This window comes from Halomonas sp. TH-94 (genome assembly GCF_057473365.1).
The window spans coordinates 1-49,898 of sequence record NZ_JBYCKL010000046.1; the positions used below are offsets into that span (position 1 = coordinate 1).

Consider the following 49,898-nt stretch of genomic DNA (forward strand, 5'->3'; position numbering starts at 1 on the left):
CTGTGCACGGCTCGGCCGGCTCTATCAGGTACGCCGCGATCACTTCTACCCAGCCACCACGGTGGTCGAGATGGCCGCCATCCTGCAGGCACTGGAACGCGAGCACGGCAGGATTCGGGCCGCCGCCTTTCGCGACCGCATCGGCACCGGCCGCAAGCTGGCCATACATATTCTCGAATTCTTTGATAAGGTAGGCTTCACGCGCCGCGTCGGAGACGAGCGCGCGATACGCAACGCCGACCTGTGGCCGTAGGGCAACGGCCCCAATATGGAAAACCGCTCAAGGAAGAGGATCGACCCCCGGTGGGGCGGCCAGACTTCAAATCTGGCAGGGGCTGCCAGCGGTCCCTGGTGGGTTCGACTCCCACGCTCTTCCGCCAGCTCCCGCCTGCCTCAGCCTTTTATCACCACCCGCGTACCGATTCGCAGCCACGGGTCGAGCGCACGGATTTCCTCGTTGCTGACCGCCACGCAGCCCTCGGTCCAGTCGAAGCTGCGATGGATCTCGGGATCGCCACGGCCCAGCCCGTGGATGCCGATCAAACCGCCCAATGCCGTGGTATGCGGCGCCCGCCCATGGCGGCGCCTGTAATCGTCGATATACCAATATTCCTGCAGGGTGATCTTGCCGCTTTGCAGCGCCTCTTCGGCCACCTGGGCGTTGGGGTAGTCGAAGCCGAAGAACAGGCCGAAGCGCGAGGCGCGATTGATACGGTCGACGCGGAACTCACCCAGCGGCGTCATCGAGCTGCCCTTGGCACGCAGAGGTGCGGCGCCGCCGGCACCGAAGGCGAGGTGTTCGATGCGCTTGATCACGTGCTCGCCGCGAAAGACCCGCACCTGGCGGTTACGCAAATCGATACTGAGCCAGACCTCATCGGCCGTCAGCCCCTCGGGCATGGCGACGGCATCGAGTGCCTGCCACAGAGCGGATTGCCCGGATAGATCGCCGATCGCCTCCAGACTGGAGGGTATGTTTGCCTGGGCCTGTGACCCAAAGGTGAAAAAGCCTGCCGTCAATGCGGCGGCCAGAAAAGATGCCTTGTTCATGCAGCCCCTGCCGTGCGTAGTGGAGTGTTGGCTGTCGGCTTGATACCGATCGATTTTTTTCCGGCCAGCCGTGGCCCGCACCATGACAAAACGGTCACGGCATGACTCCCTTCGCCGGGGATGCGACTACATGGTGGGGAGGAGCGCGTTACGACGCTTCCGAGGGGGGCTTCGCTACGGGGTAGGGAGGCCCGCCCCGTCTGGCCGTGGGCCGGGCCATGAGACGCATGGCGCGAATATACCACAGGGCGGCCGGCGCGAAAGAGGGGCTCGCCAGGTATCGTTGAAAAAGGAGTGACAACCCCGGCTTCAGGCGTTCGCCGGGCGCGCTTCGCTCTGACTTCGGGCCAGCCGCTCGATGGCCTGACGCGCCAACGGCGAGAGCTGAGAGCCGTCCTGGTGAAGGTATTCGACGATCTGGCGCTTCATGCTCCGCGCCCAGAACTTGACCAGGTGGGTGTGTATACGTTCGGCAGCAGTATCGCCGTAGTGGGCGTTGTTCACGGCGATCTGGTTCACCATGTGAATCAAGGTATCGAGCTGGCTGCGGCTCATGGCTACATCAACCTCCGCTGGCATGAAATACCGGCGCCATCGCGGCGACCGGCTGATGATAGATGACGTGACGCCCAGAGCGGGCGAAGCCGACCAGCAGCAGCCCGGCCTGACGCGCCTGTTCGATGGCGAGTGAGGTCGGAGCCGACACGGCAATGAGACAGCCGATACCCGCCGCGGCACACTTCTGCACCATCTCGTAGCTGGCACGGCTGGAAACCAGCACGAAGCCGTGATGGGGATCCAGAGGCCGGCGCTGCATGGCGCCGATCAGCTTGTCCAAGGCGTTGTGGCGACCCACATCCTCGCGGGCCAGCTGTATCCGTCCATCGAGACTGCACCAGGCGGCGCCGTGGGTGGCACCGGTCTCGCGCTGTAGCGGCTGGTGCCAGCGCAGTGCCTCAAGGGCATGCTGGATGGCACCATCGGCAACCACAGGCGCCGTTACCGGTGCGATTGGCCGGATCGCCTGCTCCAGCGACTCGGTGCCGCACAGGCCGCAGCCGGTACGCCCGGCCAGACTTCGGCGGCGCTGCTTGAGTTCCATGAAGCGCTGAGCGGCGATATCGAGATGCACGCTGATGCCGGCGGCCTCCTCCCGCACTTCGATATCGTAGAGTTCGTCCGCTGCTTGCAGGATGCCCTCGGTAAGACTGAAGCCGAGGGCGAAATCCTCGAGATCGGCAGGGGTGGCCATCATCACGGCGTGGGAGATGCCGTTGTAGACCAACGCTACCGGCATCTCCACGGCGATGCTGTCCTCCAACCGCTCGGCGCTGCCGCCCCGGCGCACGTCCACCGGGGCCTTGCAGCGACTGTGCTCGTCACTCATTCACGCGCTCCGCTGAGGGCCTGGTCGCCCGCTTCGTCGGTGACACCGCGCAGCAGCCCCAGCTGCAGTCGATCGAAGCTCTGGAACTGGCGCTGCCAGGCGGAGGGCTGGCTGACCTTCTCGACCTGAACGGCAGTCACCTTGTACTCGGGACAGTTGGTTGCCCAGTCGGAGCTATCCGTCGTGATGACGTTGGCCCCGCTGCCCGGGTGGTGAAACGTAGTGTAGACCACCCCTGGCGGCATGCGGTCACTGACCCGTGCGCGCAGTACCGTCTGGCCGGCGCGACTGGTGATTCCCACCCAGTCGCCGTCGCGCACGCCGCGCAGCTCGGCGTCGGCGGGGTGCAGCTCGAGCACGTCCTCGTCGTGCCAGGCCTGGTTGTGGGTACGCCGTGTCTGGGCACCGACGTTGTACTGGGAGAGGATGCGCCCGGTGGTCAGCAGCAGCGGGAAGCGCCGGTTGCTGAGCTCATCGCTTTGCACGTAGTCGGTAATGGCGAACTGTCCCAGGCCGATGGGGAAGTCCTCGACGTGCATGGTCGGCATGCCCTTCGGGTACGCCTCGTTGCACGGCCACTGGATGCTGCCCAATTCGTCCAGACGCGCATAGTTCACTCCGGTGAAGCTCGGCGTGAGGCTGGCGATCTCGTCCATGATCTGCGCCGGGTGATCGTAGTGCATGGGATAGCCCAGCGCATTGGCCAGGTCCACGGTCACTTCCCAATCCTGCTTGCCGGCCAGCGGCGGCATTACCTTGCGCACCCGGTTGATGCGCCGCTCGGCGTTGGTGAAGGTGCCGTCCTTCTCCAGGAAGGAGGAGCCCGGCAGCAGCACGTGGGCGAACTTGGCCGTTTCGTTGAGGAAGATGTCCTGCACGATCAGACATTCCAGCGCGCGCAGCGCCAGCTCCACGTGCTGGGTGTTGGGGTCGGACTGGGCAATGTCCTCGCCCTGCACGTAGAGCGCCTTGAAGTCGCCGGCAACGGCGGCATCGAACATGTTGGGGATGCGCAGCCCCGGCTCGTCGTCGATGGGAACTCCCCAGGCCGCCTCGAAGCGTTCGCGCACGGCAGGATCGCCGACGTGCTGATAGCCCGGCAGCTCGTGGGGGAAGGAGCCCATGTCGCAGGAGCCCTGAACGTTGTTCTGCCCCCGCAGCGGGTTGACGCCCACGCCCTCGCGGCCGATGTTGCCGGTGGCCAGCGCCAGGTTGGCGATACCCATGACCATGCTCGAGCCCTGGCTGTGCTCGGTGACGCCGAGGCCGTAGTAGATCGCACCGTTGGGTGCGTTGGCGTAGGTGCGCGCCGCGCGCCGCACCTGCTCGGCGGGCACGCCTGTGATCGCCTCGACGTTCTCGGGCGAGTGGCGCTCGTCGAGAATGAACTCGCGCCAGGCCAGGTAGCCCGACTCGTCGCAGCGCTTGGCGATGAACTCGCGGTCCTCCAGCCCCTCGCTGATCACCACGTGGGCCAGGGCATTGACCATTGCCACGTTGGTGCCGGGGCGCAGGGCAAGATGCTGGGCGCCGTGATGATGCGGCGTCTTGAGCAGGTCGATGCGCCGCGGGTCGACGACGATCAGCTCGGCGCCCTGACGCAGCCGACGACGCATCTGCGAGGCAAAAACCGGGTGGGCGTCGGTGGGGTTGGCACCGATGACGACGATGGTGTCGGACTTCATCACCGAGTCGAAGGTCTGGGTACCGGCGGACTCGCCCAGGGTCGCCTTGAGGCCGAAGCCGGTGGGTGAATGGCATACCCGAGCACAGGTGTCGGTGTTGTTGTTGCCGAAGGCCGTGCGCACCAGCTTCTGCACCAGGTAGGTCTCCTCGTTGGTGCAGCGCGACGAGGTGATGCCGCCGATGCTCTCGCGGCCGTATTTCGCCTGAATCGCCTTGAGGCGTTCGGCGGCAAAGGCAATCGCCTCTTCCCAGCCCACCTCGCGCCAGGGCTGGTCGATCGACTCGCGGATGAGCGGCGTCGTGATGCGGTCCGGATGGGTGGCGTAGCCGAAGGCGAAGCGGCCCTTGACGCAGGAGTGGCCGTGGTTGGCGTCACCGCCCTTGTACGGCACCATCCGCACCACCCGATCGCCCTGCATCTCGGCCTTGAACGAACATCCCACGCCGCAGTAGGCGCAGGTGGTGACCACGCTGTGCTCCGGCTGGCCTTGCTCGATCACCGATTTTTCCATCAGCGTCGAGGTCGGACAGGCCTGCACGCAGGCGCCGCAGGAGACGCATTCGGAGTCCATGAACGCCTCGCTCTGCCCGGCCGCCACCTTGGACTCGAAGCCGCGCCCCTCGATGGTCAGGGCAAAGGTGCCCTGCACCTCCTCGCAGGCGCGCACGCAGCGCGAGCAGACGATGCACTTGCTGGGATCGAAGCTGAAGTAGGGGTTGGAGTCGTCGGTCTCCGCGGAAAGGTGATTCTCGCCCTCGAAGCCGTAGCGCACCTCGCGCAACCCCACCGCACCGGCCATGTCCTGCAGCTCGCAGTCGCCGTTGGCCGGGCAGGTCAGGCAGTCCAGCGGATGGTCGGAGATGTAAAGCTCCATCACGTTGCGCCGCAGCTTGGCCAGCCGCGAGTTCTGCGTGGTGACCTGCATGCCGGCTTCGACCGGCGTGGTGCAGGAAGCCGGCAGGCCGCGCTTGCCCTCGATCTGCACTGCGCACAGCCGGCAGGAACCGAACGCCTCGAGGTTGTCCGAGGCGCAGAGTTTGGGAATGTTGATGTCGGCCAAGGCCGCTGCGCGCAGCACCGAGGTGCCTTCGGGAACGGTGATCTCGTGGCCGTCGATCTCGAGGGTGACGAGGGTCTCGGAGAGCCGCGCCGGGGTGCCGTAGTCGCGCTCCGGAGAGACGAGGCTGGGGTCGAACGCGTGCTTGGGATCGTAATAGTGCAACATGTCGTACCTCCTCCCGCTCAACGCGGCTGCGCGTCGCGCTGCAGGTCGTCGGGAAAGTGTTTCATCACGCTCTGCACGGGAAAGGGGGTCATGCCACCCATCGCGCAGAGAGAACCGTCCACCATGGTTTCGCATAGGTCGCCGAGCAGGACGAGATTGGCCTCGCGGTTGTCGCCTTGGCGTATGCGGTCGATGACCTCGACGCCGCGCACCGCGCCGATGCGACAGGGAGTGCACTTGCCACAGGACTCCACCGTGCAGAACTCCATGGCGAAGCGGGCCTGCTCGGCCATGTCCACCGTGTCGTCGAACATCACCACACCGCCGTGACCTAGCACCGCGCCCACTTCGGCGAAGGCCTCGTAGTCCAGCGGCAGGTTCCACTGGCTCTCGGGCAGGTAGGCGCCCAGCGGGCCACCCACCTGTACCGCGCGTAGCGGACGACCGCTTTCGGTACCCTCGCCGAAGCCTTCCATCAGTTCACGCAGGGTAGTGCCGAAGGCGAGCTCCACCAGCCCGCCGCGCTTGACGTTACCGGCCAACTGCAGCGCCAGGGTGCCCCGCGAGCGGCCCATGCCGCAGTCGGCATAGGCCTTGGCCCCGTGGGCAAGGATGAAAGGCACCGCGGCCAGCGACAGAACGTTGTTGACCACGGTGGGCCGGCCGAACAGGCCCTCTATCGCCGGCAGCGGCGGCTTGAAGCGCACCATGCCGCGCTTGCCCTCGAGGCTTTCGAGCAGAGAGGTCTCCTCGCCGCAGATATAGGCGCCGGCGCCGAGGCGCACCTCGAGGTCGAAGCGTCGGCCGCTGCCGCGGATATCGGCGCCGAGATAGCCGGCGGCCTCGGCGCGGGAGATGGCCTCATTGAAGATCTCGAGGGCCAGCGGATATTCCGAACGCAGGTAGACGTAGCCCTGGGTGGCGCCCACGGCGAGGCCGGCGATGGCCATGCCCTCGATCAGCAAATAGGGGTCGCATTCCATCACCAGGCGGTCGGCAAAGGTGCCGGAGTCGCCCTCGTCGGCGTTACAGACGATGTACTTCTGTTCGGCCGGGGCGTCGAGCACTGTCTGCCACTTGATGCCGGTGGGAAACGCCGCCCCGCCACGGCCGCGCAGGCCGGAGGCCTTGACCTCGTCGACGATGGCCTGAGGCGAAAGCGCAAGCGCCTGATCCAGGCCGCGAAAACCGTCATGAGCACGGTAGTCGTCGAGGGAGAGCGGGTCGGTGACGCCGATGCGTGAGAATGTCAGCCGCTGCTGAGCCTGCAGGTAGGGAATCGCCTCGACCGGCCCTTGGTAGAGGGGTGACTGGGAACCGTGTGTCTGCAAACCGGCTTCCAGCAGCCCGGCGTCGAACAGCCCGGCCACGTCGCCGGGCTCGACCGGTCCATAGGCGATGCGCCCCGCCGATGTCTCGACCTCGACCAGGGGTTCCAGCCAGAACAGACCGCGGGAGCCGTTGCGGACCAGCTCGATGTCGATGTCACGGGCGGCCGCCTCCGCCTTGATGCGAGCGGCCACCTCATCGGCACCGAGAGCAAGAGCCGTGGTCTCGCGGGGTACATAGACCTTGACGCTCATCAACCTACCTCCAGGACTTGAACGGTCAGATCATCCACCAGGCGATCGAATTTTTCCGGCGTGACCCGGCCATGGATGCGCTCGCCGACACGTAGCGATGGACCACAGGCGCAGTTGCCCAGGCAGTAGACCGGCTCCAGGGTGATCTCGCGATCGGCGGTGGTCTGGTGATAGTCGATGCCGAGCACGTCTCGCACGTGGGTTTCCAGCGCCCGCGAGCCGCGAGCCTGACACGCCTCGGCGCGACACAGCTGCACCACGTGGCGCCCCGGCGGCGTGGTGCGGAAGTGGTGGTAGAAACTGATCACGCCGTGCACCTCGGCCCGGGTGAGCTGCAACGACTCGGCAATGAGCGGCACCGCCTCGCGCGGTACGTAGCCCCAGCGGTCCTGAATCGCGTGCAGGATGGGTAGCAGAGCCCCGGGTTTGTGCTTCAGGGCGTCGATTTCGTCCTGAACCTGCTGGGGGGTCCAGTTTAGGTGTGCGCTGTTTAACATGGCCTGGCCTCGAAGCGAACGTAGGAGACTCGTCATCGCCACTTCACCGATACGTTCGAATCCGCTGTATGATTATCGTTATGCTAAGTTATGTACTACAGTGCATATATGAAACAAGATTGCCACTTGCTCTGCTCTGCAGCCTTATAATGAAGGTAGCAGCAGTGCGGTCTTTTCAAAATATGAAAAACACATCATATGAAACGCATTCGAATCGAGCCGGCCTGGTCCTTTACCGACGAAGCAGGTAACCGCCTGGATCCGCAGCTGTTCGGGCTGCTGCAAGGCATTCATCGCAGCGGCAAGCTGACCGAGGCTGCCGCCGAAGCCGGCATCTCCTATCGCCACGCCTGGAACTTGCTCAACAAGTGGGCCGATTTCTTCGGTGTGGCGCTGGTGGAAATGCAAAAAGGGCGCGGTGCGCGACTCACTCCACTAGGCGACAAACTGCTGTGGGCACGACAGCGGGTGGCCGCCCGGCTCGGTCCACAGCTCGAGAGCCTGGGCTCGGAGCTCAATCTCGAACTTCAACAGCTTTTCGAGGGCGTCGAGCCGGTGCTGCGCATGCATGCCAGCCACGGCTATGCCGTGGCGCTGCTGCCCCGCTTCGCCAGCGATTTTCAGCTCGACCTGCAATACTGCAGCCCCCAAGAGGCATTGGCCGCCCTCAATCGCGGCGTCTGCGACGTGGCCGGCTACCACATGCCGACCTCGGCGACACGCGGGCCGCTGATGCAGGGCTATCGGCGCCAGCTGCGGCCACGCAGCCACTGCATCATTCGTTTCATCACCCGCTGTCAGGGGCTGATGCTCGCACCGGGCAACCCGAAGGGAGTCGCCGGCCTGACCGATCTGGTTCGCGGCGATGTGCGTTTCATCAACCGCCAGCAGGCCTCGGGTACCCGAGCGCTGCTCGATATCCTGTTGCGCGAGGCTGGGCTCTCATCTCAGCGCATCCCGGGCTTCGAGCTCGAGGAGTACACCCACTCCGCCGTGGCCGCCTACATTGCCGCCGGCATGGCCGATGTGGGCTTCGGCGTGGAAGCCGCCGCACGCCAGTTCGGCCTGGATTTCCAGCCGTTGACCACCGAACACTACCTTCTACTGTGTCAGCGCAAGAGCCTCACCGATCCCAGTGTGAAACGCCTGCTCGAGATGATCCGCAGCGAACCGTTCCAGCAAGCCGTCCTCGAGCTGCCCGGCTATTCGCTGGACAGCTGCGGCGAGGTGTGTCGCGTCGACGAGCTGTTCGACGAAGCTCGGCACACCTGAGCCTCGCCCCAGCAGGCTTCAGTAATCGACCACCACATTGCCGAGCGGCTTGCTGCAACAGGAGAGGATATAACCCTCTTCGATGTCCTCTTCGGTGATACCCCCGTTGTGTTCCATGTCCACTTCGCCGGACTTGAGGCCCACCCGGCACGTGCCGCAGATACCCATGCCGCAAGCCTTGGGAATATGCAGCCCGAGCTTGGAGGCGGCGGCGTGCACCGTCTCGCCCGGCTGGATGCGCACGCTCTTGCCCGAGCCGGCGAACTCGACGCTGAGCAAGTCGGCGTAATCGATCTCCTCGGCCTCTGCCTCGGCTTGCTCGGCCAGCTCCAGCACTTCCTCGCGCACGTCCAGCGGCGTGGCGCCGAAAGACTCCTCGTGATAGTGGCTCATGTCGAAACCGTTATCACGCAGGATGCGCTTGATCGCATTCATGTAGGGGGTAGGGCCGCAGCAGAATATCTCGCGCTCGAGGAAATCCGGCGCCATCAGCTCGAGCATCGGCTGAGTCAGATAGCCTCGATAGCCGGCCCAGGCCTCGCCGATGTCGTCCTTTTTCTCGCAGACGATATGCAGCTTGAACTCGGGGATCCGCGAGAACATGTGCACCAGCTCGCGATGGTAGATGACATCGCGCGGGGCACGCGCACTGTGGATGAATTCGACGTCGACGTTGGCGTTGGTGTCGAAGAACCAGCGCGTCATCGACATCAGCGGCGTGATGCCCACGCCGCCGGAGAGGAACAGCACCTTCTCGGCGGGAAAGTCGATCGAGTTGAAGTTGCCCACCGGCCCGTGTACTGCCAGTTCGTTGCCGACCCTCATGTTGTCATGCAGCCAGTTGGATACCCTTCCGCCCGGCACCCGCTTGACGGTGATCGAGAAGCTGTAGGGGATCGATGGCGAACTGGAGATGGTATAGGAGCGCATGATCGGCTCCCCCTCGATCTCCAGCTCCAGGGTCACGAACTGCCCCGGCTTGAAGAAGAACAGCACCGGCTGCTCGGCCATGAAGCAAAAGGTGCGAACGTCCCAGGTTTCCTGAATCACCTTGACGCAGCGCACCACATGGCGGCCGTTGGTCCAGGTCTGGGTCGTGACGGGGTTGAGAAAGTTCATGGTCATGTCGAGTCGCCTGGCGTTGTTCAGCGTGGGTGGCTCCGACTGCGGCAATCCGCCTGTCGTTGAACGAATTCTGCGTCAGTAGGCAAGAGCCCGACTTGCCTGACTGCGACATGAACGTACCCATGGTCTCCATGAGACATGACTTTTCTACTCTCGCTGGTCGCGCCTGAATCCATTCGGGTCGTCGGCAGACAATTGGGGGGGCGGCAGCTGATCCAAACTCGCCCTGATCCCATCAGACATCCATGCCATCACGACACCAATAATTCGACCGATGCCGCAGACGCGGCCAGCAATGAGGAAGTTTCCATGGACCCACTCTCTCCGGCCCCCCTTGACGATCCCCTGGACCCAGCGCGCCAAGCGACCGCCGCGATACTTGCCGAACGTGCTCGCAACTTCTCGTTGCCGCAGCCCTTCTACAACGATGCCCGGCTGTTCGCCCTGGACATGCAGGAGATCTTCGGCAAAGAGTGGTTGTTCGCTGGCATGACCTGTGAGGTACCGGCGAAGGGCAATTACATGACCCTTCAGGTCGGGGATAACCCGGTCATCATCGTGCGTGGCAATGACGGTGCGATCCATGCCTTCCACAACGTCTGCCGCCATCGTGGCTCGCGACTGTGCGTCAGCGACAAGGGCAAGGTGGCCAAGCTGGTCTGCCCCTATCACCAATGGACCTACGAGCTCGATGGTCGCCTGCTGTTCGCCGGCAGCGACATGGGCGAGAACTTCGACCTCTCCGCCTATGGCCTCAAGCCGGTCCACGTGCGCACCGGCGGTGGCTTCATCTTCGTCAGCCTGGCCGAGCAGCCACCGGCCATCGACGACTTCCTGATCACCCTGGAGCACTATCTCGAGCCCTACGAGATGGCCAACCTCAAGGTTGCCGTGGAGTCGAACATCGTCGAGCAGGCCAATTGGAAACTGGTCATCGAGAACAACCGCGAGTGCTACCACTGCAACGGCGCCCACCCCGAGCTGCTCAACTCGCTGCAGGAGTTCGACGACACCGACGATCCCCGCGCCACGGCCGCTTACAAGGCGCTGGTGGCAAAGAAACAGTCCGACTGGGACGACCAGCAGGTTCCCTGGCAGCTCAAGCGCTTCGGCAAGCGCAACCGCCTGACCCGCACGCCGCTGCTGGATGGCGTGGTCTCCATGACCATGGACGGCAAGCCGGCCTGCCGCAAGCTGATGGGCCGTCTGACCAGCCCCGACATGGGCTCGCTGCGTATCCTGCACCTGCCCAACTCCTGGAACCACTTCATGGGCGACCATGCCATCGTGTTCCGCGTGCTGCCGCTGGGGCCCCAGGAAACGCTGGTGACCACCAAGTGGCTGGTGCACAAGGACGCCGTGGAAGGCGTCGACTACAACCCCGATGAGATGCGCCGGGTGTGGGACGCCACCAACGCCCAGGACAAGCGTCTGGCCGAGGAGAACCAGCGCGGCATCAACTCCAAGGCTTATCAGCCGGGCCCCTATTCGGAAACCTACGAGTTCGGTGTGATCGACTTCATCGACTGGTATAGCGAGCGGATGCAGGAAAATCTGGGCCACAGCGCTCCCCACCTGCAGCTGGTCGGCGGCTAGGCTTCGTCCCCTTGCGTAGGTACTTGCGTAGGTAAAAGCAATCGCCCCCGGCCTAGGCCGGGGGCGATTCGTTTCACTGGGGTTAGGGCAGTAGCGGCGTCGCCAGGCCTGAGCTCAACGGCTAGACGGCAGACCGCAGATGGCTCGCCAGCGCCTCGCGCACCTCGGGCAGCATGACCCCGGACTGTGCCTCCAGTCCCTTGACCAGCGCCGGCAGGCCCGGCACGGCGCAGTGTGCATGCTGTCGAGCGGCCAGCCGAGCGCAGGTGTCGGGATCGGCATTCGAGGGAAGGTCGATGCCCAGCGCCAGCAGGCGTTCACGGAAATCCTGAGTATCGATCAGGTCGGCGATCATCATCTCTCGTACCTCCTGCTGCCGTGGTCGTTCCTTCCTCTACCTTACCCTGCTATCGCTCAGGCGGCCACGCTGGGGCACCGCCTCACGCGGCCACACTGCCGTGGGGGTCGATGACGAATTTCTTCGCCGCGCCGCCGTCGAAGTCGGCGTAGCCCTGCGGCGCCTGATCCAGACTGATCATCTGGACGTTGACCGCATCGGCGATATTGACCTTGCCGAACAGGATCGCCTGCATCAGCGGGCGGTGGTACTTCATCACCGGGCACTGGCCGGTATGGAAAGAGTGCGACTTGGCCCAGCCGAGGCCGAAGCGCATGCTCAGTGCACCCTGCTTGGCGGCATCATCGGCAGCACCCGGATCTTCGGTCACGTAGAGGCCGGGAATGCCGATCTGGCCGCCGGCACGGGTCAATGACATTGCCGAGTTGAGTACCGTGGCGGGCGCCTCCTTGCCGTGGTTGCAACCGCAGGCATGAGCCTCGAAGCCGACGCAGTCGACGAAGGCATCCACTTCTCGCTCGCCGAGAATCGCCTCGATCCTGTCGGCCATGTCGCCTTCCTGGGTCAGGTCGATGGTTTCGCAGCCGAAACTTCTCGCCTGGGCCAGGCGCTCCTCGATCATGTCACCCACGATCACGCAGGCCGCGCCCAGAAGCTGGGCCGAAACCGCCGCCGCCAGCCCCACCGGGCCCGCCCCGGCGATATACACCGTGCTGCCAGGCCCGACTCCGGCCGTCACGCAGCCATGGAAGCCGGTGGGGAAGATGTCGGAGAGCAGCGTCAGGTCACGGATCTTCTCCATGGCCTGGTCGGCGTCGGGGAATTTCAGCAGGTTGAAGTCGGCGTAGGGCACCATGACGTACTCGGTCTGACCGCCGACCCAGCCGCCCATGTCGACGTAGCCATAGGCGGCCCCCGGGCGCGCCGGATTGACGTTGAGACAGATCCCCGTGCGGCCTTCCTTGCAGTTGCGGCAACGCCCGCAGGCGATGTTGAAGGGCACCGACACCAGGTCGCCCGGCTGGATGAATTCGACGTCGCGGCCGCATTCGATCACCAGGCCGGTGATCTCATGTCCCAGCACCAGGCCGGATGGCGCCGTGGTGCGACCGCGCACCATGTGCTGGTCGCTGCCGCAGATGTTGGTGGTCACGACCTTCAGAATCACACCGTGATCGCAGCGGCGATTGCCCAGTGCGAGTTCGGGGTAGGGAATGGCTTCTACCTCGACCTTGCCTGGGCCTTGGTAGACGACTCCGCGGTTGGCTTGGCTCATGGCTGGCTCCCGTTCGTTGTTGTCAGGTGCGGCACATTCCGCCGCTTCAGCCTATGCCCTTGACGATGCCGCACTTGCCCCACAGAGACCTCTGCTTGCCTACCTGAGACACGCCGCCGCGACGATGAGCCAGCGGATAGCTGGAGGTCGCTTTCACGACATCCCTCACTTCGGCCTGGCCCAACAATGGCTCGCCCGGGAGCGCCTGTCGCTTGCGGTTACCAACAACAACATGCGAGGAATCCCCATGAGCCAAGACGATGAACCCATTCTCACACCCGGGCAGGACAACGCCCAGGTGCTGGGGATGGACTTCCACCACCCTGTCTTCCCACTCTCGGCCCTGGCCATCCTGGCCTTCATCCTCTATGCCCTGGTCTATCCCGATGCCGCCAACGGCCATCTCACAGCGGCTCGCGGCTGGTCGATAGAGTACTTCGACTGGCTGTTCATGATTGCCGGCAATCTTTTCGTGCTGCTGTGCCTGGCGCTGATCGTCTTGCCGGTGGGTCGCATCCGCCTGGGTGGCACCGGCGCACGGCCGGAGTACTCCACCACCTCATGGTTCGCCATGCTGTTTGCCGCGGGCATGGGCATCGGCCTGATGTTCTGGAGCGTTGCCGAGCCGGTGGCCTACTACACCGACTGGTACGGCACCCCGCTCGATACCCCGGCGCACACCCCGGCCGGTGCCAGCGCGGCGATCGGCGCCACGATGTTCCACTGGGGCCTGCACCCCTGGGCGATCTATGGCGTGGTGGGGTTGTCGCTGGCTTTCTTCGCCTACAACCGTGGCCTGCCGCTGACCCTGCGCTCGGCCTTCACCCCGATCCTCGGTGAACGGGTGCGCGGCTGGTTCGGCCACGTGATCGACATCGTCGCGGTACTGGCGACCATCTTCGGCCTGGCCACCTCGCTGGGCTTCGGCGCATCCCAGGCGGCGGGCGGCCTCAACTACCTGTTCGACGTGCCCAATACCATCGGCACCCAGCTCGCCATCATCGTGGTGGTCACCGCCGTGGCGCTGTTCTCGGTGTGGCGCGGGATCGACGGCGGCGTGAAGCTGTTCTCCAAGATCAACATGCTGATCGCCCTGGCACTGCTCACCTTCGTCATCATCACCGGTGGCGTGCTGCTGTTCGTCAACAATCTGTGGAGCACCACCCTGGCCTATGCCAGCCACATCGTGCCGCTCTCCAACTGGGTCGGTCGCGACGACACCGTCTGGTACCACGGTTGGACGGTCTTCTACTGGGCCTGGTGGATCTCCTGGTCGCCCTTCGTCGGCATGTTCATCGCCCGGGTTTCCCGCGGGCGTACGGTGCGTGAGTTCCTGATCGCCGTGCTGCTGGTGCCGACCCTGGTGACCCTGGTTTGGATGAGCGCCTTCGGCGGCACCGCCCTGGACCAGTCGGCCGCCGGTGTCGGCGCCCTGGCCGACGGCATCAGCGACGTCTCGCTGGCAATGTTCCAGATGCTCGAACACCTGCCGCTGACCACGCTGACCTCCAGCCTGGCGATACTGCTGGTACTGATCTTCTTCATCACCTCGTCGGACTCCGGCTCGCTGGTGATCGACAACATCACCGCCGGCGGCAAGACCGACGCGCCCCGCGGCCAGCGCGTGTTCTGGGCAGTGCTGGAAGGCGTGATCGCAGGCATTCTGCTCTATGGCGGCGGCAGTACGGCACTGGGTGCGCTCCAGGCCGGCGCCGTGGCCACCGGACTGCCCTTCACCCTGGTGCTGCTGGGCATGGCCTACTGTCTGGTCAAGGGGCTGAGGGAAGAGCAACGCGGGTTGGCGCTGGCCAAGCCGGCCTGATACACCATCGACCCCAGGTAAGAAGCAACCACGCGACCCCGGCCTTGGCCGGGGTCTTCTTGTTGGGGAAGACAATAAGCCAAGCTCCCAGAGACCGACCAACTGGATTGCTGTCGCAAGCGATGCAAGGCCCGCCGCCGGAGTGCAGTTGGCGTGTGTGCCACTTACCCTGTGTGCTGCCTATATCCACAAATACCGGCGCCCCAACGCAACGACCCCGGCCAGGGCCGGGGTCGTCGTTGGATGAGACGCTGTGGTCGAGCCTAGCGTAATACTCCCTCGTCCTTCAGCAATTTGAAGATCGCCTCGGCGCCCTGCTCCGGGGTCACGTCGGTCAACACCTGACCACTGCCGCCTTCGGCCTTGGCCGCGGCGGCCTTGAAGCGATCCCGCGCCGAGGCCGCCTTGACGATCTTGAGCCGCTTGGGGCGCTTGCGCGCGGGTGTCACGTTCCACTCCGCCTGGGCCTCGTCCCACTCGACCGCGGCGGGCTCGGCCTCGATCTCACCGCGCCGGGCCGGGCCGAAGGCGCTCTGGCGAGCGGCAGGAGCAGCGGTGTCGACGCTGACGATCGCCGGCAGACGCACCCGCAGCCGACGGCGCTGGCCGCGCGGCAGCGCCTGGAGCAATGTGGCCGTGCCATTCTCGATGCTTTCCACATCGGCCACACCGCCGATCAGCGGCCAACCCAGGCGTTCGGCCAGCAGATAGGGCAGCATGCCGGACCCTTCGCCCTGCTCGGCGCGCTCGCCGGCAATCACCAGCTGCGGGTTGGCTTCCTCAAGCGCACGAGCCAGTGCGGGGAGCACGTCGGCGCCGCGCGGCTGTTCGATGAGAGCCAGGCTCGGCAGGCCCATGCCCAGATAACCGCGCAGGGCCTCCTCATCCTCCTCACCGAGCGTGCCCGCATGCAGCAGGGTGACCTTGGCTCTCTCGAGCGACTTGGCCAGCTCGACGCCGCGAGCATCCTGATCGGCGCGACGAGCACGCCCGGTCACGGGGTGCCGACCGACCGAAACCAGCACCGCCACGTCGAGGACTGCCTCACCTAGTGCTTCAGGCTGCATCACGCTTCTCCTCTCGCTGCCGTTGTACCATCTCGACCAGTGCCGCGAGGATGCCCGCCGAGTCACCGATCACCGCCAGGTCGGCGCGCTTGACCATGTCACAGCCGGGATCGAGGTTGATCGCCACCACCTTGTCGCAGCTCTGGATTCCCTGAAGATGCTGAATGGCGCCGCTGATACCCACCGCCATGTAGACCCGCGCAGTCACCCAGGTCCCGGTGGCGCCCACCTGGCGGTGACGCGGCATGAAGCCGTCGTCCACCGCCACCCGCGAGGCACCTTCGGTCGCTCCCAGCACCTTGGCGGCGTGGTGGAACCCGTCCCAATCCTTGACGCCGTTGCCGGCGGAGAGGATGAATTCAGCTTCTGAAAGCGCCACGCCGGCCGGGTCGACGGCCACCTGGCCCCGATCCTCGATGCGCCCCAACAGAGAGGGCAGCGCCTGCTTCAGCGACAGCGGCTGAGCGGCATGACGAGTCTCGAAGACCGGCTCGGCGCACTCGGGCAATGCCAGCACGACGCGCGGCAGCGTACGCTGAATATCGCTGCTGCCGGCAGCCCCCCTTCCGATACAGCGCCAGCCCAGGGCGCAGGCATCATCGCGTTCGATCTGCCATACCCCGGCGGCTGGCCGTTCGCCCAGGCGCGCCGACAGGCGCCGCCCCATGTCCGCGCCGCCCAGCTTGGAGTCGGGTAACAGCCACAGCCGCGGGGCCAGCTCACGCTCGACGGCAGTAAGCGCCGCCAGGCGCGCCTCCGGCGCGTAGCCATCGAACAGGGCGTCGTCGAGTTGCATCAAGCGGTCGACACCGGCTTCATCGAAGGACGTCTCTTTCAGCTCGCCGCCCCCCTCGCGCTTGTGACTACCGAAGACCACCGCCAATACCGCCCCGGGCCGCTCGCCATCGGCATCGGCCAGCTGTCGGGCCAGGCCCAGCAGGTCGCGGTCGTGCGCCGAGAGTCGCCCACCGGGCATGTCCGGCACCACCGCCACCAGGAAGGCAGGCTCGTCGATCGTTACCAGGCGACGACTCTCCTTCGTCCCCGTCGTGCCGACGACGGCATGGCCACCCTGCTGGGCACCGCTGCGATCGATACGCTTGATGCCGTTGGGACCGATGAAGCCTACCGCATGGGGGTCCCTGCGGATCACCCCGTTGGGGCCCATCCATTCGGTCGTCGCGGATGCGCTCCGCTTGCCAAGCTCAGCAAGCACGCTCAGGTGTTCGGGGTGCAGGCGATTGCGGGCGATCCACTCCCTGCGCGGATCGCGGCGCTGAATCTCACTCATGATGCGACCTCCTTCACCTCGGGGCGGGAAGTACCGGCAGGCAGGGGCTGGTGTGTCTCCTCGCGCCGCGATTCGCTCCTCGTTACCAGGGCATCGGCCACCAGCTCGGCGATGTCGCGCACTTCGGCGGTGGCATCGACCACCCCTTCGAGCATGGCAGTGCACTGTGGGCAGCCCACCGCCACCAGCTCGGCTCCGGTCTCACGTACGTCGTTCATGCGCATGTCGGGAATTCGCTGCTTGCCGGGGATGTCGGTGATCGGTGCCCCGCCGCCGCCGCCGCAACAGCGCGAGCGATAGCCCGAACGCTCCATCTCGGTGACCTCGATTCCCAGCGACCTGAGCACATTGCGCGGCGCTTCGTATTCACCGTTGTAGCGACCGAGATAGCAAGGGTCATGGTAAGTGACCTTGCCACCCTTACTGGGGGCGACCTGCAGCCGGCCCGCTGCGAACAGCTCGGCGATATAGGTACTGTGGTGACGCACCTCGTAGTCGCCACCCAACGCGCCGTACTCGTTGCCGAGCACGTGGAAGCTGTGCGGATCGCAGGTCACGATGCTCTGGAAACGGTACTGCGAAAGTGTCGCGATGTTGCGCCTGGCGAGCACCTGGAAGGTGGCCTCGTCGCCCAGGCGACGCGCCACATCGCCACTGTCGCGCTCCTCATTGCCGAGCACGGCAAAGTCCACCTCGGCGGCACGCAGGACCTTCACCAGGGCGCGCAGGGTACGCTGGTTGCGCATGTCGAAGACTCCGTCTCCCAGCCACAGCAGTACGTCCACCTGCCCCAGCTCACGCATCAGCGGCAGGTTGAGATCCGCCGCCCAGTGCATGCGCGAGCCGGGATCGAATCCGCCAGGGTTGTCGGTAGCGATCAGATTGTCGAGTACCTCGGCCCCCTTGCCCGGCGTATTGCCTTGCTCCAGCGTGAGGAAGCGACGCATGTCGACGATGGCATCGACATGCTCGATCATCATCGGACACTCTTCGACACAGGCGCGGCAGGTGGTGCACGACCACAGCGTCTCGGCATCGACAAGGGCGGTCCCCTCACGGGCGACGATAGGGCCATGGGGACTACCGGCATGCTCGCCCACCGGCTTGCCCGGATAGGGGCTACCGGCATACCCGGCATCGCTGCCGCCGACCATACCGACGACCATGTCCTGAATCAGCTTCTTGGGATTGAGCGGCTGACCGGCGGCGAAGGCCGGGCACACCGCCTCGCAGCGACCGCACTGCACGCAGGCGTCGAAGCCGAGTAGCTGGTTCCAGGTGAAGTCGCTGGGCGTCTCGACGCCCAGGGGGGCCTTGGGATCATCCAGGTTCAGCGCCTTGAGGCCGGTGGAGCGGTTGCCCTCACCGAAGCGCTCGGGGCGGCGATGGAAGGCCAGATGCAGAGCCCCGGCGAAGGCGTGCTTCATCGGCCCGCCCCAGGTCATGCCGAACACCATTTCACCCAGCCCCCAAACCAGCACGGCGGCTAGTGCCAGGGCAAGAATTCCGCTGCCCGTTCCAGCGGGGAGCAGGCCTACCGTCGGCAGGGTGATCAGGAACACGCTCAACGAAAACGCCATCAGGCTCTTGGGCAGCCGCATCCACGGCCCCTTGGAGAGCCGGGCGGGCGGATTGCGCCGCCGCTTGGCGACGAACAGGCTACCCACGAACATCAACGCACTCGCGACCAGCAGCAGCCCGCCCAACACCGGGTTGGCAAGCCCCAGGCCATGCACCAGGATCATCAGCACGGCGGCGGCGACGAAGCCCCCGGCGGTAGCCACGTGGGTGTTGGACATGACCTTGTCGCGCGCCACCACATGGTGCAGGTCGACCAGATAGCGCCGCGGCATGGCCGCAAGACCTTGGAGGATAGCCACCGGCGATGAGCGTCCTTGGCGCCAGAGGAGAATGCGTCGCACGGCGCCGATCAGGGCCAGCGCCAGGGCGGAGAAGATCAGTATCGGCAGGAGGGTGTCGAGCATGGTGCTCACCTCGTCTCATAAGCCGTTGGCTTTGGCGTTAGCGTTGACGTCGGGGCTGACCCGACGCCCACAGAGGCCGGCACGGTGAAAGCGTCATGAGCGACGGCCAGGCTAGGCGAAGTTCGGCGAGTCAGCGGAGTGGACTGCTTGCTCCATGAGCATGACGAGCCGAACTTCAACAACGCCTGGCCGAGCGCAATAGCTTTCAAAGGTCTTTACACAGCCGCAGGGCGTCGTAGATGGCCGCATGCGTATTGCGCGGCGCGGTGCAGTCGCCCAGGCGGAACAGCAGGTAGCCTTCGCCCTGCTCGCTCAAGCTGGGCTGCGCCTTGGCGGCGTAGAGCGCCTCGAGATCCACCTGGCCACGATTGCGCGAACGCTCCTTGAGTGCGTAGTAGAGCCCCTCGTCCGGGCGTACGCCGTTCTCCACCACCACCTGATCGACCACCCGCTCCTCCAGAGCGCCGGTATACTCGTTCTCGAGCACCGCCACCAGCTGCCCGCCCTCACGGTAGACCTTATGCAGCGCCAGGTCGGAGGTCATGATCACCTCCTTCTCGTAGAGGCTGCGGTAATAGGTCGGGAAGGTGGTGCCGCCTACCGCGGCACCCGGCTTGATGTCGTCGGTGACGATTTCGACCTTGGAGCCCTTGTCGGCAAGGAAATCCGCTACAGAGACGCCGGTGAATTCGCAGATGGTGTCGTAGATAAGTACGTTTTTGCCCGGCTCCGCCGCACCGCTGAGAACGTCCCAGGCGCTCACCACCAAACTCTCCTCAGGGTTTTCCGAGTAACCCCACTCCGGGTTCTGGCTGAGGAAGGGCTGCCCGCCGGTGGCCAGCATCACGACATCGGGGCGCAGGTCCTCGAGGGTGGCTTCGTCGGCGCGAGTACCCAGGCGCAGATCGACCCCGAGGCGTGTCAGTTCCAGCTGGTACCAGCGAGTGATGCCGGCGATCTGATCGCGCTGCGGCGCCTGGGCGGCGATGGTGATCTGACCGCCCAGCTGCTCTTCAGCTTCGAACAAGGTGACGTCGTGGCCTCGCTCGGCGGCGACGCGGGCCGCCTCCATGCCGCCGGGGCCGCCGCCTACCACCACCACCTTGCGCTTCGGTCCTTCGCTTTTCTCGATGATGTGCGGCAGTCCCATATACTCCCGCGACGTCGCGGCGTTCTGAATACACAGCACGTCGAGGCCCTGATACTGGCGGTCGATGCAGTAGTTGGCACCGACACACTGCTTGATCTGGTCGATCTGCCCCATCTTGATCTTGGCAATCAGGTGCGGATCGGCGATATGGGCACGGGTCATGCCCACCAGATCGACGTAGCCCCCTTCGAGAATGCGCTGGGCCTGGTTGGGGTCCTTGATGTTCTGGGCGTGGATCACCGGCACCTTGACCACTTCCTTGATGCCCGCCGCCAGGTGCAGGAAGGGCTCCGGCGGGAAGGACATGTTGGGAATCACGTTGGCCAGGGTGTTGTGGGTATCGCAGCCGGAGCCGATCACGCCGAAGAAATCGACCTTGCCGGTGGCATCGTAATAGGCGGCGATCTGCTTCATGTCCTCATGGGTCAGGCCGTCGGGGTGGAACTCGTCGCCACAGATGCGCATGCCCACGGCGAAGTCGTCGCCCACCTCGGCGCGCACCGCCTTGAGCACCTCCATGCCGAAGCGCATGCGATTCTCGAAGCTGCCGCCCCACTGATCGGTGCGCTTGTTGACCCGCGGACTCCAGAACTGATCGATCAGGTGCTGGTGCACGGCGGAGAGTTCGACACCGTCCAGTCCGCCTTCCTTGGCCCGCCGAGCGGCCTGGGCGAAGTCGCCGACGATACGCCAGATCTCCTCCTCCTCGATGGTCTTGCAGGTGGAGCGGTGCACCGGTTCGCGGATACCCGAGGGCGACACCAGGGTCGGCCAGTCGAAGCCGTCCCAGCGCGAGCGCCGTCCCATGTGGGTGATCTGGATCATGATCTTGCCGCCGTGCTTGTGCACGGCATCGGCGAGATTCTGGAAGTGAGGGATGATGCGGTCGGTGGACAGGTTCACCGAGCTCCACCAGCCCTGGGGGCTGTCGATGGAGACCACCGAGGAGCCGCCGCAGATGCACAACCCGCAGCCGCCCTTGGCCTTCTCCTCGTAGTAACGAACGTAACGCTCGGTAGTCATGCCGCCGTCGGTGGCATGCACTTCGGCATGGGCGGTACTGACCACGCGGTTGCGGATGGTCAGCTTGCCGATCTGGATCGGCTCGAAGATCGCGTCGAATGCCATGAAAACCTCCTCAACCCTGAGCGTCGGCCAGCGGCTGAACGGTGAAGATGCCCACATCGCAGCCGGGTTCGGCGGCGCTTTGGGTCTGCTCGGCCACGGTGCGCAGATTGCTGCCTCGGGCGGCGAGGATCTGGTCCATGGCACCGGCGAACCAGCCGGTGAACATGTACTCTTCCTTATGCCCCGTCTTGCCCAGCTGATAGACGAAAGCGCTGTGCTCCAGGCGTACCCGGGCGGTGCCGGCATCGAGGTCGATTTCCTCGGTGACGAACTTGCCCCAGCCACGCTGGGACAGACGTGTCATGTAATGCTCGAACACCTCGACACCCTCCAGGCCGTGCAGCTCGGCTTCCTTCTCGCACCAGTGCCAGGCGCTCTTGTAGCCGGCGTGGTAGAGAATCTCGGCGTACTTATCCACACCCAGCGCTTCGGCGACGGCCGTATGGTTGTTGATAAAGAAGTGCCGCGGTACGTAGAGCATCGGCAGGGCGTCGGTGGTCCACACGCCGGTTTCGCTATCCACCTCGATGGGAAGCTCGGGGGCCATCTTGGTCACGGTTGGTTTCCTCAAATCTTGTTTGTTATGGCATTGCGGGCAAGAGCATCGTCGTTGGCAGTACCGCTCGGAGCTGGTCCGGGGGCAGGCCTGCGAGGAGGCGCCTCAGCCGCTATCGTCAGGCGCCCCAAACGTCTTTCAAGATACGCACCCAGTTTTCCCCCATGATCTTGCGCACCTGAGTTTCACTGAACCCACGGCGCAGCAAGGCTTCGGTCAGGTTGGGGAACTCGCCGATGGTGCGGATGCCCTCGGGATTGATGATCTTGCCGAAGCTGGTCAGGCGACGGGCGTAGCCCTTGTCGTGGGTCAGCCACTCGAAGAAGTCCTTGCCGTGGCCCTGGGTGAAGTCGGTACCAATGCCGATGGCGTCCTCGCCGACGATGTTCATGACGTACTCGATGGCCTCGACATAGTCGTCGACGGTGGCGTCGATACCGGCGCGCAGGAAGGGGGTGAACATGGTCACGCCGACGAAGCCGCCGTGCTCGGCGATGAAGCGCAGCTCCTCGTCGGACTTGTTGCGCGGGTGCTCCTTGAGGCCCGAAGGCAGGCAGTGGGAGTAGCACACCGGCTTCTTCGATTCGAGAATCACCTCTTCGGAGGTCTTGGAACCGACGTGGGAGAGATCGCACATGATGCCGACGCGGTTCATCTCGGCGACGATCTCGCGCCCGAAGCCGGAGAGGCCGCCGTCGCGCTCGTAGCAGCCGGTGCCCACCAGATTCTGGGTGTTGTAGCACATCTGCACGATACCGACGCCGAGCTGCTTGAAGATCTCGACGTAGCCGATCTGATCCTCGAAGGCATGGGCGTTCTGGAAACCGTAGATGATGCCGGTCTTGCCTTCCTCCTTGGCCCGGGTGATGTCGGCGGTGGTACGCACCGGGCGCACCAGGTCGCTGCACTCGGCCATCAGCTGATTCGATTTGACGATGTTGTCGACGGTGGCCTGGAAGCCCTCCCACACCGAGACGGTGCAGTTGGCGGCGGTAAGTCCACCGCGACGCATGTCCTCGAACAGCTCGCGGTTCCACTTGGCGATGATCAGGCCGTCGATGACGATGGCGTCGTCGTGCAGGTCTTGGGGCGTCATGGGGCGTGCTCCGGATCGGATTGTCTTGAGGGCAGCATAGCGCCGCCATGGTCCGTTCCGACTTCTGGAAGCGACGGTGATAATCTCAAAAGCGTCACCTCTGTCGCGGCTGCGACGCGAAGCGCGGTAACTCGACCCGAATACGGCCCCTGAAACGCGCATCTCCCGCCGAAGCGGGAGATGGGGAATTGCTGGCAAGACGCCTGGCGGTCACTCAGTGCTTCAGGCGCACGCTGGCATAGGTAGGCTCGCCGCGGGCGTTGTCGAGCGCTACCAGCGCGGCCGAGATGGGTTGCTCAGGGACGGGCTCGAGGGAGACCGGCTGCAGCAGCAGGCCATCGGAAGCGCCTTCGGGAAGCGCCGGCTGGCGCAACGGGCTCATGCCGAGCCGCTCCTCCCGTGGCGGCAGGCCGAAGAACTCCCGATAGCACTTGGAGAAGTGGGGCGTGGAGACGAAACCGCAGGCCGAGGCCACCTCGATGATCGGCATCGAGGTCTGCTTGAGCAACTGGCGCGCCCGGGTAAGGCGCAGCTTGAGGTAGTAGCGCGACGGCGAGCAGTGCAGGTACTTCTGGAACAGTCGCTCGAGCTGGCGCCGCGAGACGTCGACATAGTCGGCCAGCTCGGCGAGCTCGATGGGCTCCTCGAGATTGGCCTCCATCAGCGCCACGATTTCCAGCAGCTTGGGCTGGGTGGTACCCAGCACGTGCTTGAGCGGCACGCGCTGGTGGTCGTTCTCGCCGCGCACGCGTTCGCAGATGAACATTTCGGAAATGCCCGCCGACAGCTCACGCCCATGCTCTCGTTCGATCAGGGTCAGCATCATGTCGAGCGGCGCGGTGCCGCCGGAGGCGGTGGCGCGGTCGCGATCGATGGTGAACAGCCGGGTGGTCAGCACCGTGCGGGGGAACGACTCGCGCATCGCCGCCAGGCACTCCCAGTGCACGCTGGTCTCGTAGCCGTCCAGCAGCCCGGCCTTGGCCAGCGCCCAACTGCCGGTGCAGATGCCACCCAGCCGGCGCGACAGGCGCGCCTGCGACTGCAGCCAGACGACGTGCTCGCGCTGCACGGTACGGGCAGGCCCCACGCCACCGCAGACGATGACCATGTCCAGCGCCAGCGGCATGGTGATGGCACCGTCCGGTGTGACCCGCAGACCGTCGCTGGCCGAGATCGGCCCGCCATCCACACTCAGCGTGAACCAGCGAAACAGCTCACGCCCGGCGAGCTGATTGGCCATGCGCAGCGGCTCGATGGCCGAGGCCAACGAAAACAGCGTGAAGTTCTCCAGCAGCAGGAATCCCAGCGTCTGGGGCATCGGTGCCTTGCGCAATGTTTGGGGCGAGTTGGCCGAAGCCGGGGTCATCGTGGACATGTCGGTTACTCCAAATGCCGGATCGTTGTGTGTTGTATCGGCATTGATTCATCAGGGTCTTGAATGTCGCTCTCAGGCAAGCCTACCGGGAAATGTATTGCATGTTGTCGCTCACGGATATGATTAAGATCGGCCAGAGGCGGGCAGGATGCCAGCAGCGACCGGGGCAAATGTCGCAAATAGGATGGGTAGGCGTCGCATTGCCCTGTGCTGCGGCCTTGACTAGGCTGATCCCACCTCGCCCACAGAGCCGAAAAACAATGACAAAGCGCATCATTGCCTACTGCCGTCTCAAACCCTTCCACCTCGACCAGCTCCGGCAACGCTTCCACGTCGACTACTTCGAGACATTGCAGAGCACCGACGACCCCGGCTTTCGCGAAGCCCTGGGCCAAGCACACGGACTGGTCGGTTCGAGTCTCGTGATTTCCCCGGAGCTGCTCGATCACGCCCCGCACCTCAAGGCCATCGCCACCGTCTCGGTGGGCTATGACAACTACCCCGTCGAGGCGCTGACGCGGCGCGGCATCCTGCTGTGCAACACCCCCGACGTGCTCACCGAGACCACTGCCGACACCGGCTTCCTGCTGATCATGGCAACCGCCAGGCGTGCCATCGAGCTGGCCGATCTCGTCAGGCGCGGCGACTGGACGACCGGCATCGGCGAGGCTCATTTCGGTAGCGACGTGCACGGCAAGACCCTGGGCATGATCGGCTTCGGTCGTATCGGCGCCAGCGTGGCCCGCCGCGGCGCCCTGGGTTTCGGCATGCGGGTGCTCTACGCCTGCTCCTCGCCCAAACCGGCGCTGGAGCAGGAGCTGGGCGCCGTGCGCTGCGAGCTGGATGAACTGCTGGCCCAGGCCGACTTCGTCTGCGTGACCGTGCCGCTGACGCCGCAGACCACGCATTTGATCGGCAAGCGCGAATTCGCGCTGATGAAACCCTCGGCGATCTTCGTCAACATTGCTCGCGGCCAGGTGGTCGACGAAACGGCGCTGATCGCGGCGCTGGAAACGGGTGAAATCCACGCCGCCGGGCTTGACGTCTTTGCCCAGGAGCCGCTCTCGCCAGAGTCCCCGCTACCGCACATGACCAACGTGGTGGCACTGCCGCATATCGGCTCGGCCACACACGAAACCCGCGACGCCATGGCCCAGCGCGCCGTGGACAACATCACGCTGGCGCTGGACGGCAAACGCCCGCTCAGCCTGGTCAACGAAGCGGCATGGGGCAACCTTACGCCCTGAACCGCGCAGGCCCTGACCCGAAGGCGGCCACTGACTCCTGGCCGCCTTTTTGCTGCGCTACGGCCGAGCAGAGCCACGGTTGGCAAGTCAGCGCCACTGGGCCATACTTGACCGAACATCAGGCTAGCAGCCTGTCATACAGGTATATGCCATGCGACTGCAGCACAAGACGGCTCTGATCACCGCCGCCGGCCAGGGCATCGGTCGTGCCACGGCGCTGCGCTTCGCCGCCGAAGGCGCCCGGGTCATCGCTACCGATATCGATGCCGACAAACTGAGCGACCTGGAGAGCACCCCCGGTATCGAGACGCGCCGACTGGATGTGCTCGACAGCGCGGCGGTTGCGGTATTGGCCAACGCACAGCCGCGGCTGGACGTGCTATTCAACTGTGCCGGCTACGTCGCCAGCGGGCCGCTGATGGACGTCACCGATGCCGAATGGGAGCGCTCGCTGGCTCTCAACGTCACCGCCATGATGCGCCTGACCCGCGCACTGCTGCCGGCAATGATCGCCAGCGGCGGCGGCAGCATCATCAACATGGCCTCGGTGGCTTCCAGCCTCACGGGCGTTCCCAACCGCTGCGCCTACGGTGTCACCAAGGCCGCGGTACTCGGCCTGACCAAGTCGATCGCCGCCGACTACATCGGTAGCGGTATCCGCTGCAACGCCATCTGTCCCGGCACGGTGGACTCCCCTTCGCTGCGCCAGCGCATACGCGAGCAGGCCGAGCGCCAGGGCCGCCCCGAGGCCGAGGTGCACGCCGAATTTCTCGCCCGCCAACCGCTGGGGCGACTCGGCACCGCCGAGGAGATCGCCGCCTTGGCCACCTATCTGGCTGCCGATGAATCCGGCTATACCACAGGCACCGCCCAGGTCATCGACGGCGGCTGGCTCATCTGACCCGAGGAGAACTCGATGAAACTGCTGCGCTTCGGCCCCCGTGGCCACGAAAAGCCAGGGTTGCTAGACGCAGACGGCGTGATCCGCGACCTTTCCGCTCACCTGCCCGACCTAGAAGGCCACCATCTGGGACGCGACTCCCTGTCGCGGCTGGCCGAACTCGACCCTCAGCGGCTGCCTGCGGTGGCTGACGAGCCCCGCATCGGCCCCTGCGTGGGGCGCGTCGGCAAGTTCATCTGCATCGGCCTCAACTACTCCGACCACGCCGCCGAGACCGGCGCCGAGGTGCCGCCGGAACCGGTGGTCTTCGCCAAGTGGACCAGCGCCATTTGCGGCCCCTACGACAACGTCGTCATTCCCCGTGACTCCCGCAAGACCGATTGGGAGGTGGAGCTCGGCGTGGTGATCGGCAAGCAAGCACGCTACGTGGACGAGGACGAGGCCATGGACCACGTGGCGGGCTATTGCGTGGTCAATGACGTCTCGGAGCGGGAATTCCAGCTCGAGCGCAGCGGCACCTGGGACAAGGGCAAGGGTTGCGACACCTTCGGCCCCCTCGGCCCTTGGCTGGTGACACCGGACGAAGTGCCCGACCCCCACGCTCTCGGCCTCTGGCTGGAAGTGGACGGCCACCGCTACCAGGCCGGCAACACCCGCACCATGGTCTACCGGATCCCCTTCCTGATCAGCTACCTGAGCCGCTTCATGAGTCTTCAGCCGGGCGACATCATCTCCACCGGCACCCCACCCGGGGTGGGCATGGGCCAGCGGCCGCCGGTCTACCTGAAGCCCGGTCAGCAGATGCGCCTGGGCATCGAGGGTCTCGGCGAACAGGCGCAGCACGTGATCGCCGAGCCGCACTGACGAGCCGCCGTAGGGAGCACCGCCCCATGACCACCCAGATTCTGGCCAACGATCGCGGCCACCTCGACAGCCTGCGGGTTCACCCTGCCGACAACGTGCGCGTGGCCCTCAAGGACCTGCCCGTCGGCCATTCCGTCGATGACGGCGACAGGCGCCTGCAGCTGGCGGAGGCGATCCCTCACAAGCACAAGTTCACCCTGCAAGACCTCGCCCCCGATGACGCCGTGATCATGTACGGCGTCACCGTGGGTCGCGCCACCCGCCTCATCCCGGCAGGCACGGCCATCACCACCGACAACACGGCGCACAGTACCGCCACCAGCGTGCCCCAGGCGCGGCGCGGCGCCTGGCAGGCCCCCGAGGTCTCGGCCTTCGTCGGCGCCACCTTCGACGGCTATCATCGCCCCGACGGCAAGGTGGGTACCGCCAACGTCTGGCTGGTGGTACCGCTGGTGTTCTGCGAGAACCGCAACATCGAGGTGCTGCGCCAGTGCGTCGCCGACGCCCTGGGCGAAGATCCCTATCGTGACTACAAGCGCATGGCGCGGGAGCTGCTACATGGCAGCACCGGTGCGGCTCCGGCCGAGCCGCCCGGGGAACGCCTGTTCCCCAACGTCGACGGCGTGCGCTTTCTCACTCACACCCTGGGCTGCGGCGGCACTGACGAGGATGCCCTGGCGCTCTGTCGGCTGCTGGCCGGCTACATCTGCCACCCCAATGTGGCCGGCGCCACGGTACTCAGCCTCGGCTGCCAGAAGGCGCAGATCGAGATGCTGCAAACCGCCGTGGCCGAGCGCGACCCGCGCGGGCTGCGCCCGGTGCATTACCTGGAGCAGCAGGCCAGCGTCAGCGAGGAAGCTCTGATTCGTGAAGCGCTGACCACCATCTTCGACGGTCTGAGTGAGGCCAACCGCACCCCTCGCGCACCGGCCCCGCTTTCGGCGTTGACCCTCGGCGTGGAGTGCGGCGGTTCCGACGGCTTCTCCGGGCTCTCCGCCAACCCTCTGGTGGGGGCAGTGGTCGACCGGCTGGTGGCGTTGGGGGGTAGCGGTATCCTGAGCGAGTTCCCCGAGCTTTGCGGCGTGGAGCACGAGCTGATCGCCCGCTGCCGGGACGATGCCGTGGCCGAGCGCTTCCGCGCGCTGATGGAAGCGTATCAGCGCCATGCCGCCCGGGTCGGCGCCGACTTCTCGATGAACCCCTCCCCCGGCAACATCCGCGACGGCCTGATCACCGACGCGATGAAATCGGCGGGCGCCGCCAAGAAGGGCGGCGACAGTCCGGTGGTAGACGTGCTCGACTACACCGAGCCGCACACCCGGGCCGGACTGAGCCTGCTCTGCACTCCCGGTAACGACGTGGAATCGACCACCGCGCTGGCCGGCTCCGGGGCCAACCTGATCCTCTTCACCACCGGGCTCGGCACGCCCACCGGCAACCCCGTGACCCCGGTGCTGAAGATCGCCAGCAACAGCGAACTGGCCGCGCGCATGAGCGACGTCATCGATTTCGATGCCGGCCCCATCATTCGCGGCGAAGCGAACATCGAGGAGTTGGCCGAGCGGCTGCTCGAACTTTGTCTCGACACCGCCTCGGGGCGCTACCTGCCCCGCGCGGTGGAGCTGGCGCAGTATGATTTCATTCCCTGGAAGCGCGGCGTCTCTCTATGAGGCAAAACCTGGCTGCGCTCGACGAAGGGCGCCGGGGGACCTGTCGACGGATCAGCGCCGAGTAAACGTGCACAGACCGTCAGTCGGCAAGGCGCTTCTTGAGCTTCATATAGGTCCCATAGTGACGGTCCAGGTGGCGCCGCATGGCTGCCTCGGCGGCATCGGGGTCGCGGGACTCGATGGCCTCGACGATCTCGATGTGCGCTGCCAGTGCCGCCTTGTCCTCATCTTTCTGCTGCAGCACCTGGGCGCGACGGTCGTCGAGCCATTCGGAGAGCGCCACATGAATGGCGTCGAAGATGGGGTTGCGGGAAATGCTCGCCAAGACGCCGTGAAAGTCGTTGTCGGAGCGCTTGAAGCGCGCCTCGTCACCCACGGCTTCCCGATTGTCCTGCAGGGCGGCACGCAGGTTCGCCAGATCCTCGTCGCTGGCATGACGCGCCGCGTAGCGGGCCACGGATATCTCGAACATCGCCCGGGCTTCCTGGAAATACTGCTGACCGTCGGGCTTGGCGAGCAGCTGGCGCGTCACGCCGGAGAGGCGTGCCATGACCGATTCCGCCGTGGGCCGAATCACCCGGGCGCGGGTGCCGCTGTTGATGGCGATCAGGCCGAGCTGCTGCAGATAGAACAGCGCCTCGCGCACCGCCGGGCGCCCGACACCGAACTGCTCCATCAGCTCGCGCTCCGAGGGCAGTTGATCGTTCTCGCTGAGCCGGCCCTCGAGGATTTCGGCCTCGAGCTGCTCGGCCACTTGCTCGGAGAGCGTCTTACGCTCGACCCGATATCTGGTCATGGGCTGATGCTCCACTGAATTTCGCCAATTGGCGCCAGTTTACCGTATTTGGCCAGCCCCCTGCTTACGCCAGACGCTCCAGCGGCACGATCTCGAGCCTTTCGGCGAGTTCGCGATAGGCCTGCTGGTTGGCCGTGTCCAGAGGTATGCCCTCGGCATCGCGGCGGGCCTGACAAGCCCATTCGCGATCGCCCGGGGCCAGCACGGCACCACCCCCGCGGCCCGGCTGCGCGCGCAGGTCGCCAAGGTAGTCGCGCATCCGCTCCGCATAGGGCTCGCCCGGAGCGAAGGCATCGGGCTTCATGGCCAGGAAGAAATGCGCCACGCCCCGTGGCGTGGCCATGTCGGGCCCGCCCATGGGCAGCAGCCTGAAGCCGTTGGCCATGCCCGCCAGGGTGGAGCTGAGCACTTCCACCATGCCGCCGAGCCCGGCCCCCTTGAAGCCGAAATCGGCGCCCCCCAGCGGCAGCAGAGCCGCCACGTCCGCAGGCGTTCGCGTCACCCTGCCCGCGGCGTCCGCAGCGACCTGATCGGGCAGCTCGCGGTCAATGGCACCGTACTGCTGCACGCGGTTCCAGGGAATCGCACTGGTCGCCATGTCGAACAGGTAGGGCAAGCCGTCGGCCACCGGCGCAGCAAAGGCGATGGGATTGGTGCCGTGGAACGGCTGCACGCCCTCATGCAGCAGCACGAAGGGGTCGGAGTTGCACAGGGCCATGCCGATCAGGCCACGCTCGGCGGCGGCCAGGGCATAGCAGCCGGCCGCGCCGAAGTGCGATGAATGACCCACGGCCACGGCCCCCATGCCGACCTGCTCGGCCATATCGACGGCATGTGCCATGGCGGTGTAACCGGCAAGGTGGCCGAAGCCGTTACCGGCATCGAGGTAACCAGTGGCGGGCAGACGCCGCTCGAAGCGCAGCCGGGGCGCACCGGCGATACGCCCCCCCTGCAGCGCGCTTACGTAATGGGGCAGCAGCCGCAGGCCATGGCTGTCGGTACCCATTCGCGATGCCGTCACCAGGGCGCGCGTCACGGCCCTGGCCGAGACCTCATCGGCACCCGCGCCTTCGAGCACCGCCAGCATGAAGCGCTCCAGTTCACTCCTCGCCACCTTGAAGTCGGCTACGCCTTTACTCATCGCTCACTTCCCTTGCGTTCGCCTATCAGCGATAGACCAGAGTGGGCAGCCACATGGAGATGGCCGGCACGAAAGTCACCAGCATCAGACAGATCACCAGTGGAATCAGGAACGGTATCGTGCCCCGCATGCAACGCTCGAAGCTGACGTTGGACACCCGCGACAGCACATAGAGCACCATGCCCACCGGCGGCGTCAGCAGGCCGATCATCAGGTTCAGCACCATGATCACGCCGAAGTGCACCGGATCGATACCTACCGCCATGACCAGAGGCAGCAGGACCGGCACCAGGATGGTGATGGCGGCGATGGTCTCCATGAAGCAGCCGACGAGGATCAGCACCAGATTGACCATCATCAGCACCACGACCTTGCTGTCGGAGAAGGGCCCCATCAGGGCGATGACATGCTGCGTGACCTGGTTGCTGGTGAGGATCCAGGCAAAGATCGAGGCGGCGGCGACGATGAACAGAATCACCGCCGTGGTTTCGATGGTTTCCATGCTCACCTTGATCAGCTTGCGCCAGGTCAGGGTGCGATAGACCACTACACCCAGGAGCAGCGCATAGAACACGGCGGCCACGGCAGCTTCGGTGGGGGTAAAGGCACCGGTGATGATGCCCCCGACGATGATCACCGGTGTCATCAGCGAAAGCAGCGCCCGGCCGAAGGTGTGCCCCAGCACGCGTATGGAGAAGGTGGCGTCACGCTGGTAGCCTCGACGTCGCGCGATCAGGAAGATCATCAGCATCAGCATGGCGCCCATCAGCAGACCCGGCAGCAGCCCGGCGGCAAACAGCTGACCCACCGAAGCCGACGCCATGACGCCGTAGATCACCATCGGCAGGCTGGGCGGGATGATCGGCCCTATGGTGGACGACGCTGCGGTGATGCCGACGGCGAACTCCTCATCGTAGCCGGCATCCTTCATGGCTTTTACCTCGATCATGCCGAGGCCGCCGGCATCTGCCACCGCCGCCCCCGACATTCCAGAAAAGACGATGCTCGCGCCCACGTTGACGTGGCCCAACCCTCCGCGCATCCACCCCATCAGCGCCTTGGCGAAGTTGAAGATGCGCTCGGTGATCCCGGCGTTGTTCATCAGGCTGCCGGCGAAGATGAAGAAGGGAATGGCCAGCAATGGAAAGCTGTCGATGCCGTTGATCATGCGGTGAGCCACGACGATGTCGGGCACCTGACCGCTGATCAGCACGAACATCAGACACGAGCCGGCCAGGCTGATGGCGATCGGCACGCCCAGCACCAGCATGGTGAACAGCGAGAAGAACAGGAAAGAGAGATAATGTCCCATCACCGCCAGGATCAGGCAGCCGAGCACGGCCAGCGCCGAGAGCGTGGGCGTGACGATGGGCTTGTGCCAGCGCATCACGGAGAGTCGAGCCATGCGTTGCCTCACGAAGGAATCTTGTCGTTGTCGTCACTGCGGATCGGGTGGTGCGGGTCGGCACGAGGCCTGGCGGCGCTCTGCCAGGATGCGGCCTACCAGCCGCTGCAGCCCCCGCAAGGCCATCAACACGAAGGCCGCGCACACGGCGTAATAGAGCACGCTCTTGGGCACGTCCACGGAGATCATCATGCCCCCGGTTCGCCCGCCGAGCTTGAACGTGATCCAGGCGAGCATGGTGTAAAAGGCGATACTGACGACCTCGACGGCGACATTGAGCAGCCATGACAGCCAGCCGGGCATGTAGTGGTAGAAGAACTCCACCATGATATGGGTGCCGCGCCGGACCGCCATGACGCTGCCGATGAAACCGACCAGGATCAGCAGATAGCGAGCGATCTCCTCGGTCCAGGTGGTGGAGTCGCCCAGCACGTAGCGGGTGAAGAACTGCAGGAACACGACGAAGATCAGCGCCCAGAACACGACCAGGGTGACGTAATCCTCCACGGCGTAGTCGCTGAAGCGGAAGTCGTCGTCATCGAACGCCAGATGGAAATCGATCTCGGGCTCATGGAGCTCGGGGCTCGACGTCTTGGGAGGGTGGGGATGAGACATGGGTCGGGCCTCCTTGGCATCCCGCCCCGAACGGGGCGGGATGCTTGCCTTTACTGGCCGATGGCCTGCAGTCGGTCGTACGTCTCCTCGTCCCAGGTCGCGGCATCGCCCAGGTGCTGTGGCATGACGGCTTCACGGAAGGGCGCGCGGTCGACCTCGATGACCGTGGTCCCCTGCTCCTCGAACCAGGTAACCAGCTCCCGTTCAGCCTGGACGATCTCTTCGGTGTTGTTGCGTGCCGCCTCCTCGAACACCTCGCGGAAGATCTCGCGGTCTTCTTCGGAGAGCTGGCTCCAGCGCGGCCCACCGACGATGGTGATCAGCGAATCGGTGATGTGTCCGGTCAGGTTGATGTAATCCTGGACCTCATGAAACGCCTTGGCCCGGATGGTGGGAAGCGGATTCTCCTGGGCATCCACCACGCCCTGCTGCAGCGCCAGGTAGACCTCATCGAAGGCGATGGGCGTCGGGTTGGCCCCCACCGCACGGGGGAACATCATGTAGAGCGGGGCATTGGGCACGCGAATGCGCAGGTTGCGCATGTCGTCGGGCACGTTGATCGCCTTGTTGGAGGTCACGTGGCGCTCGCCGTAATAGTTGAGAGCGAGGGGCACGTTGCCGGTGGCATTCTGGTAGCCCTCGGCAATCTCCTGGAACAGGTCGCTATCGGCGTAGGCCTGCCAGTGATCGAAGTCGCGGAACATATAGGCAGCGCCGGCAATGCCGATCGGCCCGTAGGAGCGCCCGGCGAACTGGGTACCGGTATAAATCACGTCGATGGTGCCGAGCTGGAGCCCCTCGTTGATGTCCTCTTCCTTGCCCAGCGAAGAGGCAGGGTGCACCTGCATGGTGTAGCGCCCCTCGGTACGCTGCTCGATCTCGTCGGCCGCCCACAGCGCCCATTCGTGGAACGGCTCGGAGGTTTCGTAGACATGGGCGAATCGCAGGCTCTGCTGGGCATTCGCCGCCATGCTGATGCCCGCCGCCGCAAGGGCGATGACGGTCATGCGCAGGAGCTTGGGCTGGCGTTGGCGCGTGTGGCTCATCTTGTTCTCCTTACAACCTGTCGGTTTATTCTGCTTGTCGAGTTAGGGTGCAGGCCTTGGGCAGCAGTGTCGCACCGGGCCGAAGCGTTCTCGCGAACGCTTGGCGCGGTGTGATCAGACTGTCTTGTTGTATACGTATCATACCACCCTGTCCAAACTTAGACGCTCGCCAACATGCACGCAACCGGTAATCGCGCCGGCCGGGTTCAGGCCAGACGGGCGGGCTCGGGCCCCGTGATCTCGGCATGCAATTGCAGCAACAGCTCCGGGTCGCCGAAGCCACCTGCCTTGGTCATCACCATGCGCAGCGGTTCACCGTCGAGGTAGCCCAACGCCACTCCGGGACGCCACTCCGCCACCACCTCGATGAAGCGTCCCCCCAGGCGGCCGAGTGCCGCCATCGCCGTATCACCGCCGGTCAGAAACATCAGCTGCACGCTAGAGCGCGGCCACTCGGCAACGATTGCCGCTATACGCTCCCCCATCGCCCCGGCCACCTCGGCAGGGTCGCGGGCATGGCCGTCCCGGTCGCCAGGTATCAGCAAGCGCTGCGCCGAGGCCGGCTCAGCGGGGGTGTCAGCAGGAGTGGCGCCGGCTGGGAGAACCGCCTCCCAGCCAAGCCCGGGCGCTCCCTGCCGCAGCCGTCGGCACTGCTCCAGCGCGCGCGGGCTGCGCGAGCCCACCGCATAGAGGCCATGGCGAACGTTGCTCAACCACGGGGCCGAACCATGCATCAGCCCGAAACTGCGCCGGGCTGCCTCGCAGGCCAGGCCCGCGGCCCCCACCAGCAGCCAGCGCTCCGGCGCGCGTGCAACGGCGTCGTAAAGGTAGGCCAGGTCCTGCTGGGTCGAGGCGTCGACCACGACATGCCCTTGCTCGAGCCCGAGGCCCGGTGCGGCACGCCGGCGCATCATCGTCACCCCCGCCGCGAGAAAGGCCGCATCCAGCGGTCCCTGCAGGGCGCCCGAACGCGCATCGACCCCGTAGGCGGTTTGCGCCAGCGGCTGCCCCTCCACCCATACCTCGGCATCACGCACCTCGCGTCCCTGGGCAGGCACGGCGGGAGCCAGCAGCAGCTGACGCCCGGTCACGCCAAGCATGGCGAGGCTCTCCGCCACGACCTGGCCGCGCAGGGTGGAGTCGATCTTCTTGAACCATATGGCGGGCGCGAGTCGCTCCAGCAGCCTAGTGGCCTGAACGACACGCGCTGCCGCCTCTGGGGCCGGCAGGTGACGCGATTCGGTATTCACCGCGATTACCTGCGGCGCGCTCTCCCGCCACGCCTCGAGGCTGCTCGCCAGATGCTCCAGCGCGATCACCACACGCGTCTGCGCTCCACGCGCCGCAAAGGGGGCCGCCGCATCCAGGGCGCCGGTGAGATCGTCAGCGACAATGGCGACCCGGCAGCGGCTCATGAGCGTGAGCCCGTGGCCAGGCGGCGGGCGTAGGCTATGGCTGCCGTCATGTTGGTAGCATCCGCCCGCCCCTGCCAGGCGATATCGAAGGCCGTACCGTGATCGACCGAGGTGCGCAGGATAGGCAGCCCGAGGCTCACGTTGACCGTGGTATCGAAGGCGATCAGTTTCACCGGGATGTGGCCCTGGTCGTGATACTGGGCCACGACCAGATCGAACTCACCACGAGTGGCGCGATAGAAGACGCTATCGGCCGAGATCGGCCCTCTCACGTCGAAGCCGTACTGCTGCAGCTGGCGCACAGCCGGGGCGATGATGCGCTCGTCCTCGTCGCCGAAGATACCGCCTTCACCGCAGTGGGGGTTGAGCCCGGCCACGGCGATCCGCGGCTGGGATATGCCCATCTTCACCAGATGCTCGTGCCCCACCTCCACGGTGGCGGCGATACGCGCCTCGCTGACACGCTCGATCGCCTCGCGCAGTGAAACGTGGGTGGAGACATGCAGCGTCGACAGCCTCTCGGAGGCCAGCAGCATGAACGAGGAGGGCGCCCCGGTGAGCGCCGCCAGCATGCCGGTGTGGCCATCGTAGTGATGGCCCGCCGCATGCAACGCCGCCTTGTTCAGCGGCGCGGTGACGATCACCTGCGCACGACCGCTCTGGACCAGCTCCACGGCACGCCTGACGCAGCGAAACGCCAGGTCGCCACCGGCGGCACTGATGCGTCCGTCGGGGATGGGTTGCGCCTCGGGCGCGTCGACCTCGGCGACGGCCACGCGCCCGTCGCCGGGGCGAACCTCCTCCAGCGGGGTGAATTCGAACGCGGCGCCTACCAGCGCAGCGGCCCGGCGGTAGATCGCGACATCCCCCACCAGCAGGAGACTGTCTCGCTCCCGCTCCGTCATGTCGCCCAGGGCGCGGCAGATTATCTCCGGGCCGATGCCGGCAGGATCGCCCATGGTGATGACGAGCTCATAGTCGGATACGGGCGTTGTCTTGCTCATGGCATCAACTGGCCGCCGTTGACCTCGACGATCTGCCCGGTCACGTAGCCGCTCATGCTATCGGTACCGAGGAACACGTAGGCGCCTACGCACTCCTCCGCGACCCCCGTGCGCCCCATGGGGATGGAAGCGGACACTGCGGCCAGCTGCTCCTCGGTGGAGTGGCGCACGTGGAAATCGGTGGCGATGACTCCCGGTGCCACGGCGTTGACGCGGATGTTGTCGTCCATCAACTCCTTGGCCATATTGCGGGTCATGGTACTGACGAAACCCTTTGCCGCAGCGTAGAGCCCTGCGCCCGGCCCGCCGCCATTGCGGGCCGCAATCGACGTGGTATGAATGATGTTGCCGCCGCCGGCACGCTTGAAGTGCGGCAGCGCGGCCCGGGAGACCATCACCACCGAGCGCACGTTGAGGTCCATTACCCGGTCGAAATGCTCATCGTCGATCTCGGCCAGCGCGACCCGTCCCAGCATGTCGCCGGCGTTGTTGATCAACAGATCCAGGCCACCCAGCTGCTCGGCGGCCTCGTCGACGACACGCCGGGCCTGCTCGGAGCGGCTGACATCGCCCCTGATGACCACGGCCTCCCCGCCTGCCGCCCGAATGTCGCGGGCCACCGCCTCAGCCGCGTCGGCACTGGCGTGATAATGCACCGCAACCCGCGCCCCCAGCGCACCGAGCTGGCGCGCCACGGCCGCGCCGATACCGCGGCTGGCCCCGGTGATCAAAACACGCTTGCCCTTCCACTCATCCAACATGCCCGCTCCCCTTCGCTGTTCGTCTGAGCCTGCCTACACTCATCGCCGGTCCACCCTGCCGGCCACGCCGGTCGACCCGGCTTGCGTTGATACGCTAAAGTGGACCGCACTGGCATACCTGTCATACATCACGACACATACCATGATAGGCGAGCCCTGGCCAAGCGCCAGCAGGAAGCCCCTACACGACCTTATCGCGAGGTGACCATGAAGAACCGGGATCGTTTTCTAGACGCCCTCGGCCGCTGCCTGGGCGCGCGTGGTCTGCTGCGCGACGGTGAGGAGATGGCGCGCTACGTGGCCGACTGGGCCGGCGTCAGGCTCGGCGTGCCGCTGGCGGTAGCGCGCCCCGCCACCACGGCGGAGGTCGTCGCGACAGTGCGCCTGTGTCGGGAGCACGGCGTGCCCATGGCGCCCCAGGGCGGACACAGCGGCCTGGTGGCTGGGGCCCTGCCTGCCGCCGAGGGAAACGAACTGGTGATCAGCCTCGAACGCATGAACCGCGTGCGCAGCGTCGATGCGATCAACTTCACCATGAGCGTGGATGCCGGCTGTATTCTCGACAGCGTCAAGCAGGCCGCGGCGGAGCACGAGTGCGACTTCCCGCTGGCTCTCGGCGCCCAGGGCAGCTGCCAGATCGGTGGCAATGTCGCCACCAACGCCGGCGGGCTCAACGTGCTGCGCTACGGCATGATGCGCCAGCTGGTGCTCGGCCTCGAAGTGGTACTGCCGGACGGTCGCCTGTGGAGCGCCATGAGCGAACTGCACAAGGACAATCGCGGCTACGCTCTCAGGCAGCTCTTCCTCGGCAGCGAGGGTACTCTGGGAATCGTCACCGGGGCCGTGCTCAAGCTCACACCGCGGGCCGTTCAGTCACGCACGGCGCTGCTCGGTCTGGACTCCCTGGAAGCGGTGATCGAGCTCTACGGCCTCGCCCGGCGCGACTGCAGCGACCTGCTCAGCGCCTTCGAACTGATTCCGCGGCGCTGCATCGAGCTCGCCATGGAGGCCACCGCCACGCTCAGCGACCCCATGCAGCAGCACTACCCCTGGTATGTGTTGCTGGAGGTCAGCGCCAGCGGGCCGCTGGATCTCGGCGGCATGCTAGAGCACCTGCTGGAAGGAGGCATGGCGCGCAACCTGATACTGGACGGTGCGCTGGCCGCCAGCGAGAGCCAGTCGCAACAGCTGTGGCAATTCCGCGAGAGCATGCTGGAGGGTCAGCGCCGCCGCGGCGAGCACCTGCGCACCGACATATCGGTGCCCATCTCGGCGATCCCGGCCTTCGTCGACGCGGCCAGCCGCTGCATCAGAGAAGCCTCGCCCGACTGCGAGATCATCGCCTATGGTCACGTCGGCGATGGCAATCTGCATTTCAACATCCTGCCACCGCCGACAATGCCCGAGGCCGAGAAGTACGATCATCTCCACGGCCTGGAGGCGCAGTTGTTCTCCCTGCTCGACGACTTCGGCGGCAGCATAAGCGCCGAACACGGTATCGGTCGCACCAAGCAACCCGCCTATCTGGCCCGGCTCTCACCGGTAGAGCGCGAGCTGGTGGTAGGCATCAAGACGCTATTCGATCCCGATGACCTGATGAACCCGGGGCGCATCCTGCCGCGGCAGCAGCGGGAATGACCCGCAGGCCGGCTGGATACGTCCCCCACGCCGACGAAGCCGTATCCCACGGCCGCATGTACCGAGGAGACCCCTGGTGAGAATCACCCGACTCAAGACCTGGCAGGTACCGCCACGCTGGCTGTTTCTCAAGATCGAAACCGACCAAGGCTGCTACGGCTGGGGCGAACCGGTCATCGAAGGCCGCGCCGCCACCGTCGAGGCCGCGGTGCATGAGCTTGCCGACTACCTGGTCGGCAAGGATCCCCACCGTATCGAACATCTGTGGAACACGATGTACCGCGCCGGCTTCTATCGCGGCGGCCCGATCCTGATGAGCGCCATCGCCGGTATCGACCAGGCGCTGTGGGACCTCAAGGGGCGCGACCTAGGGGTGCCGGTGCATCAGCTGCTTGGCGGCGCGGTGCGCGAGCGCATGCGCATGTACGCCTGGACCGGCGGCGACCGGCCAAGCGACGTGGGGGCGGGAGCCAGGGAGCTGGTGGAGCGCGGCTTCACCGCCTTCAAGATGAACGGCACCGCCGAGATGCAGATCGTCGACTCGCACCGCAAGATCGACGAGGCCGTGGCACGCGTGGCCGAAGCGCGCGAGGCGGTGGGGCCCGAAGTAGGCATCGCCATCGACTTCCACGGCCGGGTGCATCGGCCCATGGCCAAGGCGCTGCTGCGCGAGCTGGAGCCCTACCATCCGATGTTCGTCGAGGAGCCACTAGCGCCCGAGCATTTGCCGGCACTCAAGCACATTGCCGGGGGCCTGGGTTACCCGCTGGCTACCGGCGAGCGGCTGCACACCCGCTTCGAATTCCGTGACCTGCTGGCCGAGGGCATGATCGACATCATTCAGCCCGACCTCTCCCACTGCGGTGGCATCAGCGAGGGGCTGAAGATCGCCACGCTGGCCTCGGCTCACGACGTGGCCCTGGCGCCGCACTGCCCGCTTGGTCCTCTGACCCTGGCCGCCTCGCTGCAGCTGGATGCGGTGTGCCACAACGCCTTCATCCAGGAGCAGAGCATGGGCATTCACTACAACCAGGGCAACGACGTGCTCGACTATCTGGTCGACAAGTCGGTGCTGGCCATCGCGGAGGGCTTCTGTACCATTCCCCAGGGGCCGGGGCTCGGCGTGGAGATCGACGAGGCTTTCGTCGAGGAGCGAGCCAAGGTCGGCCATCGCTGGCGCAACCCGGTATGGAGCCATGAAGACGGCTCCATTGCCGAGTGGTAAGGAGAGCGGACATGAACGGCGAGGTGCATGCACGGCTGGCGTGGATTGCGGTGGACTGGGGCTCGAGCCATCTGCGCGCCTGGGCCATGGACGCACGGGGCGAGGTATTGGCCCGGGCAGGCAGCGGCAACGGCATGCTGGCCCTGAGCCCGGAACACTACGAGCCGGCGCTGCTCGAGGCGATCAGCGACTGGCTGCCCGCGTCCGGCCGCGTGCCGGTGTGGATCTGCGGCATGGCCGGCGCCCGTCAGGGTTGGCGCGAGGCGGCCTACCTGCCGGTGCCGACGCGCCTGGACCAACTGACCCGTGGCGCCGTCGCGCCGACGGTGCGCGACCCGCGCTTGCAGGTGCGCCTGCTGCCAGGACTGTGCCAGCATGCCGATGACGCGACGCGAGGCTTCGACGTGATGCGCGGCGAGGAGACCCAGTTGGCCGGGCTGGTGGCGCTCGAGCCCGGCTTCACGGGGCTGGTCTGCCTGCCCGGCACTCACGCCAAGTGGGTCCGACTCGAGGCGGGCACGGTGATGCGCTTCGCCACTTCGCTCACCGGCGAGCTGTATGCGCTCCTGGCCAGCCAATCGGTGCTCAAGCATTCGGTGAGCGCAGCCCGGCTCGACGAGCCCGGCTGCGGCGAGGCGTTCGCCAGCGCGGTACACGAGGCAGCCACCGACCCCGGACGCTTCAGCCAGCGGCTGTTCGCCCTGCGCGCCGCCGATCTGCTCGACGACTCGCTGCCCCACGGCCAGGCCCGGCGGCTCCACCTGGACGCGCGCCTCTCGGGGCTCGTCATTGGCCTGGAACTGTCCGCCCTTGCCGACGAGCTGAGGCATGACGCCCCCGTCACGCTGATCGGCAGCACGGAGCTCTGCTCCCGCTATGCGCTGGCGCTGGAAGCCCTGGGTTGCAGCAGCCGGCGCTTCGGCGGCGAGGCCACGGTGCTGGCCGGCTTGGGTTTGGCCCAAGCCAATTCGCGACACAATGCCCGGGACTGACTTACTCAAGGAGAGACCATGAGCCTGCCCCTGATCGCCATTCTGCGCGGCATCACTCCCGACGAGGCGGTAGCGGTGGGCGAGGCGGTGCTCGCCGCCGGCATCACCACTCTCGAAGTACCGCTCAACTCACCCCAGCCCCTGGACAGCATACGCCGACTGACCGAGGCCCTGGGCGAACGCGCTCTGGTGGGGGCCGGCACGGTGCTCACGGCAAGAGAGGCCAGCGAGGTACACGCCGCCGGTGGCCGGCTTGCCGTCTCGCCCAACTGCCGCCCGGAGGTGATCGCCGCCGCCCGCCGCCTCGGCATGCAGAGCTGGCCGGGCGTACTCACGCCCAGCGAGGCCTTCGACGCGCTGGATGCCGGCGCCACCGGGCTCAAGCTCTTTCCCGCCGTTCAAATGGGCATCGCCGGGATGCAGGCGATGCGCGCCGTGCTGCCCACCGACACCCTGCTGTACGCCGTGGGCGGTATCGATGCCGACACCATGGCAGCCTGGCGCGCCGCCGGCATCGACGGCGCCGGCCTGGGCAGCGCCCTCTATCGGCCAGGCCAGACGCCCGAACGGGTCGGCGAACAGGCACGCAACCTGGTCGCCGCCTGGAACGACGCGGCCAAGGGCAGGTCCCTATGAGCCTACCGTAGGGATCCGCAACAACCTGCACTTCAGACCCATCACCGGCGCTTCTAACGGTCGGTTCGATGCTAGAGACCCAGGCTGATGAGTGCCTGTAGTGCTTGAACCGAGCTGCAAGCGGGCTCAGGAGTGGTGCACATCTTTTGCTTGACCCTTCCTTCCACAAAGGCTAGTTTTCTACAAAACGAGTGGTCTGACCATCAGAGCACCGGACCACAAACCTTGCAACAGCACTAGAGCAGAGCCCTATGAAGATCGAGCCTCTCGAGAAGAAAAGCCTGAGCGACTTTGTCGTGGCCAAGATCAAGGCAATGATCGTCAGCGGCGAACTCAACGCAGGGGACAGAATTCCGGGTGAGAGAGAGCTATGCGACCAGTTTGGCGTTAGCCGAGCTTCGGTTCGGGAAGGATTGAAAATACTCTCGCTGCAGGGCCTCCTCAGCAGAACCAATGCTGGAACCGTAATAACCGCCAATTTTTCCTCCATACTGGAGGAAACTCTTGCTCTCAAAATTCTACTGGATGACTGCAGCTACACGGACATTACCGAAGCACGACTATTTCTGGAAAAGACCATGGTTGGCTTGGCAGCACAAAGAATCGAGCAAAAAGATATTGACATCATGGCTCGACAAATTGAGCTCATGATCGAAGCCGAGAAAGCAGACAACAACGACAACTATGTCTTGGCCGATATCGCCTTCCACCAACAGATCGCAAAAGCATCGAAGAGCAGAGTGCTTGCCAGCTTGTACAACTCGATAATAACACTTGTCTTTCGAGCCCAAAAAAGTGTCGGATACGACAAGCCCGTCATGAAGGAGTCCATCAAGTTTCATACCAACATCCTGGAAGCCCTCAAGAAAAAAGACTCGGAGCTTTCTGAGAAAGAGATGCAGAAACATTTGCTCGATGTTCAGGAGCGAATTAACCACCTCATCGGAAAAGACATCATAAAAGCGGGAGTATGACAGTGTACATTCGATACAATTATAACAACGAAATCCATGAAGGGTTCGTGGAAAACGGTGCCGTTCGACGCCTGAACGGCTCTCTGTTCAATCATGAGACCCTAGGTGAAGAGCATGTTCCTTTCTCTGACGTCACACTACTTCCCCCATGTCAGCCGAGCAAGGTGGTGTGCGTAGGCCTCAACTATCGTGACCACGCCGCAGAAATGAACGAAACGCTGCCGGAAGCCCCTCTGCTTTTCATCAAACCTTCTACTACGGTGATCGCTCATGGCGATTACATAGTGGCTCCTCAGGAAACAGGAAGGCTGGACTACGAAGCTGAGCTTGCCATCGTGATTGGCAAGGCGGCCAAGAATATCCAGGCAACCGAAGTCGATGAGTACGTGTTTGGCTATACCTGCGCCAATGACTTCACCGCACGTGCCATTCAACTTTCGGACAAACAATGGACACGGGGAAAGTCCTTCGATACGTTCTGCCCGCTCGGGCCAGGTATCGTAAAGAGCGTCAATCACGACGATGCCAGGATCACGCTTGAAGTCAACGGCGAGATTCGGCAGGACTCGAATATCAACCAATTCATTTTCAACGTCCACCATGTCGTCAGCTATATTTCACGACATATGACGTTACTGCCCGGCGATGTCATTCTCACAGGCACTCCTCACGGCGTCGGCCCCGTCAACGCAGGAGACGTAATGTCGGTCACTATCGATGGCATTGGCACGCTTACCAATGAACTTCAAATAAAACAATAAACCCGGCATAGAAGGCGACCCAGTCACGGGCATGACAGCCCGAGGGAAGCTGTTGCCAAAAAAGGTGAAAAAGTGAATTATAACGTACTCATGACGGATACTATCTTTCCCGATACGTCAATCGAAGAGAGTAGCTTCTCCAAAGATAACATCGCATTTCAGCTGAGCCCGAACAGTAAAATTGAAACACTGGTAGAGCACGGCAAGGAAGCGGACGCACTCCTGGTCGTATATGCCTCGGTCACTGCCGAAGTCATTGAATGCTTGCCTCGGTGCAAGGTAATAGTTCGAGCCGGCATCGGCTACAACAATGTTGACCTCGAGGCCGCATCGCGGTGCGGCATCATGGTGGCCAACGTCCCCGATTACTGTCAGGACGAGGTGGCTGACCATACTCTTGCCCTGCTGCTCGCGCTGGCCAGGAAAGTGTGTTTCCTGGATGAGAAAGTCGGCCAGGGTACATGGGATGCCAATCTGGCCAAATCTGCGCCGAGACTAAGAGGCAAGACCCTGGGTGTGCTGGGTTGTGGTGCCATTGGCCAAGAGGTCGCAAGACGTGCTGCCGCTTTCGGCCTGCATGTCGTGGGATACGACCCCTACGCCTCGTCCAGTGAACTCGCACGCCACGACATTCAACACGAAAGAGATTTCGATGAATTCCTGAAGAGTGTGGATTTCCTGACCTTGCATTTGCCTCTCACCGCTGGAACCCGCCATATCATAGATCGCAAAGCGCTGGAAAAAATGAAACCCACTGCACTCATCGTCAATACATCACGTGGTGGACTGATTCAGGAAGATGACCTGTACACAGCGTTGACGAACAAGGTGATAGCAGGTGCTGGCTTGGATGTCCTGGAAATTGAACCTCCGAGTAGTACCCCCAAACTGGCTGCACTGGAAAACACCGTCATGACGCCCCATACCGCCTTCCTATCGGAAAGCTCCGTGAATGAGCTACGCAAGAAGGCTTCCCAGGAAATCATCAGAGCCCTGAAGGAGGGAAAGCCCAGACACCAGGTCAATTGACGTATCACCGACAGCACGAGTAAAGACAGCTCTTCATTACAAATACAAAGGTAACGGCATGAAACCTAAAAAAATCAAATTCATGGGACATCTGCTGATGGCGGGGGTAGTCGCCAGCCTGTTTTCCATGGGAGCACTGGCCCAGTCCACGGTCAACATCAAGCTAGCGCATAACGGCAACACCAACCCAGACGATCCCCAGAATGTTGGGGTGCGTGCCTTCAAGGATATGGTTGAGGAGCGTTCGGACGGTTCATTGAGCGTGCAGATCTACCCTGCGGGCCAGCTGGGCGATGCTCGTACGATTGTCGAGGGCATTCAGTTCGGCACCATCGAAATGGCCGACGTGGAAAACGGCCCGATGGGTCGTTTCGTCCCCGAAGCCATGCTCTGGGACCTCCCCTTCATCTTTCGTGACATCGAGCATGCGCATAAAGTGCTGGATGGTGATATCGGCAGATCCGTACAGGACAAGTATCCCAATGTCGGCATACGACACTTGGCCTATAACGACGGCGGTTTCCGCTATTTCACGAACAATGAGCGCCCGATCACCACCATGGCGGACCTGGAAGGACTCAAGATTCGAGTCATGGAAAGCGAGGTCATGATCGACACGCTGAATGCTTTCGGCGCTTCTGCCGTACCCATGTCGTTTGGCGAGCTTTATACGGCACTGCAGCAGGGCGTGGTGGATGGCCAGGAAAACCCCATGAACCTCATTTACAGCCAGCGCTTCTACGAAGTGCAGGACTACCTGTCGCTCAGCGGCCATTTCTACTATCCGCGGCAATATATCGCGGGTGAAGCCTGGTGGCAGAGTCTGAGTGACGAGCACCAGAACATCATCTCTCAGGCTGCCATTGAAGCCAGTAACATTCAACGCGCAGCATTGGCCGATTACGAGATCGAAATGCGTAGGGTTCTGGAAGAAAATGGTATGAGCATCAACGAGGTCAGCAAGGATGAATTCATCCAGGCCGGCCTGCGAGAGATCTACCCAAGCTATTATGAAACGCTGGGTGGTGGAGACGCAGCTCGGGGCGAGTCGCTCGTCCAAGCCATTATGGAAGTCGAATAGGAAGAGAGCCGGGTGCTGGCATTGTCAGCCCCGGCTGGCTCACTCTATCATAATAAATAGAAGAGGTAGCAACGTGAGGACGTCACAGGACACAGGGCTCGTCAGACTCATCAACATGATAATCAAATCATGCTTGGTGGCCATGATGATGGCGATAGCATCTCTGACGATTTATCAAGTCTTCATGCGCTATGGGTTAAACAAGTCAAGCTCATGGAGCGAAGAAGCCATCAGGTTCATCTTTATCTGGTGCACGTTTATTGCCGTTGCGATTGGCATCAGGGAAAAAATACACATCGGCATTGACATCATCGTTCGACTTTTCTCCAAAACGACACAGAGCCTTATCGAGCTTATCGTGTACGTTCTTATCTCAATATTTTCAGGCTACCTCGTCTATTACGGTTTCAAAGTAGTGCTCGTTACACAATATCAAACATCCCCTGCGCTGGGCATACCCATGAGCTGGGTTTACCTCGCCGTACCAACAATGGGGATTTTAGTCATTTTTTATAGCCTGCTTGAAACCATTGATTTACTGAAAACAATATACAAGAAATAACGGAAGGCACCCCATGTTGCTCACCTTGCTTTTTGCACTTGTACTCTGCTTCATCATCAGTGTCCCCATTGGATTTGCTATGGGTATAGCAGTGCTTGCAAGCTTAGTGGTTTCAGGAACCATGCCTGTCACTATGCTGCCGCAACGAATGGTGGCCGGAATCAATTCATTTCCCCTGTTAGCTATCCCGCTGTTCATGCTGGCAGGTACCATCATGGAGCGAGGGGGCATTTCCAAGCGAATCGTTAACTTGGCGAGCGCCTTGCTTGGCCACGTCAAGGGCGGCCTGGCGGCTGTTTCCGTGCTCGCCTGTACCTTCTTCGCCTCCATTTCCGGCTCTGCGCCTGGTACGGCTGCTGCCGTGGGGGAGTTAACCATACCCGAGATGGTTAAGCGTGGTTACTCAAGCGCATATGCTTCCTCGGTCGTGGCTTCCGCCTCTTGCTTGGGGGTGGTAATACCGCCAAGCATTACGTTCATTATTTATGGCATCGTGGCCGATGTATCGATTGGCCAGCTATTTATAGCAGGTATAATACCTGGCATACTACTTTCTACCAGCCTTATCATTGTGAGTGTTCTACGTTCTAGACAGCTCGGTTACCCAACAGAAAAAAAGCAAAATTGGAAGCAACGCTGGCGGGTATTTTCTGACTCGCTATGGGGACTTATGCTTCCAATCATCATACTTGGCGGGATAATGTCTGGTGTTTTTACACCGACTGAGTCAGCTGGTATTGCGGTATTTTACGGCCTCTTCGTAAGTATGTTCATTTATCGAGAACTGAGCTGGAAGTGTCTGTTTCCGGTTTTTTACAAAGCGGCTTTGAATTCAGCCATGATCGTACTTCTCATTGCGGTTGCGAGCCCCTTTGGTTGGATCATGATAGTCGAGCAAGTCCCTCAGATGGCATCGTCCGCGCTACTAGGGATATCGACTAATGTTTATTTGATACTCATGTTGATGATCATTATGTATCTCATTTTGGGAACATTCATGGAAACAGGTGCCATCATACTTCTGGTCGTACCGATTTTTGCCCCTGTTGCACAGCAACTGGGTATCGACATGGTTCACTTCGGCGTCATCACAGTAGTGGCTCTAGCCATTGGCATGGCAACGCCACCTGTCGGTATCACGCTTTTTGCAACGTGCAGTATTTCCGGAGTCTCAATCGGCCAGCTATCGCGAATGATCATCCCCTTTTTGCTGGCTCTTGTGGGTTGCCTGCTGCTGTTGGCCTACGTGCCCGCGCTGTCGACCTTCCTACCTAGCTTGGTGTTTTGATTACCGGCACCGCTTATCCGTCACACGAAAAAGCCCCACGGCATGGCCGTGGGGCTTCGAATTCGTGGCGCGCCCGGCAGGATTCGAACCTGCGACCTTTGGCTTCGGAGGCCAACACTCTATCCAACTGAGCTACGGGCGCTTTGCTTGCTGAGAAGCGGCCAACATCGTAACCGTCGCCGCCCAGGCTGTCCAGCCCGACGCACCGCTTACCGGCTTCCCAGAATACGATACTGCGACGGCACTTGCGCCGACTCTTCGGCGTCCTGAATGGCTTGCTCCAAGCTCTGCCCCATCGCCTGGGACCTGGCATGTACAGCCGACTCGAATGCATGCCGCGTCTCGGCCTTGGCGCGCGCTATCTCGGTTTCCAGCTCGGCATGCATCTCGTCACGGTAGCGGCTCTCTTCGGCCTTGAGCAGGGCATACTCGGTGCCGACGAGGCCCGCCAGGGCGACTGCCGTAGCGGCGGTGCCTGCCACCAGTGCCGCAGGGCCGGTGGGCGAGGTGGCAGCCGTGGTGGCCGCACCGGTGCCCAGCGAACGGGCCGCATGCATGCCCAGGCGCGGCGCGACACGGGCTACCAGGGCCTGCGAGCCCCGCATGGCCGTGCCAGCCACCAGCCGCTGGGCCAGCGCTCGGCCGGCGAGCACTCCGGCAGCGCCGCCGGCTCCCGCCGCGCTCCAGCGCGCTTCATCCCAACCACCGCTAAGGGTACGTTCGAGCACCAGGTCGAGGTCCAGGGTGGGTGCCGTTTCCGCAGCGCCCTGCGAGACTTGCCGATGGCTGTAGCTTGCCTGCAGGGTACTGCCTATCTCCTCCACGACCCGCTGCTGTACCTGAACGATCCTTTCGCCGAACTCCTCTTCCAGGGATTCCAGCGCCACTGCAATGTCACTGCGCTCCACCACCCGCTCGAGGAACTGCGCCTCCAGCCAATCGTCGAGATCGCCACCGATTGCCATGGCCAGACGCAGGTAGCTACCCCGCAGCGAAAAGTGCCAGTCGAGATAGTCCGACACCGCAGTCTCCAGCGGCAGGAACGCTGTATCGAGACGCGCATCGAGCCATGGCTGCATTTCGTTGCGCAGATGCAGGTCCAGCCTGCCGGCAAGCACGTTGAACTCCTGGCCCAAGGCAGCGCGGGCTTCGCCATCGAGCACCAGCGTTTCGCCATTGATGACGACTCGGAACAGGTGCGCTTCGCTGCGCTCCTGCAGCTGCTGATGGGCGTACCCGAGCCCCGCCAGCAGCAGCAATAAGAGCAGCAGCGTCAGGCCCCAGGAAGCGGCCGGAAGTCGCCGCATGGGCTCGACCAGGGTCTTCATGACATGTCCTTCGATTCAGCATCGTGTGTTCGCTCGACCACATCGCGCAGGGTATCGGCACCGATCAACACTCTGATGAATGCCCAGGCAAAGGCGCTATGGGTGAGCAGCAGTAACAGCCAGCCGAGCAGGGCCAGGCCTTGGCCGAACCCGCTCCATTCCAGAGCGTTCTGCATGGCCCAGTACTGGGTCAGCTCCAGCGCCTGCCCGAGGCGCTCGAGCATACCCAGAAGACTATCGCCCGCAGCGGTCGAGATGTGGCGAATCAGGCTCTCCTCCCAGCCCAGGCCAACCAGGTAGGGTTGCGGTAGCCATAGTGCGGTGAGCACCAGCAGCAACATGAGCAGCAAGCCCGCCGGCCATATCACCAGACGTCGCGAAAGCGCTGAAACGAAGTCGGCCACGACATGGCGCCGCACCCGCCTGCGGATGGCTTTCTGGCTCACCACCAAGATCACTATCGCCGTGCAGAGTATGAGCCAATAGACCGATGGAACGAGCCGCAGTTTCACTAGCAGAAGCAGTGACAGGACAATGGCGGCCAATTGATGGCCTAGCGCCATCAGTACACCTCCGCGCAACCAGCGATGCCATGGCGAGGCAGTAAGCAAGTACTGTCCTAGCCAGGCCCGACGCCGCAGGCGTGCCGCCTCGAAGCTGCCAGCAAAGATCAGCTGCGCCGAGACTATCCAGAATGGCAACAACATCGGCGCGGCGAGGCCTGGTTTCAATAGAGTCCATATGGCCAAAAGCCCTGCTGCGAGCAGGATGTGCCCCTGCCGGAACAGAACCCGGCGCCAGGCGATGGGAAAGCGCTTGGCCATGGGCTTGCCTCGCATTGCTCAATGGACGTCAGGTGGCGCACTGCCTGCGAACAAGGTTCGCGTCAGTTGGACTGCACCATCTCGCAGACCTTTTCGCGTATGTGCCGTCCGATCGGCAGTGCCGAGGTCGCCGCCGGCGATGGGGCGTTGCAGACGTTGACGGTGCGTC

Annotated in this window: 44 protein-coding genes and 2 tRNA genes; 19 read left to right on the forward strand and 27 right to left on the reverse strand. The window is 64.0% G+C overall.

Annotation, left to right across the window (positions count from 1 at the left end; genetic code table 11):
- Both AC2VNO_RS09250 and AC2VNO_RS09255 read left to right on the forward strand, forming a co-directional pair.
- A partial coding sequence (locus AC2VNO_RS09250; RefSeq protein ID WP_486933865.1) for a SelB domain-containing protein occupies positions 1-253 on the forward strand: 253 nt, incomplete at its 5' end.
- Between the two features lie 31 nt (positions 254-284).
- Positions 285-380, forward strand: a tRNA-Sec gene (locus tag AC2VNO_RS09255).
- 13 nt (positions 381-393) lie between these two features.
- Here the strand turns inward: AC2VNO_RS09255 and AC2VNO_RS09260 are convergent.
- The 6 genes from AC2VNO_RS09260 to AC2VNO_RS09285 form a co-directional block, all read right to left on the reverse strand.
- Positions 394-1,050: a L,D-transpeptidase family protein gene (locus AC2VNO_RS09260; protein ID WP_486933866.1), complete on the reverse strand. Its 657-nt coding sequence runs from the start codon at positions 1,048-1,050 to the stop codon at positions 394-396.
- 309 nt (positions 1,051-1,359) lie between these two features.
- Positions 1,360-1,605 carry a formate dehydrogenase subunit delta gene (locus AC2VNO_RS09265; protein WP_486933867.1) on the reverse strand — a complete coding sequence of 82 codons (246 nt, stop codon included), beginning with the start codon at positions 1,603-1,605 and terminating at the stop codon, positions 1,360-1,362.
- Between the two features lie 7 nt (positions 1,606-1,612).
- Positions 1,613-2,437, reverse strand: a complete 825-nt coding sequence (fdhD, locus tag AC2VNO_RS09270) for a formate dehydrogenase accessory sulfurtransferase FdhD (protein WP_486933868.1) — start codon at positions 2,435-2,437, stop codon at positions 1,613-1,615.
- Complete coding sequence (fdhF, locus tag AC2VNO_RS09275; protein WP_486933869.1) at positions 2,434-5,349, reverse strand: formate dehydrogenase subunit alpha; 2,916 nt, start codon at positions 5,347-5,349, stop codon at positions 2,434-2,436. Before fdhF ends, fdhD begins: the two co-directional genes overlap by 4 nt.
- Before the next feature lie 17 nt (positions 5,350-5,366).
- A complete protein-coding gene (locus AC2VNO_RS09280; RefSeq protein ID WP_486933870.1) occupies positions 5,367-6,932 on the reverse strand; it encodes a formate dehydrogenase beta subunit in 1,566 nt (521 codons plus the stop codon).
- Positions 6,932-7,429 (reverse strand): formate dehydrogenase subunit gamma, encoded by a 498-nt coding sequence (locus AC2VNO_RS09285; protein WP_486933871.1) that lies wholly within the window; start codon positions 7,427-7,429, stop codon positions 6,932-6,934. Before AC2VNO_RS09285 ends, AC2VNO_RS09280 begins: the two co-directional genes overlap by 1 nt.
- Positions 7,430-7,627: 198 nt before the next feature.
- Here AC2VNO_RS09285 and AC2VNO_RS09290 point away from each other — a divergent pair, with 198 nt between their 5' ends.
- Positions 7,628-8,701, forward strand: coding sequence for a substrate-binding domain-containing protein (locus AC2VNO_RS09290; RefSeq protein WP_486933872.1), 1,074 nt, complete (start codon positions 7,628-7,630; stop codon positions 8,699-8,701).
- 18 nt (positions 8,702-8,719) lie between these two features.
- Here the strand turns inward: AC2VNO_RS09290 and AC2VNO_RS09295 are convergent, their stop codons facing one another.
- Positions 8,720-9,826, reverse strand: coding sequence for an FAD-binding oxidoreductase (locus AC2VNO_RS09295; RefSeq protein ID WP_486933873.1), 1,107 nt, complete (start codon positions 9,824-9,826; stop codon positions 8,720-8,722).
- A 309-nt stretch (positions 9,827-10,135) separates the two neighbouring features.
- Here AC2VNO_RS09295 and AC2VNO_RS09300 point away from each other — a divergent pair, with 309 nt between their 5' ends.
- The gene (locus AC2VNO_RS09300) at positions 10,136-11,422 is read left to right on the forward strand and encodes an aromatic ring-hydroxylating oxygenase subunit alpha (RefSeq protein WP_486933874.1); all 1,287 of its coding nucleotides are present in this window, start codon (positions 10,136-10,138) and stop codon (positions 11,420-11,422) included.
- Between the two features lie 121 nt (positions 11,423-11,543).
- On the opposite strand, the gene AC2VNO_RS09305 is transcribed toward AC2VNO_RS09300, so the two are convergent.
- Both AC2VNO_RS09305 and fdhA read right to left on the reverse strand, forming a co-directional pair.
- Positions 11,544-11,780: a hypothetical protein gene (locus AC2VNO_RS09305; protein WP_486933875.1), complete on the reverse strand. Its 237-nt coding sequence runs from the start codon at positions 11,778-11,780 to the stop codon at positions 11,544-11,546.
- Between the two features lie 82 nt (positions 11,781-11,862).
- Positions 11,863-13,056, reverse strand: coding sequence for a formaldehyde dehydrogenase, glutathione-independent (gene fdhA, locus AC2VNO_RS09310; RefSeq protein ID WP_228574089.1), 1,194 nt, complete (start codon positions 13,054-13,056; stop codon positions 11,863-11,865).
- A 247-nt stretch (positions 13,057-13,303) separates the two neighbouring features.
- On the opposite strand from fdhA, the gene AC2VNO_RS09315 reads away from it, so the two are divergent.
- Positions 13,304-14,878, forward strand: coding sequence for a BCCT family transporter (locus AC2VNO_RS09315; protein ID WP_486933876.1), 1,575 nt, complete (start codon positions 13,304-13,306; stop codon positions 14,876-14,878).
- A 263-nt stretch (positions 14,879-15,141) separates the two neighbouring features.
- Here AC2VNO_RS09315 and etfB read toward each other — a convergent pair whose 3' ends face one another.
- The 7 genes from etfB to gbdR form a co-directional block, all read right to left on the reverse strand.
- A complete protein-coding gene (gene etfB / locus AC2VNO_RS09320) occupies positions 15,142-15,945 on the reverse strand; it encodes an electron transfer flavoprotein subunit beta (protein ID WP_486933877.1) in 804 nt (267 codons plus the stop codon).
- Positions 15,935-17,236, reverse strand: a complete 1,302-nt coding sequence (etfA, locus tag AC2VNO_RS09325) for an electron transfer flavoprotein subunit alpha (protein WP_486933878.1) — start codon at positions 17,234-17,236, stop codon at positions 15,935-15,937. Before etfA ends, etfB begins: the two co-directional genes overlap by 11 nt.
- On the reverse strand, positions 17,233-19,221 hold the full coding sequence (locus tag AC2VNO_RS09330; RefSeq protein WP_486933879.1) for a (Fe-S)-binding protein: 1,989 nt from the start codon (positions 19,219-19,221) through the stop codon (positions 17,233-17,235). The genes etfA and AC2VNO_RS09330 overlap by 4 nt, the downstream gene beginning before the upstream one ends.
- A gap of 205 nt (positions 19,222-19,426) precedes the next feature.
- Positions 19,427-21,499, reverse strand: coding sequence for a dimethylglycine demethylation protein DgcA (gene dgcA / locus AC2VNO_RS09335; protein WP_486933880.1), 2,073 nt, complete (start codon positions 21,497-21,499; stop codon positions 19,427-19,429).
- Positions 21,500-21,509: 10 nt separating this feature from the next.
- A complete protein-coding gene (locus AC2VNO_RS09340) occupies positions 21,510-22,055 on the reverse strand; it encodes a DUF5943 domain-containing protein (RefSeq protein WP_486933881.1) in 546 nt (181 codons plus the stop codon).
- A gap of 118 nt (positions 22,056-22,173) precedes the next feature.
- Positions 22,174-23,151: a dipeptidase gene (locus AC2VNO_RS09345; RefSeq protein ID WP_010625861.1), complete on the reverse strand. Its 978-nt coding sequence runs from the start codon at positions 23,149-23,151 to the stop codon at positions 22,174-22,176.
- A 214-nt stretch (positions 23,152-23,365) separates the two neighbouring features.
- Positions 23,366-24,526 (reverse strand): choline metabolism transcriptional regulator GbdR, encoded by a 1,161-nt coding sequence (gene gbdR, locus AC2VNO_RS09350; RefSeq protein WP_486933882.1) that lies wholly within the window; start codon positions 24,524-24,526, stop codon positions 23,366-23,368.
- Between the two features lie 260 nt (positions 24,527-24,786).
- Here gbdR and AC2VNO_RS09355 point away from each other — a divergent pair, with 260 nt between their 5' ends.
- From AC2VNO_RS09355 to AC2VNO_RS09370, 4 genes are all read left to right on the forward strand, one after another.
- Positions 24,787-25,773, forward strand: coding sequence for a 2-hydroxyacid dehydrogenase (locus AC2VNO_RS09355; RefSeq protein WP_486933883.1), 987 nt, complete (start codon positions 24,787-24,789; stop codon positions 25,771-25,773).
- A gap of 151 nt (positions 25,774-25,924) precedes the next feature.
- On the forward strand, positions 25,925-26,674 hold the full coding sequence (locus AC2VNO_RS09360) for an SDR family oxidoreductase (protein WP_486933884.1): 750 nt from the start codon (positions 25,925-25,927) through the stop codon (positions 26,672-26,674).
- A 15-nt stretch (positions 26,675-26,689) separates the two neighbouring features.
- Complete coding sequence (locus tag AC2VNO_RS09365; RefSeq protein ID WP_486933885.1) at positions 26,690-27,538, forward strand: ureidoglycolate lyase; 849 nt, start codon at positions 26,690-26,692, stop codon at positions 27,536-27,538.
- Positions 27,539-27,564: 26 nt separating this feature from the next.
- Positions 27,565-29,208, forward strand: coding sequence for a UxaA family hydrolase (locus tag AC2VNO_RS09370; protein WP_486933886.1), 1,644 nt, complete (start codon positions 27,565-27,567; stop codon positions 29,206-29,208).
- Positions 29,209-29,287: 79 nt separating this feature from the next.
- On the opposite strand, the gene nanR is transcribed toward AC2VNO_RS09370, so the two are convergent.
- From nanR to AC2VNO_RS09410, 8 genes are all read right to left on the reverse strand, one after another.
- The gene (nanR, locus tag AC2VNO_RS09375; protein ID WP_486933887.1) at positions 29,288-30,004 is read right to left on the reverse strand and encodes a transcriptional regulator NanR; all 717 of its coding nucleotides are present in this window, start codon (positions 30,002-30,004) and stop codon (positions 29,288-29,290) included.
- A 64-nt stretch (positions 30,005-30,068) separates the two neighbouring features.
- On the reverse strand, positions 30,069-31,145 hold the full coding sequence (locus AC2VNO_RS09380) for an Ldh family oxidoreductase (protein ID WP_486933888.1): 1,077 nt from the start codon (positions 31,143-31,145) through the stop codon (positions 30,069-30,071).
- A 25-nt stretch (positions 31,146-31,170) separates the two neighbouring features.
- On the reverse strand, positions 31,171-32,550 hold the full coding sequence (locus AC2VNO_RS09385; protein WP_486933889.1) for a TRAP transporter large permease: 1,380 nt from the start codon (positions 32,548-32,550) through the stop codon (positions 31,171-31,173).
- Between the two features lie 33 nt (positions 32,551-32,583).
- Positions 32,584-33,165 (reverse strand): TRAP transporter small permease, encoded by a 582-nt coding sequence (locus AC2VNO_RS09390; protein ID WP_486933890.1) that lies wholly within the window; start codon positions 33,163-33,165, stop codon positions 32,584-32,586.
- A gap of 50 nt (positions 33,166-33,215) precedes the next feature.
- Positions 33,216-34,211, reverse strand: a complete 996-nt coding sequence (locus AC2VNO_RS09395; RefSeq protein ID WP_486933891.1) for a sialic acid TRAP transporter substrate-binding protein SiaP — start codon at positions 34,209-34,211, stop codon at positions 33,216-33,218.
- A gap of 206 nt (positions 34,212-34,417) precedes the next feature.
- A complete protein-coding gene (locus AC2VNO_RS09400) occupies positions 34,418-35,626 on the reverse strand; it encodes a four-carbon acid sugar kinase family protein (protein ID WP_486933892.1) in 1,209 nt (402 codons plus the stop codon).
- Positions 35,623-36,630 (reverse strand): 4-hydroxythreonine-4-phosphate dehydrogenase PdxA, encoded by a 1,008-nt coding sequence (gene pdxA, locus AC2VNO_RS09405; RefSeq protein WP_486933893.1) that lies wholly within the window; start codon positions 36,628-36,630, stop codon positions 35,623-35,625. Before pdxA ends, AC2VNO_RS09400 begins: the two co-directional genes overlap by 4 nt.
- A complete protein-coding gene (locus AC2VNO_RS09410) occupies positions 36,627-37,391 on the reverse strand; it encodes an SDR family NAD(P)-dependent oxidoreductase (protein WP_486933894.1) in 765 nt (254 codons plus the stop codon). The genes pdxA and AC2VNO_RS09410 overlap by 4 nt, the downstream gene beginning before the upstream one ends.
- A gap of 207 nt (positions 37,392-37,598) precedes the next feature.
- Between AC2VNO_RS09410 and AC2VNO_RS09415 the strand changes: the two genes are divergently transcribed.
- The 10 genes from AC2VNO_RS09415 (at position 37,599) to AC2VNO_RS09460 (ending at position 47,577) form a co-directional block, all read left to right on the forward strand.
- On the forward strand, positions 37,599-39,029 hold the full coding sequence (locus AC2VNO_RS09415; RefSeq protein WP_486933895.1) for an FAD-binding oxidoreductase: 1,431 nt from the start codon (positions 37,599-37,601) through the stop codon (positions 39,027-39,029).
- Positions 39,030-39,105: 76 nt separating this feature from the next.
- The gene (dgoD, locus tag AC2VNO_RS09420) at positions 39,106-40,254 is read left to right on the forward strand and encodes a galactonate dehydratase (RefSeq protein WP_486933896.1); all 1,149 of its coding nucleotides are present in this window, start codon (positions 39,106-39,108) and stop codon (positions 40,252-40,254) included.
- An 11-nt stretch (positions 40,255-40,265) separates the two neighbouring features.
- Positions 40,266-41,246 (forward strand): 2-dehydro-3-deoxygalactonokinase, encoded by a 981-nt coding sequence (locus AC2VNO_RS09425; RefSeq protein WP_486933897.1) that lies wholly within the window; start codon positions 40,266-40,268, stop codon positions 41,244-41,246.
- Between the two features lie 18 nt (positions 41,247-41,264).
- Positions 41,265-41,882, forward strand: a complete 618-nt coding sequence (locus AC2VNO_RS09430; protein WP_486933898.1) for a 2-dehydro-3-deoxy-6-phosphogalactonate aldolase — start codon at positions 41,265-41,267, stop codon at positions 41,880-41,882.
- A gap of 251 nt (positions 41,883-42,133) precedes the next feature.
- Positions 42,134-42,856: a FadR/GntR family transcriptional regulator gene (locus tag AC2VNO_RS09435; protein ID WP_486933899.1), complete on the forward strand. Its 723-nt coding sequence runs from the start codon at positions 42,134-42,136 to the stop codon at positions 42,854-42,856.
- A 2-nt stretch (positions 42,857-42,858) separates the two neighbouring features.
- On the forward strand, positions 42,859-43,617 hold the full coding sequence (locus AC2VNO_RS09440) for a fumarylacetoacetate hydrolase family protein (RefSeq protein WP_486933900.1): 759 nt from the start codon (positions 42,859-42,861) through the stop codon (positions 43,615-43,617).
- Between the two features lie 72 nt (positions 43,618-43,689).
- Positions 43,690-44,646 carry a C-terminal binding protein gene (locus tag AC2VNO_RS09445; protein WP_486933901.1) on the forward strand — a complete coding sequence of 319 codons (957 nt, stop codon included), beginning with the start codon at positions 43,690-43,692 and terminating at the stop codon, positions 44,644-44,646.
- Between the two features lie 58 nt (positions 44,647-44,704).
- Positions 44,705-45,727 carry a TRAP transporter substrate-binding protein gene (locus tag AC2VNO_RS09450; RefSeq protein WP_486933902.1) on the forward strand — a complete coding sequence of 341 codons (1,023 nt, stop codon included), beginning with the start codon at positions 44,705-44,707 and terminating at the stop codon, positions 45,725-45,727.
- A gap of 145 nt (positions 45,728-45,872) precedes the next feature.
- Positions 45,873-46,289, forward strand: a complete 417-nt coding sequence (locus AC2VNO_RS09455; RefSeq protein WP_486933903.1) for a TRAP transporter small permease — start codon at positions 45,873-45,875, stop codon at positions 46,287-46,289.
- Between the two features lie 13 nt (positions 46,290-46,302).
- A complete protein-coding gene (locus AC2VNO_RS09460; RefSeq protein ID WP_486933904.1) occupies positions 46,303-47,577 on the forward strand; it encodes a TRAP transporter large permease in 1,275 nt (424 codons plus the stop codon).
- Positions 47,578-47,642: 65 nt separating this feature from the next.
- On the opposite strand, the gene AC2VNO_RS09465 is transcribed toward AC2VNO_RS09460, so the two are convergent.
- From AC2VNO_RS09465 to AC2VNO_RS09475, 3 genes are all read right to left on the reverse strand, one after another.
- Positions 47,643-47,719, reverse strand: a tRNA-Arg gene (locus AC2VNO_RS09465).
- Between the two features lie 67 nt (positions 47,720-47,786).
- On the reverse strand, positions 47,787-48,905 hold the full coding sequence (locus AC2VNO_RS09470; RefSeq protein WP_486933905.1) for a hypothetical protein: 1,119 nt from the start codon (positions 48,903-48,905) through the stop codon (positions 47,787-47,789).
- Positions 48,902-49,729: a hypothetical protein gene (locus AC2VNO_RS09475; protein WP_486933906.1), complete on the reverse strand. Its 828-nt coding sequence runs from the start codon at positions 49,727-49,729 to the stop codon at positions 48,902-48,904. The genes AC2VNO_RS09470 and AC2VNO_RS09475 overlap by 4 nt, the downstream gene beginning before the upstream one ends.
- Between the last annotated feature and the right edge of the window lie 169 nt (positions 49,730-49,898).

What these genes read in the sequence shown, in the direction of transcription:
- AC2VNO_RS09455 (WP_486933903.1), top strand. Translation starts at nt 45,873, where the DNA reads ATGATGGCGATAGCATCTCTGACGATTTATCAAGTCTTCATGCGCTAT.
- AC2VNO_RS09400 (WP_486933892.1), bottom strand. Translation starts at nt 35,626, where the DNA reads ATGAGCCGCTGCCGGGTCGCCATTGTCGCTGACGATCTCACCGGCGCC.
- fdhA (WP_228574089.1), bottom strand. Translation starts at nt 13,056, where the DNA reads ATGAGCCAAGCCAACCGCGGAGTCGTCTACCAAGGCCCAGGCAAGGTC.
- AC2VNO_RS09470 (WP_486933905.1), bottom strand. Translation starts at nt 48,905, where the DNA reads ATGAAGACCCTGGTCGAGCCCATGCGGCGACTTCCGGCCGCTTCCTGG.
- AC2VNO_RS09425 (WP_486933897.1), top strand. Translation starts at nt 40,266, where the DNA reads ATGAACGGCGAGGTGCATGCACGGCTGGCGTGGATTGCGGTGGACTGG.
- AC2VNO_RS09370 (WP_486933886.1), top strand. Translation starts at nt 27,565, where the DNA reads ATGACCACCCAGATTCTGGCCAACGATCGCGGCCACCTCGACAGCCTG.
- etfA (WP_486933878.1), bottom strand. Translation starts at nt 17,236, where the DNA reads ATGAGTGAGATTCAGCGCCGCGATCCGCGCAGGGAGTGGATCGCCCGC.
- AC2VNO_RS09435 (WP_486933899.1), top strand. Translation starts at nt 42,134, where the DNA reads ATGAAGATCGAGCCTCTCGAGAAGAAAAGCCTGAGCGACTTTGTCGTG.
- AC2VNO_RS09475 (WP_486933906.1), bottom strand. Translation starts at nt 49,729, where the DNA reads ATGGCCAAGCGCTTTCCCATCGCCTGGCGCCGGGTTCTGTTCCGGCAG.
- AC2VNO_RS09345 (WP_010625861.1), bottom strand. Translation starts at nt 23,151, where the DNA reads ATGACGCCCCAAGACCTGCACGACGACGCCATCGTCATCGACGGCCTG.
- AC2VNO_RS09330 (WP_486933879.1), bottom strand. Translation starts at nt 19,221, where the DNA reads ATGCTCGACACCCTCCTGCCGATACTGATCTTCTCCGCCCTGGCGCTG.
- etfB (WP_486933877.1), bottom strand. Translation starts at nt 15,945, where the DNA reads ATGCAGCCTGAAGCACTAGGTGAGGCAGTCCTCGACGTGGCGGTGCTG.
- nanR (WP_486933887.1), bottom strand. Translation starts at nt 30,004, where the DNA reads ATGACCAGATATCGGGTCGAGCGTAAGACGCTCTCCGAGCAAGTGGCC.
- AC2VNO_RS09300 (WP_486933874.1), top strand. Translation starts at nt 10,136, where the DNA reads ATGGACCCACTCTCTCCGGCCCCCCTTGACGATCCCCTGGACCCAGCG.
- dgcA (WP_486933880.1), bottom strand. Translation starts at nt 21,499, where the DNA reads ATGGCATTCGACGCGATCTTCGAGCCGATCCAGATCGGCAAGCTGACC.
- AC2VNO_RS09380 (WP_486933888.1), bottom strand. Translation starts at nt 31,145, where the DNA reads ATGAGTAAAGGCGTAGCCGACTTCAAGGTGGCGAGGAGTGAACTGGAG.
- AC2VNO_RS09385 (WP_486933889.1), bottom strand. Translation starts at nt 32,550, where the DNA reads ATGGCTCGACTCTCCGTGATGCGCTGGCACAAGCCCATCGTCACGCCC.
- AC2VNO_RS09280 (WP_486933870.1), bottom strand. Translation starts at nt 6,932, where the DNA reads ATGAGCGTCAAGGTCTATGTACCCCGCGAGACCACGGCTCTTGCTCTC.
- AC2VNO_RS09295 (WP_486933873.1), bottom strand. Translation starts at nt 9,826, where the DNA reads ATGACCATGAACTTTCTCAACCCCGTCACGACCCAGACCTGGACCAAC.
- pdxA (WP_486933893.1), bottom strand. Translation starts at nt 36,630, where the DNA reads ATGAGCAAGACAACGCCCGTATCCGACTATGAGCTCGTCATCACCATG.
- AC2VNO_RS09360 (WP_486933884.1), top strand. Translation starts at nt 25,925, where the DNA reads ATGCGACTGCAGCACAAGACGGCTCTGATCACCGCCGCCGGCCAGGGC.
- AC2VNO_RS09415 (WP_486933895.1), top strand. Translation starts at nt 37,599, where the DNA reads ATGAAGAACCGGGATCGTTTTCTAGACGCCCTCGGCCGCTGCCTGGGC.
- AC2VNO_RS09315 (WP_486933876.1), top strand. Translation starts at nt 13,304, where the DNA reads ATGAGCCAAGACGATGAACCCATTCTCACACCCGGGCAGGACAACGCC.
- AC2VNO_RS09430 (WP_486933898.1), top strand. Translation starts at nt 41,265, where the DNA reads ATGAGCCTGCCCCTGATCGCCATTCTGCGCGGCATCACTCCCGACGAG.
- AC2VNO_RS09260 (WP_486933866.1), bottom strand. Translation starts at nt 1,050, where the DNA reads ATGAACAAGGCATCTTTTCTGGCCGCCGCATTGACGGCAGGCTTTTTC.
- AC2VNO_RS09265 (WP_486933867.1), bottom strand. Translation starts at nt 1,605, where the DNA reads ATGAGCCGCAGCCAGCTCGATACCTTGATTCACATGGTGAACCAGATC.
- AC2VNO_RS09305 (WP_486933875.1), bottom strand. Translation starts at nt 11,780, where the DNA reads ATGATGATCGCCGACCTGATCGATACTCAGGATTTCCGTGAACGCCTG.
- AC2VNO_RS09290 (WP_486933872.1), top strand. Translation starts at nt 7,628, where the DNA reads ATGAAACGCATTCGAATCGAGCCGGCCTGGTCCTTTACCGACGAAGCA.
- AC2VNO_RS09285 (WP_486933871.1), bottom strand. Translation starts at nt 7,429, where the DNA reads ATGTTAAACAGCGCACACCTAAACTGGACCCCCCAGCAGGTTCAGGAC.
- gbdR (WP_486933882.1), bottom strand. Translation starts at nt 24,526, where the DNA reads ATGTCCACGATGACCCCGGCTTCGGCCAACTCGCCCCAAACATTGCGC.
- fdhF (WP_486933869.1), bottom strand. Translation starts at nt 5,349, where the DNA reads ATGTTGCACTATTACGATCCCAAGCACGCGTTCGACCCCAGCCTCGTC.
- AC2VNO_RS09390 (WP_486933890.1), bottom strand. Translation starts at nt 33,165, where the DNA reads ATGTCTCATCCCCACCCTCCCAAGACGTCGAGCCCCGAGCTCCATGAG.
- AC2VNO_RS09410 (WP_486933894.1), bottom strand. Translation starts at nt 37,391, where the DNA reads ATGTTGGATGAGTGGAAGGGCAAGCGTGTTTTGATCACCGGGGCCAGC.
- AC2VNO_RS09365 (WP_486933885.1), top strand. Translation starts at nt 26,690, where the DNA reads ATGAAACTGCTGCGCTTCGGCCCCCGTGGCCACGAAAAGCCAGGGTTG.
- AC2VNO_RS09460 (WP_486933904.1), top strand. Translation starts at nt 46,303, where the DNA reads ATGTTGCTCACCTTGCTTTTTGCACTTGTACTCTGCTTCATCATCAGT.
- AC2VNO_RS09450 (WP_486933902.1), top strand. Translation starts at nt 44,705, where the DNA reads ATGAAACCTAAAAAAATCAAATTCATGGGACATCTGCTGATGGCGGGG.
- fdhD (WP_486933868.1), bottom strand. Translation starts at nt 2,437, where the DNA reads ATGAGTGACGAGCACAGTCGCTGCAAGGCCCCGGTGGACGTGCGCCGG.
- AC2VNO_RS09355 (WP_486933883.1), top strand. Translation starts at nt 24,787, where the DNA reads ATGACAAAGCGCATCATTGCCTACTGCCGTCTCAAACCCTTCCACCTC.
- AC2VNO_RS09395 (WP_486933891.1), bottom strand. Translation starts at nt 34,211, where the DNA reads ATGAGCCACACGCGCCAACGCCAGCCCAAGCTCCTGCGCATGACCGTC.